Source organism: Ruegeria atlantica, assembly GCF_947495585.1.
Classification (GTDB): Bacteria; Pseudomonadota; Alphaproteobacteria; order Rhodobacterales; family Rhodobacteraceae; genus Ruegeria; species Ruegeria atlantica_G.
Map to the genome: position 1 here is coordinate 1 of NZ_CANLZK010000019.1, position 57671 is coordinate 57671.

Below are 57671 nucleotides of genomic sequence, written 5' to 3' on the forward strand. Positions count from 1 at the left end.
CCTGAACATTCGCCGTCTCAAGCTCATCAACGGCCAGATCAGACACCGCCGTGATCACAGGGGCTTGGTTGGGCGGATTCTCTGGATCAACGGTCGCTGTAATCGTCGATGTTGTCGGGGAACCACCCTGGCTCCACCACAGAGTATAGCTTCCGGCTTCAAGCGGTGTTGCAAAACCGATCGTGGTAAGCCCACCGGCATTTTCGATAACGCCATCAGCCATATTGGCCAGAAGATCATTTCCGATGCCGAATTCGTCGTAAATCACCCCGCCCAGCAGGTTTGAGGAATCCGGGTTCGTCGGGCCTTCGGTAAACTGCGTGCCTGCCTGCATACCAAGGAAGCTGGCGTTGGTGGTGTTCGTATCATAGTCCGCATAGCCGCTCAGGGTCAGAGAGCTAAGCACGTGACCCGTTGGGACAACGATCGTGACATAGTCGTAATCCCGCGTCGGGTCGCCGTCCTGCGTCGCGACCAGAACCGTGTCGCCCTGCGTCAGGTTGACGACGGTCGGGTTCAGACCGTCATCCGAGAAATCTCCGATGTCTGTTCCGTTTACGCTGTCTTCAAGGTCACCGATTGTGACGGTCGCAACGGCGGTTCCTATTGTAGCGTTTGCCCCGCTTACATTTGTCACGTGAAGCTCGAACGCCTCCGATCCCTCGATCTCGGCATCGGGCAGAATATCAATGAGAATGTCGAGCGCAGTCTGGCCCGCCGCGATCTGACCGCTTCCGGAATAGAATCCGGTTACAGCGTCATATGTCAGGCCGATAGATGCATAGTCCACTTGCGGTGTCGCACCGCCTGCGACGGGGCGCAGCTCAAAGTTCACATCGATTGTCTGCCCGGACGGTACGGCCGTGGCAGAAGTGATGCTGAGAGAGACCGTTCCATCTGTTTCGGAGAAATTCCCGGCATTTGCCGAAACGACCGGATTAACAGGCGTTGTATCCAGCTTGACGATTTCCACGCCATTGATCTGCGGGTTTTCGATCACACGCTGGAAATCGATGTCGATGGTTCCGTCGGTGACCTGGCCAACCCACTCGAACACGCCGCCCGTACCCGTGCCAAGCGTCGCAACAAGGTCCAGATCATTCAGGAACAGCTGGTTTTCAATCGACACGTCAAATGCTCGTGAGCCGGCCTGGGTAAAGTAAGACTCGCCCATAAGCAACCTGACCGCATAAGCGCCGGACTCAAGGGTGCCATTGCCGAACTCGAGGTTCATCTCGCCACCGCTTGAAGGATCCCAGCGTTCCTGTGTGAAAATGTCGGTTGGAATTGTGTACTGCGATGCGCTGGAATCCAGCGTCGAGATGTTTCCGGTGTAGATATTCGTGGGTCCGCCAACCAGAACCGACGCGTCCGCGATCCAGTCGAGCCCACCATCCACTGCGGTCACATTGGAACTGCCGGCATTCCAGCGGTAAAGCACCGTGCCGGTGGTTTCGACTGCGTCCTGACCGGTGACTTCGATCCAATCCCAGGATGCGGCAAAACTGTCATCCCCGGCGGGCGCTGACGAGACAAGGCCAACAACGGCACCGGTGATGTTGCCATTGTTGTCATACTGCCCAAGGATCGCATCCTTGACGTCGTCCGGCAGCGGCAGCGCAGTTGTACTCACCCAATCCGTGAACGATCCATCGTTGACATAGCGTGCACGCGCCGTGATTGTCTCAGCGCCCAGCGTCAGATCGACATCAATCGCGATTTGCAGATTGGGGTCTGCGATGCCCCGTACAGGATCGTCGATGCCGGGAATTTCAACGAATACCGTGGTCGGAACGTCGTTTTCCTCAACAACAAGCTGCAGGCCAAATACGGGCGTGCCACCGCTGGCATCCACCGCAATGGTCGCTTCCGCAAAGGTGCTCTGATCTCCTGGCCCGACCATCAGGCCGAACTTTTCGCCGCCATCCCAGGTTTTGGAGGCATCCGTATTCGGCGTATAGCTGAACACGTTCAGCATTTCACTCATGATCGTGATGCCACTCAGATTATCCTGTATTTCGAACCCGATCCCCAGAACATCGGCCTGATCGTTTGCGGTGCCAACCGCATTACCGGTATCTGCGACGTCGATACTGACAAAGGTGGACGCCCCACCCAGATTCCAGATACCCGGATTGTAAAGGGCTGGACTGCCATCAGAGGTTACCTGAGGGTCAACCCCATTGCGCCAAACCGCATTGATTCCGATATCGCCAGCAATACTGTCGCCGTTGGGGATAGCGCCAGGGGGCGTGGTTGGTGTGCTCAGCTCGAATTGCCATGTCAAGGTCTCATTCGCCCCCACGACAACACCGCGACCGTCCTGCGGATCACCAACATGGCTGTCAACGGTATTGTTCTGACCATCAAGGTCAAGATCCGTACTTGGATCAGCCGCCTGTCCACCGGGGATAAAGAACGTCACATTGTCGGCACCATAAGTGCCAGCGACAATCAGACCCGCAAAATCATCAACCCCGTCACCGTCATTATCAATGAATGTGCCTAATCCATCGTCGCCCAAAGTGGCAACCGTCAGCGGTGTCGAACCAAATCCGTTGATCGTGCCAAGGCTTTGCACCGCATCCGTCCGGCCATCACCATCGGTATCAATGGGCTTTTCAAAATAGAGATTGCCATCAAAAGAGGCGGCAACAATTGCACCGTTCAAAGCACCGTCGAAATGTGTGCCGGTGTATTCGGCCAGACCATTTGTAGAGGCCGGAACCGTTTTAAGAGAGCCGTCGGCATTGTTATCAAGCAGTTGGGACTCGGGAGAATAGAGCGTGCCGTCCTGAACGCTGGACCCGTCATAATATGCAGTCGGATCGCTGATCGAGCTTCCCGGATGTACCCAGTTATAGCCCGAGACTATGTCGTGCAGGTCCGCCGGAAGCCCGGTCGTGCCGGTAACATCAACCCAGTTCCCATCGCCCTGCTCGGCATAGATGATCATGATCGCGTCGAGATAGGCCTGCGCCTCTGTCTCATCGGCAAAGATTACATCGCCATTCGTATTGAGAAGCGGGTTCCCTGCGCCCGGCTTATAGCTCCCATCCGGATTGTATGCAGCCGCCAGAATAGCTGCCGCGGCCCTGATCGGGGATGTAAACCCACCATAGGGACCATATTCATCCGAGGTGCTCCCGGCATAGTGCAGCTGGTCTCCGAAACCCTGCGAGCCTGATTCATTGAACAGGTTCGTCGCAAGCTCTTTGGTCCAGTCCTGGACATAGTTGATGGCGTCGCCCGGCGTATCGTCGACGAATGGAATCGGCTGGCCGCCCCAGCCCGTGTTGGGTCCGTTGTCCCAGGTAAAGACCTCACCGTCTTCGGTGACTTCCACATCATACGGGTTGCGGTATCCCGGCGAATGTATCTGCAGGGGGTTGTCCACGAACTGAAGTTGCCCACCGCTGCTGACCAGAACCTTGTCAACGACCTTTGCCGCGTTCAGACCATTGTTGCCGCCTGCCCAATCCGGGTTGAGCTCACCATTTGTGCCTGTCCCGTTATCATCCAGCGTGAAATTAGGAGCGTCCTCGGGGTTCAGGATGTTCAGGGTTGAAAGGTCGATATTTGGTCGTGTGGGATCGTCCAGCGTCGCCAGATCCAGAATGAACTCTTCGCCATTTCCGTCCACCCGGACGTCATAGCCCTCGAGAACGGTCAAATCGATCTTAAGGATCACGCCGGAATAAGGGTAGTCGACCGTTCCGGCAAAGTTATTTCCCGGCGCCCCGTTATTGGTGTTGGCTCCAACGGCGACCCAGAGCATCTCGTGCCCGGTTACCGGATCGATCGCGATATCAAATCCGTTGACCGAGTGGTTTTCCTCGGATCTGGGCAGGCCACGCACAATCGCGACATTCGAGAGAACCTCACCCGTATCGGGATCCATGGTGATTTTATGAATCTGGCTGGAGTTTGTGTCCAGATTGGCGTCATTGCCAACGGCAATGCGCGAGTCGGATGAATTGACGTAAAGAACATCGTTTCCGTTTGCGTCCGTGGTCGTAATAAGCCCGGTCATCTGACGGGTGGTCATCGCGTTGGCCGACCCGTCATCATCGTAGTTCTGGGTGTCTGTCTTTATTTCATCGATAAGGGTTGAATTCGTGACGACAAAGTCCGGCAGAGTATCGGCATCGGGTCCATCGGCCTGCCGCTCGACTTCCAGCCGCCATATACTACCGTCCTGCTGAGCCACAAATAGAACGGGATTACCGGTTTTGCTGAAATCCAGTGCTGTCGGATTATTGACCGCCTCACCCTGCAGACCAGTAACGCCAAAAGAAATATCCGGGTTAGAAAAAGCCATCTAACACTCCACACACAAACATAAACACATCACACCGGAGGGTCGCTGGCCGAAGAATTGACCTGAATTAGAGGTGGATGCTCGTCACCCTCCGAGCCAAACACCCCCAAAGTATGTTGCAAAAACTGTCGAAAGTTAAGGTCTTTCAGCCATTCTTTTCCCCACCATATACAAATGTGAACAAATCCAAGGATTGTACCCGCCTGACGAGAGATGTCCGCCGGTGGCACACTTTCACACCACTGCGCGATAGTTCCTCCCCTGACGTTCGAACAGATCGGCATAATGGCCTTGGGCCGCGATCAGGTCATCATGGGTGCCGTGTTCGATAATCCTTCCATTATCAAGCACATAGGTATAGTCCGCCATCCGCACGGTAGAAAGCCTGTGGCTGATGATCAGAGCAGCGCGCTGACCGATCTTCTCGCGGAAATTTTCGAACAGCTCAAATTCCGCATTGGGATCCATGGCACTTGTGGGCTCATCCATGATGATAAAGTCCGACGCAGGGAAAAACGCGCGGGCCAGTGCCACGCGCTGCCATTGTCCCAGACTGAGTTCGCGCCCATCATCAAACACCCGGGTCAGCGGCGTGTCATAACCCTGATCCAGTGTTCTAATAAAGCCGTCCGCATCCGCGCTCCGGGCGGCCTCGATGATCCCGGGACTGTCGGCCGGCATACGGAGGTCTCCAAAACGAATGTTCTCGGCCACGGTTGTGGCGTAATGTGAATAGTCCTGAAAAATCACACTGAAGAGTCTGCGATATGCCACCGGATCGAACGCGCGGATATCCTGCCCGTCCAGCGTAATGCGACCCTGATTGGGATCATACAGCCTTGCCATCAGTTTAATGAGAGACGTTTTACCTGACCCGTTCTGCCCCACCAGCGCGACCACCTGACCGGGTTTGACGGTCAGGTTAATGCCCTCAAGCGCCGGGGCGGGGTTGCTGGGATACTGGAACGTCACGTTCTCAAAGCGCAGACCGGATGTGATCGGAGCAGGCAAGGATTTCGGCTCGGCCGGGGTGGTGATTTCAGGCTCGACCGCCAAGAAACCGAACAATTGCCCCAGATACAGCTGGTCGTCATAAAGCTTAGAAACATGACGGACAAATTCCTGCCCACTGCCTTCTGCCCGACGAAAGAGAAGTACGAACAGCACCAGATCGCCGACGCTCAATTCCCCCGCCAGCGTTCGCATCACCAGAAACGCGACAGCACCTGCGAAGATGAGTGCGCCCAGCCCCGAGACCACAAGCTCGGCAATCGCCTTGCGCTTTTCAATCGCGTAATGCTCGGTCCGAATACGTTTTCTCAGACTGGAATACAGTTCCTTGAGATGGGCGCCCAAATCACCAAGCCGTAATTCCTTGGCGTGGGCATGCGAGATGATCAGCCAGTCCAGATAGCTCGCCCGTCTTTCAAGTTGAATACGATCTTTCTGCCATTGAAAGAGGGTCTTTGTGAATCTCAGACGGATGAACAACACCATCAGCATGGCCACCAGAATGGCTGGCAATAGCCGCCATTCGATGCTCGCGAGCATCACAAGAATTGCAACCAGATAGAGCGCACTCTTGAAAAGGAGCAGAACGGTCGAGATCACCTGCGCCGGTCGTTGCGATCCTGCTGCCCGGGCACGCTCGAGCAAGTCAAAATAGGCCGGGCTTTCGTAGAAACCAAGATCGACGCTGATGGCACGGTTGTGAATTTCGCGATCGACATAGTCGGCGACCAACATGCCCTGTGCCGTCCGTGCAAGGTTGGCAAATGCCTGGATCGACACCGCCCCGACAAGACCAACACCTGTAAGCACAAGGTAGAGGAAAACCGGCCCTGTATCGACACCACCTTCCGCGGCGAACTGGGTTGAGATCACATCTATGAGCAATTTTATGAAGTAAAGGACACTGATACCCACAACCACCTCGATGACGGTCAGGACAGCGACGATCACACTCATTTTCAAACTGCTGTACCGCAGCAGACGGAACACTTTGGGCCAGACAGTCAGGCTTGCTTTGATTTTTGCTTTCACAGACCAGCATCCTGTTTGTGGGAGACGAACAGATGCCGCTTCAGAATGCCGAGCGGTTTGGAAACATAGTAGACCCACTGAAGCCCGCGCGGCAGAGGCCAGGCTTCGTATTCTTCATAGCCAGGCAGGACCCGGGACAGACGCGTCTGGGTGCGCGCCCGCTTGCGCACATCCGGCGACACCATCCATTTGAATGGCAGCCCCAAAAGTTCCTCGCCCTCTCGCAGATCATATTCAAGCTTTAGATCACCCGGTAGGTTTTTTAGGCAAATGGCAGCCAGCTCGGCCCCACGGTTTTCGCCCTTAGCCAGCGTACTGGCCTCACCGGACACCGCGATCTCATGAAGTTCCAGACAGGCCTCAACATTCGAGCGCAGCCCTAGTTTCGCAGCCCGTGCCAGAACCGCATTCCGCTCAAAGGACGAGTGGGTGATAATCGCATCGAGGTCAGCAATCCAGTGCAGACGCGACCAGATATGGCGGGTATTGTGATAGCAGACATAGCAAAAGAAATCGGCGGTCGGCATGACGCCATAGTGCAATGTGTCGTCAGGGATCGTTTCGCGGCGCTGCAATGTCTCATGGACTGCAAAAAGCCCGAGTTTTTTGTCGATATTCCAATGCACCTCGATGGCAATATTGTCAGGCGTCACAAGCGTGGCCACGGTCTTGTAGGTCAGAATTGCGTCGAGATCGCGGTGGCTGACCTGATAGCTCTTCAGCTCGTTCCTGTCGACGATCTGATAGCCTTGGGACAGGGCCTGATGCACAAGTTTCTTCTGATCCTCGCGCGACACAAGAACATCTATGTCGCGTGCAAAACGCAGACCCGGATCATCATAATAACGCGCAGCAAGGCTGGGGCCTTTGAGATAGACATGGGCGAGGCCAAGCGGAGCCACGCAATCCCTGTGAAATTTTCGCTGTGCCGCCAGAACACGCAGGGCGCCGAACGTAGTGGGCATGACCTGGGCACGCATGGCATTAAGCGCGGGGGCATAGGTCTCATCCAGATTCAGGCGCTGCAAATTGCGATAGACAAACGGCAGGCTGAACTTGCGCCGCGCAATATCCGTAAGCAGCGGCCAATCTTTGACCCGCGCACAAAGCGCGCGGGAACGGTCGGCATCCTGCGGCGGGATAGCGGCCCGGGACAGGAACAGAAGCGTATCGCAGATCGCTGGTGGAGTGGGTGGCATCTGCTCCATTCAGACCCCGCATTCCGGCGCTACCAACGCGCCATGCACCTGACGGCGATGCTTTGCCGCGAGCGAGTGGAAACACATGCTATCACCGAATACTTGCGGAAGTTCATATCGTATCGTCAAATGACCAGCCTCATTTCCATAAGCCATTTCGTGGTTGAGTTTCGGAAACAGCCCGGCGTGTGTAAAGCGCCCGAGGCGACCGACGCCGGGGGAATTTCTTGCAAAACCATTCCCGCAGTGACCTTCATTACCTGCCCCTAGCGCCCCACATCCCAAAATACGTCCCGTAATTCTCTTGAATAATTGTCCCATGAAAACAGGCGCGCCCGCGCCAGCCCCTCTGCAATTTTTGCTTCTCTGAGGGCCGTATCCGTGCAGATGGAACATATGGCCTGCGCAATTTCGGCATCGTTGCCGGGATCGACCAGCAGACCCGCATCTCCGGCCACTTCCGGCAGGGATGACGTGTTTGACGTGATCACCGGCACGCCTGAGGCCATTGCTTCCAGTACCGTCAGGCCAAAGCCTTCATAAAGCGACGGATGGATATAGGCCGACGCCCGCCGGTACAGCGCCCGGAGTTGTGCATCCGTCACATAATCCAGCAGGTGAACGCGGTTCATCAGGGTGCCGTCATCCAGCTCCTTCAACACCGCCTCGGTTTCCCACCCCGCGCCGCCGACCAGCACCAGATGGTGATCAATCTTGTCCTGCACCTGCCTGAGCGCGCGCAGAACGCCCTGCACATTCTTGCGTGGGCTGATCTTTCCCGCCGTCAGAATGACGGGAACATCGTCCGGCGGAAGGTCCAGCCGCGCCAGACAGGCCATATCGCCCGACGCAAAAAATTCCGGGGAAACCCCTTCCCTGATCACCCGGATCCGGTCGGCCACATGGCCACCCAGATAGCCCTCGACCTCGTCGGCGGTGGACTGCGAGACGCAGACAATCGCGTCGGCACGGGCCTCGGCCTGCCGCAGGCTTTTCTCCATGATCCAAGGTTTGGTGTTGGTGAAATACTCGGGATGTGTCAGCGGCCCCAGATCATGGACCGTCACCACGTAAGGCTTGCGTGTGGCAATCGCATATCCCAGCGAGACCGCATGAACCACATCCACAGGCCCGCCGATCAGCCGCTCCAATGTGGGCGTATCAAGATAATGCCAGGCCAGCGGCGTCAGCCTGCGCCCCAGCCTGACCAATTCCAGCCCAGTCTCCGCCTGTAGGGCAGACAACCTTTCAGGAGAGAGCGAGGACCATGCCGCCACAGGCCGGATGGCAAGATCGTCGCACTTGCGCAACCCCCGGTACATCTCATGTGCGTAACGGGTGATGCCATGTCCCTGGGCCGTCGCAAACTGGTTGGAAAAATAGGCAACATTTAACACTGTGCGCCGTACCTCTTGTGCTGATCCGAAGTGTCCGGGAAAAACTTGTCGATGATCGTATCTACCTTTGCCTGCCAGCTGTGCCGGACGGCAAAAGCCGATGCTTTGGCTTTCTGGCTGTCCATGTCGGCCAGGATCGCCTCGACCGCCGGCGGAATATTCGTCTCTTTCCCGATCTGCATCACAGGCGGGTGCAGCGTGTCGAACTCATCATGCGCGGTTGAGAGTACGGGCAACCCGGCAGCCGTATATTCATAAAGCTTGAGCGGGTTCTGCCCACGATAGACCTCCTGCCGCCCGCGATCATAGAGCATCACGCCGATATCCGCGGCCTTGAGGTATCCGGGCAGATCCGGTGGAGCCTTCGAGCCCGGCAGCGAGACCGTATCCGGCATTTGCCGGGCCAAATCCTGCGCCCATTGCGCCTGTGGGCCGATCAGTATCAGCGATCCGCCCCGTGCCTCGATCTCTTTGGCAAGGGCCGCAAAAAGGCCCGGGTCGCCCTTTGCCAGCACGCCGCACCAGATGGCGCGGGGATGGGGTAAATCTGCGATCTCGTCAGGGGTGGCGGTTTCCGCCTGATAGATTTCCAACTCTGCCCCTTGCCCCAGCACCGTCACCTTGTTGGCGGGCACACCCAGGTTATCCACCAGATAGGTCCTGAGACTTGTGCCGATGACATAGACAGCGTCGGCCAGCGCATAATCCTGACGCTCCAGCGGTACCACCGCCGCGCCCCGGAAGGCCGGGTAATAATCGACGACATGAAACACGACCCCCGCCCGGGGAAAGCTTTTCTTCAGCGCCGCAACACTACCCGGAACGGTGGTCCAGATGAGTTCGGGCGCTGACCGCCCCTGCGAGGTTACGCAAGACCTGAGCGACGGCATCATGAACCGGTATTTCAGATAGGACGCCGCAGGCGTGCTCAGCGGCCAGACATCCCGGACCGGCACAGGGGTGGCCAAATTCAGGATCCGCACATCATTGTCCATGTACGGGGCTTTCTTCCATTCCTGCGCATAGCCCTTGCCACGCAGAAGGTGCACGGGATCAAGCGGGTTTTCCAGATAGGTCACATCAAATCCGCGCTGCGCAAACAGCCGGGCCAGAACCTTGGTCGAGCACTGGATGTCTGAACTCCATAAGGTCGGCCGGTGGAACAGGATATGTGGGGTCAAAGTCATTCGGCGGCAGGTTTCTGCGGGTCCGACGCCACTGTCGAAACAGAGGTATCCGCCCACATCTCATTCAGGTCTTTGTCGAGTTGTTCCCGCGCAATCGCGTTTTGCCGATCCCAGACAACCGCATTCGCCCTGAAAATTGCCGTGGCAGAATGGATCGCCGAGATAAAGCCCGGCGTGCCATCCAGAAACCCGCGTTTAACAACATATTTACGAATAAACTCCGCGAACGGGCGACCCGCTACGTCAATCCATCTGACCGGGCGGCCGCGGCCTTCAACGCCTTTGGTGACCTCCTCCAGATAGGTCGCGCTTTTGCGGATGCGCTTCTCGAAGTTGTCCTCGTTGAAATGGATCATCAGCCCCTTGAGCTGTCCGATCCGTTCGGCGGGCGCATCGATCAGGCAACTTTCGTGGAACATACCGCCAAAGCGGAATTTGTCCCGCCGCGCCAGGTGGACCAGGTTCCAGTCCCGCCAGCCACCGCCCTTCATGGGGCGGTGCATGAAATAGTTCAGCCGCCGATAGCGGTAGCCGTCCTTTCCCGCATCGGTAATGCCCTCAAGGACTTCACGGGCCAGCTCAGGGCTGACACGTTCGTCAATATCCATGTGCAGCAGCCAGTCGCTGGTGGCCACATCTATCCCTTTGTTGCGCTGGTGGCTGAAATACTCGCCTTCGACGCGGGGGCTTCTGAGAAATTTGACCTTGTCACCATAGGCCTGAACAATCTTTTCCGTTCGGTCCGTCGAGCCGTCGTCCACAATGACGATCTCATCGACCCAAGAGGCGAGATTTTCCAGAAAGCCGCCGATATCTCGTTCTTCGTTGTATGAGATCGAGACAACCCCAAGACTTGGACATTCCATATCTTTCATTTCCTTGCGGCCCGCGAGGCTTTGAGTTTCAGATAAACTGGTCGAACCACCCGGTCGCGCACGCGGATCATGCGCTTTTTGATGCGGGTTTTCAGGTCGGGCTGCATGGCGGCAATAGTGGCTGCCGTCGGTTTGTGTGGATTGGACAGCTCAGCATCCTGATAGCCGAAGGCCTTGGCGATCTGCCTGACCGAAGGGTCCAGCTGCAGTGTATAATTCTCGTTGGCTCTCCATTTCTCCTTCGACGAGGTATGAACCGAAGCGCCGATCTCATCCTCGTACCCGACACCGATGAAATCGCAGAGATCCGGCAGACCCTGTTTCGGGTTGGCAATGATGTCTTCGTAGCGCACCAACCTGAACATTTCCGGCGGCAGCATGGACTGGATGCTCAGAAGGTTGCGCTGGATATTGAGCCAACCGAATTGGCGCATCTCGGCATTGGTCGAAAACAACTCGTGGGCAGAATACTGCACCGCCAGCGGATTGCGCACGAGGCCGATGATCTTAACATCCATATCCGTATGGCGGATCCATTCCAGAAGCAGGCTGAGCGCGCACCATTCGGCAAGGATCTGCGGTGATTTTTCAAAAAACACCGGTTGGGCGAAGGTCTTACACAAAGCGTCCCAACCTCCGAAAATCAGCTCCTTATCGCTCGCCGGGGGCTCATAATCGGGCATGTTGCCCTTCAGCGTGTCGATGAGATACGTGCGCGCGTTCTCGTGCGAACCATAACCGGCATATTGCTTGAACCCGGAATAGAGCGCATCGGGCCGGTTCAGAACCACCGACGCCTTAAGCCAGTGATGCGTCTCAAAATAGGTGTGGGGCGAATAATCGACATGGCTTATGCCGGAGTGCTTGCACAGCTCATCCTGCAGCATGGTTGAGCCAGAGCGCTTGTCAGACAGCAATATGACGGCCGTAGGCATGTCCTGTCTCCTTGTCTGTTAAGATATTCGAATGAACCGGGAAATGCCTGAGCGAGGTCAACAGGCCTAAAATGAAATAGAACATCATGGCTCCACGTGGCTGAGACACCATTGCGTGACCGAATATGGCCCATGGGGCTATTCCGACGACAGAGGCCAACAAAGCCTGGCTGAAATACTGGCCGATACCTGAGCGTCTACCCTTCACATGCCTGAGAACGTAAAAGAACGCGCTTCCAAGCAAACACATATGTAGCACAGCGGCGGCCATACCGTTTGCATAATATGATACGGCAAACAGTGCGTGATTGGCCTTACCTGCAACCTCTGGAACAACCGCGTTGGATTTCAGAATGGCAATGCCCTGCCCCGCAAGAAAAAAGGATGGATGTTCGAGGACGTGCTCGAACGGCTCTACATAGGAAAGCAGACGTTCGGATTCTCGCTCGTCTTCCAGAGGGTTGTCAAAGATCGCGGCGGACCGGTTAGTCAGACGATCGAAAAAGAACACCTGAGAGTTTACGCCAACCAACATGACCAGAAGAATGCCAAACCCAACCGGCCGGAGGACACCTTTTCTGACCCTCTTGAGGCCCAAAAGAACTGTAAAGAGAACGATTAATATCGCCCCCAGGATTGGCCCCCGGGAATAGCTCATCAACACGCCCATGGGGGCCAGGAAGCACGCAACCATTGCCACGGTTCGCCAGCGCCCGATCGGATTGGGCCAGCTGTAGAGAATGGCGGCCAGCGGCCACGACAGGTTGATGAAACTAGCTCCCAAAATGGAAACCCCCACCAGAGTCCGCCCACGTACCCCGGTGTCGCCAGAATTCAGATAGGATGCGGCAACCTGCCGCCCCGCTGGATCAAGGAAGGTATTGTCGAGGACAAACACCGCTACGAAACCCCGGGTTTGCGGGAGAGAGGTCAAAATCATCATCGAGGCCGTGACAATCACCCCAAGTGCGGCCGCCTTGATCACAAGCTCAAGATCTTCAGATGTTCTGACAAGCTGCCCGGTCGCATAAAAGACCAAAAATGCAAGTGTCATACGTACTGCCTGATAAACATGTTCAAAAATCGATCCAGTATAAATAAAGCCTACAAATTCTCCGATCATCGTGAAGGAAAACAGGGCTAAAATAATCCACTGAAATGGCCTGCCACCGACCCCGAAACCGGGTCTTCGACCAGCATAATAAATGACAAAAACAATAATAATATCAATAATATAAAGCGGGACAGGTCCCACACGGATGTTCAGCTTTGGAACAGCCGTCAGCATGAAGACGAAAACCGCCATTGCTATCATGCCGTTGGGATGCCCCTTAAGCATAGCTGACCACCCGTGCCGCAGCGTGATACGCCGCGATATACTTTTCGGACATCAATCGCTTGTCGAAAGATTCGGCGCGCCGGAAACCGGCCTCTCCCATGATCTGTCGTTTCTGCGCGTCTTCAATCAGCGTCTCAAGGGCCTTTGCAATCACGCGCGGTTCCGTCGGCGGCACAAGCAGGGCGCATGTTCCGTCGGTCCCCACGACATCGCGCAATCCCGCAATGTCCGAGGCAACCACAGGCAATCCGGCATTCATCCCCTCGACCGCAGCCAGACCGAACCCTTCCCAAAGTGACGTCATCAGAAAAATATCCGCCTCCTGCAGAAATGAGCTTACATCGGTGACATGCCCTTCAAAGCGCACCAGCGTTTTCATTGCCGCCGCCCTGGCTTCCAGATCGGCCCGCAAGTCACCATCGCCGACAATACGGTACTCGCACTTGTTTTCCGGTAGCAATTCAAGGGCCTCAAGGGCTGCCGAATAATTCTTGGCTTTGCGCAAACTGCCCACAGAAACGATTTTGACCCGATCCGCTGTGTTCCGCTTGGTGAAATTGTCGAACCTTAAACTGGCGCCATTCAGAAGAATCTCAGCCTTGCCCGACAGGGTTGGATACGCGGCCACCAGACTTTCCAGCGTGCCATCACTGATGCAAAAAATCTTTTCGAACTGGTCGTAAATCAGCGGATCGACGATCTTTCCGACAGCGGACCCGCGGCGGTTATTGGAGGTGCTGTGTTCCGTAAAAATCACCGGGCAGCGGATTCCGCCGATCTTTCTTAGACCGGCAACCCAGGCACTGGTCGGAAAGAGATGCGCATGCATGACATCCGGCTTCGGGGTCATTGCGCTCAGGTATTTGCGCAAAGCCGGAATGACGCCCGGCTTGTAGGGACTTGAAAACCCCAAAGACACGGCATTGCACAGCCCGGCCGTCTCGCATTGTTCCAGCGCAACCAGATGCGCATCGACACCTGCGGCCAGCAGATCCAGATGAAGATCCTGCACAAGCCGCTCCGCCCCACCGCTCTGGTAGCCGAAGCTGTTTATGATCTGCACAATCCGCATCACCTGAACTTCCGCAGAATGGCTTTCAGCCCGGCCGGAATGCGATGCCGCCAGTAGCCGGGAAAATTGGGATCGGGTTTGAAGGCGCGCCACGGGCGGGGTGTCCAGTCCGGTGCAGGTTCCGACATCAGATCGCGGATCACGCCGGCGTAAGCATCAGCCGCCACCTCATCCGTGTATCGCGCCCGCGCCTCGGCCGCCGTGGCCTGGCTGAGTTCCGCAAGCTTCGCGCGATCCTTGTGCAGGGCCGCGATCGTTCCGGCGAAACCCTCGGCATCCCCCAGTTTCTCGATAAATCCCGTGCGTCCGGTCTCGATCAGAAAATCGGTAATGCCGTCGATCAGACCGCAAACCGGCACGCATCCGGCCATCATCGCCTCTAAAAGAGCGTTCGGGCAGCCCTCGAAATGAGAGGTGAAGAGATAGACATCCGTCTCGCCCAGAAATTGCGGGATCTCGTCGGGGGTGAGCGCCCCCATGAATTCAACACGGCCCTCGGCCTGATGTGAGGCCATCGCCTCTTCCAGCCGGGCCCGGTCCACGCCCTTGCCCACAATCCGCAACCGGAACGGTATCCCCCGCGCGCTGAGCGCATCGGCAATGGCGGGCAGATACATCACGCCCTTCTGGTTATGTTCGAGACGGCCCAGAAACCCCAGCTCCAGCTGCGTGCCGGTGCCGCGCCGGGTTTGGGCTGCCGCCTCGAACCTGGCCGCGTCGAGACCGTTGGGGATAAGCGCGACTTTCGCAGGATCGGCCCCGTAATCGGCGACCAGATCATCGCGCAGCCGCGGGGTCAGGGCCACGATCCGCGCCAGCCGTTCCCGGCAGGACATGGTGATGCGATAGCCGTGATCGAACGCATTAGCACAACGCGACAAAACCCGCATATGAGTGGGTAAATGCGGGATGGCGGACAATATACCTTCGGAGTTTATCGCCATGACACAGTCTATATCGTTGTCTGTGCACCATTTCGTGAAAACCTGCGCCTGCCGCTTCATATTCAGCGAAGTCGCGGCCAATTGCACACAGCCGTCATCCACATAGGCGTCTTCCCACAGCTCCGCCTGCGGTTTTCCGACGGTCACGCAGTAAAGCGAAATCCCCCGCGCCGCGAGGGCGGGACGGATATTGCGGTAAAACGTGAAAGTCCCACTGTCCTTGGGAACGGATCCAAATGCAACCCTGACTGGTTTCTGCGGGTGTTCTGACATTGCAACCATCACAACAATCCTGAAATCCGGACGGCCAGAGCTTTTGTGCTGTAGCGCTCTTCTACCTTGGCGCGCCCATTCGCACCAAAGTTGTGTCTTTCGCCGTCATCCGCGATCAGGTGAGACAGGCTGGTGACCCACTCCTCGGACGAGGAAACCAAACACCCATCCGACCCATGGGTGATCACATCGCCATTGGCCCCCACGTCGCTGGCCACCACGGGAATGGATGTGGCCATATATTCCAGCGCCTTGAACGCGCATTTATAGATGTTGAACTTGTTTTCGATGAGCGGATAAAGCCCGATGTCAAAATCGGCCACTGCCGCCGATACGGCCTCCGGATCGGACCAGTTCACTTCGTCCACCAAATCAAGCGCAAGGCCATCGATGCCGCCGAAAGTTTCGGCCAGTTTCGGTTCGCCGCAGGCCCCGACAATTTTTAGGCGGATGTCATGTTTTGCGGCAAGGCTGCGCAGCGGCACCTCAAGGATCGAGGTCAGGTCCTCTACATAATGGGCGCCGTTACCGATCCAGCCCAGACAAACCTGCCCCACATCACTTTCGCCCCGTATTCTGTACTGATCCAGACGGATGCCCGAGGGTACGAAATGCGCCCTGCCCCCCGCCTCCTGAACCAGATCTTCCAGATTGCGGCTGCCGGCGAAAACCCCGTGCGCATCACGCATCATGGTCGCTGCATTGCGCTGGGAAACCTCACGCCCCGTCCGCGAGGGCGCATCGTCGATATCAAAAAACACCCGCTTGCCCATGAGCTTGGAAATGCGCAGCAGGGCAATGTCATAGCGGGAGTACTGTTTCTGAAAAATCAGGACGTCATGGCGCATCATGACCGCCAGCATCCGCAGGTAATCCCACCGGTGCAGCGCATGATGGTAGGAAACACGATACCCCAGCGCTTCAAGCTCTTCACCGACCCAGTAGCCACGCACGCGCGAACTGGCCTTGTTGCGGTCCCCCAGCAGGATAAACGCGATTCTGAGGTTTTGGGGATTTGAAGCGGAAGGTGTCGTCATGGGAAGGCCGGGCCTTTTCCGGTGCCGCCAGGGGTCGGCCTGAAGGCTGAACCTGACATGGCGGAAACCCCCACAGCGTCGTCCCTGTCTTCCATGAATATAATCTCACCTTTTACAAAACTGCCAACGAACTGCAGTCTGAACAAAAACGCGCACGAAACACACCGGAAAATTATGGAACTCCAAACTTATCCGCCCAGACGGTGAAAACCACACCGGGTATCTGGCGGAATATACGGATGCGTTTCCAGCTGCCGCCCTGCACAGGAACCCTCCCGCAACGTTCTGCCGACAACAGGTTGAACCTCAAAACAAACAGCGCCCGCGGCCGGGACTACAGGATATTTGCGTTTTACATATGGATTTGAAACGGAAGCCAATTTTACAAACTATTATACAATACTGATAACCGGATCATACAATACCGGCATTTGCAAAGGAAGGCTGGTCTCAGACTTTGCGACACATCGGAAACGATATCTTCAGAAGAGGTTTTTTGTTCAGAAATCACGCGACTTCGCCGTCACAATTTGTCCGCCAAAACCCGGGTCAAAAGAGCCTTGAACAAGGTTTCCCGCAGGGATGGAGAATTGCAGCGTGACCAGACAGGAAACTATGTTAAGGCTAAAAAACAACCACTTTCAGGACGACCACGTATGAGTGACACAAGTATTATCAATCCAACTTCCAAACGCATTATGGTCACCGGGGGCGCCGGATTTCTGGGCAGCCATCTGTGCGATCGCCTGGTTGAGGCCGGTCATGAGGTCCTGTGCGTCGACAACTATTTCACGGGACGGCGCGGCAATGTCAGTCACCTTTTAGACAAACCTAATTTCGAGTTGATGCGCCATGACGTGACCTTCCCGCTTTATGTGGAAGTGGACGAAATCTACAACCTTGCCTGCCCTGCCTCACCGATCCATTACCAGCACGATCCGGTTCAGACGACCAAGACATCCGTACACGGCGCGATCAACATGCTTGGCTTGGCCAAGCGTGTTGGGGCGAAGATAATGCAGGCCTCGACATCCGAGGTTTACGGTGACCCCGACATCCACCCCCAGCCTGAAACCTATTGGGGCAATGTGAACCCGATCGGCGTCCGTTCGTGTTATGACGAAGGCAAGCGCTGCGCCGAAACCCTGTTTTTCGATTATCACCGCCAGCATCAGTTGCGTATCAAGGTGGCCCGGATTTTCAATACCTACGGGCCGCGCATGCATCCCCATGACGGGCGCGTGGTCTCGAACTTCATCATGCAGGCGCTCAAGAACGAGGACATCACCATTTTCGGAGACGGCCTGCAAACGCGCTCGTTCTGCTATTGCGACGATCTGATAGAGGCCTTCATCCGCCTGATGGACACACCCGACGATGTGACGGGCCCGATCAATACCGGCAACCCGGGCGAGTTCTCGATGCTGGAGCTGGCCGAGGCGGTCATCGAACTGACGGGCACCAAATCAAAGATCGTGCACAAGCCCCTGCCGCAGGACGATCCCAAACAGCGCCAGCCCGATATCACGCTGGCCAGAAAACACCTCGACTGGGAACCCAAAGTGCCCCTGCGCGAAGGTCTCGTCCCCACGATCGCCTATTTCGAACGTCTCGTGAAAGCGGGCATTGCATAAGGGTCAGCGCCGCCCGGCAGATAAATGAAATCCCCGAACGTCAGATCCTGAGGGCTAGTTCATTTTTCTGGCGACCCACCCCAGAAACGCCTTGTCGGCGTTTCGCGGAGGGGTGCGGGCGGCGAAGGCCTGCCATTCGGCCTCCAGCGCGTAGATATCCGCGCCGGGCGCCAGCCTGCGGGCTTCGTCCAGTGTCTCGGGGGCCAGCAGCAGCCTGCCGCCGTCTTCAACCACCACGTCGCGGCGCGTGACCGAGATGATGTCGCCGGGTTCTTCCTTTAACTTGTAGTCCGGAAGATTTTCGTTGGCGATGATATCGCGCAGCATTGCGCGAAAGACGCGCCGGGGACTGGCAGAGCCCGACTTCTTCAACAGCACCTCAACCGAGACGCGCCAGCCCGATTGCTGCCCGCAATGTTTGCGCGCCAGCGCATAAAGCCGTCGCTCCAACGGGCGGCGCAGCGTGAAGTACGCCCGGCTCAGCGTCAGCACCGAACGCGCCAGCACCGCCTCATAGATCCATTCGCTTAACGTGACCGAAACCGAGACCATGCGCCCTGCCCGGGTCTTGCGCACGATCTCCCAGCGCTCAATCAGGCCGAAGCCTGTCGTGATCTCACGCTCGCCGTTGACGATATTGGTGGTGATGCGGGTTCCCGCCAGCCGCTCGAACGCCTCTTTCAGGCGGCGGTAGGCGTCACCGCTGGTCTCACGGCCGGTGGCAATCAGCAGATCGTGCGCCGTCAGCGTAAGCTGCCGCGACACCGCGCGGCCGGCGTTCAGCGCCGCCATCAGCTGGCTGATGCAGAAGATCAGGATATCGGCGTCAAAGATCGTGGCCCGCCCCTTGACCGAGGGCGTCACGGTCACCGCCACGTCATTGTGGGTGTAGTTCAGAATGCGCCGGTCGGGGCGCGTCGCCAATGAAAAGAGCGGATGCTCCAGCGATGCCAGATCGTGTTTCGGACTGGCCGCGAAAAAATCGCATACAAAGAAATCGTCTGGACCTGCCGCAGGTGTGCCTGTAGTCATCTGCCTCTCCGTGCCCCGTTTGCGGAACTATGTATTTTTTTCATTTTTGGTCAGGGAAGGACTGCTCTGTTTCCCCGGAAATGGATTCGTCGTTTCATTGACACCCAAGTTATCCACAGGCTGCGTTCAGGTATAGTCTTTTGCCCCCACAGATCGGGGGATCAGAGTCGGTCCTTCGGGGGATCAGAGTCGTTTTATCGGGGGTTCAGAGTCATCATGAACACAAGAACCATAAAAAAATCAAATTTTTTCAATAGCTTATTAGAACGCCTTTCCGCTTTAACTATAAATAACAAAAATTTAACACCATAAGCAGGTGCACAAAGCCTCCAAAGCCGCAATCTGGCGGCTAATGCCCTTATTTTCTTAGAAAAGAGATAAGGGTGAGACGATAAATCTTCCATGTAACACCTTTTGTGGTACTGTATTAAAAAAACAGGATATGGAGGCTTTGATGGGCAGTGACGGCCAGGTTCCCTATCTGGGCATTTCACCGGACGATGCGCTGGCAAATATGGGCGCGCCAATTGGTACGGAAGATCTCGCAGGGATCGCGGCAACATGCCGGAACGGTCGGGATACCCTTGCAGACCGCGGGCTGGACGCAACCGGTCAGAAAACTCTGCGCCGCTTTTCGACATGGGAGATTACCAAATATCTCATCCCCGTGGCCCCGGCCCATTTTCGCCGGGTGCTGCGCCAGAACCCCGGGTTGCCGCAGGGCCTGACAGAAACCGACGGCGGCGCAAAATGGTTCACCCTTGACGAGGTGCTGCGCTTGCGGGCGCATTTCGCGGCAGAGGGCAGCAAGCATCGCGACTACCTGCCCTATCGTCCCCCCGGCCTGCCCGCCAAGATCGTGGCCGTGGCCAATTTCAAGGGCGGTGTGGGCAAAACCTCGACAGCGGCGCATCTGGCGATGTCAGCCGCTCTGGACGGTTACAGGGTGCTGGTCATTGATCTCGACAGTCAGGGATCGATGACCTCGATCTTCGGGGGGCAGACCGGGGACAAATGGAAGACCGTCTTTCCCCTGCTCGCCCGCCATTACGGCGATCATCTGCGGAGGGACAACCAGTCGCGTCTGGATCGGGGGGAACCTCCCCTGCCCCTGGATGGCACCGTCGCGCAAGCCATGGAGATGACCACGCAGGATGTGGTTCAGCACACCCACTGGCCCAACATCGATCTTTTGGGCGCGCAGCTGGATTTGTATTGGACCGAGTTTCAGGTGCCGGTCTGGCACATGCAGGCGCGGGCATGGAAACTGTGGGATGCGCTTTCGGACCGGCTGGCCGCCGATGGGGTGCTGCGGGATTATGATCTTGTGGTGCTCGACACGCCCTCGTCTCTGGGAAACCTGACGATCAGTGCGCTGGCCGCTGCGGACATCCTGCTGGTGCCCACGGGCGCATCGTTCCTTGAGTTCGAAGCCACCAGCCGGTTTTTCGACATGCTGCAGACGACCTTTGCCTCGATTGAAGAGACCGAGAATATCGCCGCCCAGGCGCTGGGGCATGCGGGCCTGAGTTTCGAATGGGACGCCGTGCGCGCCGTGGTCACCCGTTTTGACAGTACCCAACAGGCGGAAACCGCTGCCCTCATGCAGGCCAGTCTCGGGACGGTGCTTTCCCCCCATCGTCAGGATTTCACGCCCCTTATCGGGCAGACCGGCGACCAGATCACAAGCGTCTATGAGACCGATTACCGGGATTTCAACCGCGAGGCCTATGCGCGGGGGCGTTCGGCCTTTGATGCGACCTATGCCGGTTTCAAACGCCTGCTCCTTGGTGCATGGCGCCGTGATGAACTGGCCGCCCAGGAGACAGCCGGCAATCAGGCATAAGCGTCCCGGACCGGATCAGCCGCAAAGTTGACAGCTGTCAACTCGAACCGACTGCCGCTGACAGACTCGGAAAAACCCGGCTGTCCGACGCGGTATTCTTCAGGCGGCGGCACGGTTCGTCCCGTTCAGCAAGGCCATCACCATCGGCCCGGGAGAGAATCCTCCAACCGCGGCCTTGCCTGCCAGCGCCCGCAGATACCCGCCGGGGCTGTTGATGGCGCCAAACCTCTGCAGAATGCAGGCCACCGTCACAGCGGCGACTTCCGGCCCCATTACTTCCTGCGCGTCCTGCCAGGCCGAGGAGCTGATCCCCATCATCCCACGCACATAGCTGGCGGCCACCACCAGATCACGCCAGTCGCGCGGTTCGCGTTCGCAATAAGGCAGGATATCAGGGCACGCCTTCAGGATAAGCGGCAGCGGCACCCGTGGCAGATCGCGATCCGGTTCGGCAGGATCGGTCCGGCCGCCTTCGCCCTTGTCCCTTTCAGGGCAGAGTTCAGATTCAGGGTTATCTGGTTTTGAATTCTGATAGTGCCGCCCGGAATCGTCGTCGTTGCCGCTCATTTTTTCTGTATTTAGGGCAAGCAGGGCGCGGATGTTTCCCAGAATGTCCGAGGTCCGGCGTTCCAGCCCGGACAGCTCTGCAAGGTCCAGCTTGCGGCGCATCAGCTTGTGAACCTCCAGCAGGTCGGCCAGAAGCGCATCCCAGTCGCCGGGCAGGGCGCTTTCCTGACCATAAAGCGCCAGTTTCAGAGCGTCCCGCTTGAGCAGGGACAGCTTCTCTCGGGCGGCGGCTAATTGTGCCTGATCCGCGCGCGCCTGATGCGCCGCGTCGGTGATCCGCGCGGCCTGTTGCAAAAGCGGGCGCAGGTCAAAGCCGAATGCACGGGCAATCTCACCATCCGCGCCGCGGCGGGCATACCGTTTGCCGTTGGGGCTGTCGTGACGGGCGATCAGCCCCGCATGAACCAGGGCGGCCAGATGCCGGCGCAGGGTGCTTTCGGCCATCCCATGAGCGCGATCCGACAGGGCCGCGTTCGACGGGAACACGATCAGGCTGTTATTATCCGACAGCGATGTGTTCGGGTGAAACGAGACCAGCGCGTTCAGCACCGCCAGATCCCGATCGGTCACGCCAAAGGCACGGCGGGCGGTGCACAGATCGCGCAGCAGCTCCCATTTGTCGATATGCGGGATCTCAGGCGCGGCCTGCATGGCCACCACCTGTTCGATCAGACCAGCCGTTACCGGCCGCCGCCCGAAAGGCGTCGTTGTAATGTGTTCCATATGCTGTCACGAGACAAAACTTTTTCACCCGCCGGACTCGACGCCAGTTGACAGCCGTCAACTCAAAGCCTTAAAATCGGAGGTGCTAAATCACCAATTCAGGCCTCTTGGAACTTCGGTTCTGAGGGGTCTTTTCTTTGCGTCCTGTCTGTTTCGTGCCTCCTTGTCGCTGCTCCACGGTTATCCCGCTTGTGCGGGTTATTCATCCCGGCCGGTTTTCCAGCGGTGATGAAGATCTGAGATGTTTTCGGCCAGCCAACCCTCGAATCCTTCGGCCGCTTTGATGTCGAGCGTCAGCACGGCCTTGGTGCCGCTGCGGCGCATCTGACCCAAAGCGGTGCCATCCGCGCCCTTCAGCGGCACATCGGTACGCGGGGCAGGAGGCTTGTGCGGGGTGAGGGCGGTCAGAACCGCTTCGAACCGGTCATCGGATGTGTCGCCCTGTGCAGCATTGATCGCGCTTTGCATCTGATCCTGCGGCAGCAGATCAGCCAGTTTCAGCCAGCGGTCCCGGCCCACCGACGGGGCAGCGCCGATGGCCTGGATCACCGGTTCAGGGATGCGGTCAGACACGGAAAGCATACGCGATATCAAAGTCTTATCTACATGAAGCGCATCGCAGATCACCTTGCGCTCATACCCCATGTCCTGCATTTGGCGGGCGAAGTTGACCTTTTCGATGAAGCTCAGATCGCGCCGAGCGCTGTTTTCCTGGCCCTGCGCCAGAATGACGGCGCGGTCGTCCAGCACCCTGATCAGCGCCTTGACCGGCTGACCCAACTCGCGCAGCGCCGCCACCCGGCGGCGGCCGTAGACAACCTGAAACCGTTCACTATCGTTGGGATTGGGGCGCAACAGCACCGGCACCTGCTGACCGTATTCCCGGATCGACTGTGCCAGCTCGGCTAGGCCGGTGGTCTCCTCCAGACGGTCGCGCAGACCGCCGTCATCGATTGTCCGCGGATCAATCTCCTGAACCGCACGTGATTTAAGATCCGAGATCGACTGGCTGACGGCCCCGATCGCGCCCGAGCCATAACGTGGCCGGGCCACATCAACTCGCGACGGTGCATCATCGGATGCCGGAGCAGGGGGGGCTTCCATCAGCCCCTTGAGCAAATTCTTACGCGCCATCGCTACGCCCCCATGCAGATTGGACCAGGGATGCGATCTCACCGTTCACCGCATTCAGGCTTTCCATCGCGCGCTCATAGGTGGCGCGGGTGAACTGTCCTTTTTCGACCTCATAAAGAGTCTGCTTGGTGATCCCGGCGTCAGAGATTGCGGTGGATTTCAGCACCGGATGGTTCAGCACGTGATCGCCAAACATTGATCGCATGAAGCTGACCATCTGGTTCTGGGGCCCGTCGCCGGGCTCATAGCGCGTCACCACATAGCGCATCCAATCATAGGACATGTTGCCGCCGGCTTCGCTGACCACGCCCAGCAGGTTCGAGGTCATCAGCAGGAACTGGCACATCGACATCACGTCCAGCATCTGCGGGTGAACGGTGACCAGTACCGCCGTGGCGGCGGACAGGGCCGACATGGTGAGAAAACCCAGCTGAGGCGGGCAATCGACGACAACAACATCATAGTCCTGTTCCACAGATGACAGCGTGTCGCCGATCCTTGTGAAAAACAGGTTACCGTCCCGTTGCGTCAGCGCACGGGGGGTGTCGTGTTCGAACTCCATCAGGTCCAGATTACCCGGAATGATGTCGAGATTGGTGAAATAGGTCTTTTGGATCACGTCGCGCAGCGGCACCGGATCGTCATAGCGGATCGCATCATACAATGTGCCGCCATCCAGCAAGTCGAACTCGGGCTGGAACCCGTGTAGTGCCGAGAGGCTGGCCTGGGGGTCCAGGTCAATCGCCAGCACCTTGTAGCCATCCAGCGCCATTTTCTGTGCCAGATGCGCGGCGGTGGTGGTTTTACCAGAGCCACCCTTGAAATTGATCACGGTGATGACCTGCAGGTGATCGCTTGCGCGGCGCCCGGGCAGATAGGTCCCCGGCGATTTGGCCCCGGCCTCCAGCAGTTCGCGCAGGGCCTGAATATCCTCGGGCGAGTAGTAGCGACGCCCGCCAGCCCGGGTTTCGGGCGAGGGACCCCGGCCATCCAGATGCAGCTTGCGCAGATAGGCGTCCTTGACGCCCAACAGCTCTGCCGCTTCGCCGGACGTGAACTTGCGCAGGGATCGCCTGGCATCCGGCGGGAACAGTTGCGCCCGATGCGCCTGCAGCCGTTCTGATAAACGCTGGGCGTGATCTCCGACCAACAGGTCGATCCGTTCTCTGTTATGGCTCGATTGCCGGGCCTCCGGTACGGGGACCCCTGCGGTTGCTTGCTCCATCTTTGCCCTCATTCGGCCTTTCGTTGTTACGCTTGCGGCCGTTTTATTCACTGCTTTCCGTAATTAATGCGGTGTAAGCTGCGATTCATGCAAGCGTTTTTTCTATATTCCGTGGTCAAGAGGGTAGCGGGCACAAGGCTGTGCTGCTTAAGTTGCCTGAAGGAATGACCAAATATTCCCGCGAAGGGGGGCTTCAATAATCATCAAAACCACGCTCAGCATTAACGATTGTTAACACCAGTAAGAATTGATTTTTAGATGACCTTGGGCCGAACGTCCTCATGATGCACCAGGCAAACACCTCCGACGTTCCGGCTAGGCTTGACGTAGACCTGTGCATTGTCGGTGCAGGTGCCGCTGGTCTGACTGTGGCACATGAACTGGCCGACACGGGTTTGACCATCGCGGTTCTCGACACCGGTGACCTTGATCGAAACCACGCTGCACAAGAGTTTTCCGACGTCGAAAGCCCTGAAAACGAAGTCCCGCGTCATGCGCGAATTCGCCAGTTCGGAGGGTCCACTACGGCCTGGTCTGGGAAGTGGTTGCCATTGACGCCGGAAGATCTGCAAGGATCAAGTTGGGCGGAAGACAGTGGTTGGCCCATCAGAGCCGAAGACCTGCACCCATATTATGCGCGAGCCTCTAAAATCCATAAAGGACCGGCACCCGAAGATTATGCACAATGGAAAACCGCACCCAATACTAACGCGTCGAATACGCGGTTGAAGCCCGTTTCGGTTTATTGGCTAGACAGCGGGCAATTGGATTTTAGCCAAACGATAGGCAAGGTCATCGCGAAAAGCGAGACGATAACTGTGTTTCTGCAATGCACGGCTACCAATGTCGTGTTGACAGATGATCTGTCCCGGGTGGCGTATCTCGAAGCTCAATCCAAACAGGGCCAAAAGACGACGCGAGTAGTTGCGCGAGAATATGTTCTAGCCTCTGGTGGCATCGAAAATGCGCGTCTTATGCTGGCGTCAAATGGCCAGATGAAAAACGGGATCGGAAATACTTACGACATCGTTGGCCGCTACTATATAGACCACCCCGGGGGAAGTGTTGCGATGGTGACGCTCAATCGCGGAAAAACCTTCCCGGACGATTTTGGTATGGCTCTTCCGCAGAATGGCCGGCACAGGATGGATATCGGGTCATACATGACCCCTCAAACGCGCAAAGATGGGCGCTTCGTTAATTCGTATTTTGTTTGGCGGGCCGCGCTGGACGTGGTGCCCACCGCTGAGATACGCAAGCTCTTTTCGACACTTGTGTTGATCAAACACCGCCCGAGCCATGTGAAATTATACGCCGAGCTATTGTGCGATCTGTTTAAGGTCCAGAAGATCCTTGCTGTACGGTACTTGTGGTTTCTTGTTTCCAAGAAAGCGGGGCTCCGAGGGCCTGACCGCAAGTTCCGGATCAATTACCATATCGAAATGGCGCCGGATTCCGAAAACAGGGTGACCCTGTCGGATAAGTCGGACCCTCTCGGAAGACCTTTGTCAAAGGTACGCTGGAAGGTGTCAGAGGCCGAATTACAGTCCATCCTAAAACTGCATGACGAAATCCAGACCCTTCTGGATGGCACCGGTGCGGGAACGCTTTCCTGGGATGCCGGTCGGCCGCCGAAGACCGACGAGTTGCCATATTCCAGTGCTTCGCACCATATGGGCACGACCCGAATGGGCAAAGATCCGGAGAACTCGGTTGTTGATGAGGAATGTCAGGTACATGGCATCGGCAATTTGCACATTGCCGGCTCTTCGGTGTTTCCCACCGGCGGCTTCTCCAACCCAACTTTCACTATTGTTGCTCTGGCTATTCGCCTGGCGGATCGACTTAAGGTAAAGCTTCTATGATACCAAAATTGCTATCGTGGGTGCGGGCAAACGCGTCAGATTCGCAGTTCTACCGGCCATTCTGGCCTTAGGCGATCAGGTTTTGCTTTCTGGCATCCACAGCCGCAAACCTCACGCCGTGCCGCTGCCGGATGGCACCCAGCTTTCCACGAGCACGTCCTTGAATGCGAAGCACTTTGAAGACATCGATATTGTTATCGTTGCTGTGCGTACGAATGCGATCTGGGGCGTTCTCAATGCGCTCAACGATATCCCGCGTAAGAAAGACATTTCCATTGTTATGGATACGCCTCCTCTGCGACTTTCTGATTTTGTAAAAATGCGTACATTCTCAGGATTCAAGTCTGTCATCGTCGGGGAGGATTGGTTTAAGCTCTCTCCGATACTGCTCATCAAGGATCTCATTACCCGCGGTGCGATCGGTGGTGCGCTGCACCAGATTAAACTGGACCGCATGAGCTATCGCTACCACGGGCTGGTAACCTTGCGGTCCATCGCCGGCACGCGCTGGTTCCGCTCGATAAAGGCAACGATGGCGGAGGATGGCAAAACGTCATACTCGGTTGTCACCGGGAACGGTATTTCGTGCCGGGCGATTCTGCCAAGAGATTACACGCGTGGCACCCTGTATGTAGCCGGAAACCGTGGGTGGATATCAAACCATGTGCCTGATGGTGACGCAGGCGATGGCCACCTTATTGGATTTCCGCTGGAGGAGTCCGGCTGGTATCAGCCGATATCGCTTGATGGGAATATGCTGCCCTCTGATGCAGTTGATCAAAACGTGACAAGTCTCCCACTCGAATATCTCGAAGACAATACCGCAATCAACCGGTTGAAAATCCGAGGATATGCAAGATTGGTCGAAGATCTGATGACCGACAACGTGGAGTATGACATTATTGACGGCCTCTACGACTACTTTGCCACCGCCGCCGTGGAGCGCTTAAAGCGCTTCTGCGATCTGCCGGTGCGTAACTCACAGCAAAGTGTCCTGCGCATTGTGTTGTCCCTTCATCAGTATGAGCGACAAACCCCAGAGTGTTACCTGTGAAAGTCCGTATTGAACTGAGCGAATCCCCAATATTGGGGTAGGTTCCCGAGCAAATTTGGCTACTCTTTGCCCCTGCTGGCTGGGTTTGGTTGCTTCGTTCTTTTGGAACAGCCTATCCTAAAAGATCTGCCGCGGGGTTCTCAACAATATCGACGTCGTCGTAGTATTTCTGCGCCTGTGCCACGGAGCGATGCAGGGACAGGCGCATAGCGGCTTGGATCGGGGCACCGTCCAGCGCCGCCTGGGTCAGAAAACCTGAGCGCAGCCCGTGGGCGGAGGCAAATCCCTCCGGCAATCCCGCCAGTTTCAACCGATGTTTGACGATCTGAGTGATGGCATCGGGAGAGAGGCGGCGCGCCAACACTCGATCGGCTTTTGAGATCGGCTGGAACAGCGGTCCATCTTTTATCTGCCCAACCTCGATCCAGTGCACCAATGCCTGTGCTGCACGGCCCTTCAGCACCAGGCGCGGGGTCTCACCCTTGCCCGTGGTCTTGGTTCCCAGTAGCGACAGCCAGACCAGACCGGTTTTGTCAAACTCCTTGCATGACGCGTCCTCGCGCATCAGCCCGGTGATCTCGGATCGCCGGCGGCCGCCAGAGGCCCAGCCCAGCATCAGCATGGCTCGGTCGCGGCAATCGCGGCGGGAGCCCCGGCAGGTGGCCAGCAGCTGCTCCAGAATGTCTCGGGTGATCGGGTGCTGCGATTTCGGGGCAGGAGGCCGGGCGGCGGCGCGGCGCGCCTTGGCGCGGGCCTGTTTCACCTGAGGGGAGTCAAAGGGGGACGCGAGGTTCTTCATCCGGTGAAAAGCCAGCCAGGAGGCGATGCGCCGGTCCAGGGTCGACGGGGCAGGGCAGGCGAGGGACTTGCGCAGCCCTTGCGAAATCAGCGCTTCGGCGGTTTCACGGGCAACATCCGTTTTCGACGCGTCATTCAGGTCGCGGGCGTGGTCAAGAATAAAGGCCAGCGCCGTGGCTGCACTTTCGGGCCAGTCCAACGCCGTCCCAAAGCGTGCTGTTTTCCACGCAGTGATGTAAAGCAGGTCGCGCTCATAAGCCCGCAAGGTGTTGGCGGGCGTGCCGCGGATATAGAGATCGGTCAGCGCCTCCTGATCGTCCGCGGACAGGGCAGGGGAGGGGGCGGGCAAGTGGGGGGGCAAAGTGGAGGTTGTGGGCTTCATGGGTGCCAGTTTGACGTGTTTATCCGGCGAAATCATTTATATCCGATAAGGGATACTTATCGGGTGTAATAGGAAAATTCAAATGCAACGAGAGTAACAAGCAAAATTGTCACGTTTCGCGCACAAAGAAGATAGAGCCATTGCTCAATAACCGAAATCGCGCAGGCAGGGAGAGCACTTCAAAGTAGAATTTGCGATAGGGCTGGCTTTGTTGCAAAGTTTTGAGCTGACCGAACTGTCAAGGCGTTCGCAACGAAGTTAGGCCGCCGGTTCAGCGAATTGACGAGACGGACAGAAGACAGGCATAAATTTGGCGTCAACGGGTATATGGAGGAAAAAGGTCTCGGTGTCGGCAGTTTAACTCACGGCTCAAAAACGGCTCAGAGCAATTTGTAACGCAACTACCTTATCCTGCCATAATCTCCAAGAATAAGCGGGTGCAGTTTGAAAAACTCGTATTTTCCCAAATCGTGATGGGAGCAAATTTGTTCCTCGAGAATGTCTTCACGCCGGGAAAGGGATTCCGCCTCTTTCCAAGTAACAGGCGCGGGTGCCGGTGGACTGGCACAGGCGTACATTCTGGTTGAGGACTTTCTAGCGGGTGCGCCACTGTTCGCCGAGTTCATATATGGTGAGTATTTGAAGCAGCTGCCGGAGTGGTTTTAGGGGACGGCTTCGAGGATACGCTGAGCGTCCGGGACGCACGCTACCCGAAACGCTCAACCAGATAGTGAATTGAGGCTGACATACGGTCGACGGACCAGGGTCGCCAAAATCTGAATGTCTCAATCTCGTTCGCAATATTTGCTACATTTTGCATGGTTGCCGACATGTCTCCGAACAGACGCGCAAGATCGGGGCGATAGATTGTGTTCATGACCTGGGTAAACGCCTCAGATGATCCCAGCATATCCAGTTTAGGTTCGTCTGCCACATCCAGAATAACGAGCTTTCGCAGGTGCCGCGGTTCCGAAACAAAGTACTCAGGCGAAAAGACGTGGAATTTTTCAGCGCGGGTCGTGTCACGCGTCAGGGTCTCGGGCTGCAATCCAGAACGCTCGACAGTATCTTTCCACAGCTTCTGCCGGAAAATTCCACAGTGAAGCAATGTATTACTTTCAGTCGGATCAATGACGGCAACATCGTCAGACAACAATCGCCAGCCGGTTTTCTTAAAGATCTCATAGGCCGTCGTGGACTTCCCCGCACCACTCTGGCCGGTGAAGGCCAAAATGCCATTCGGGGTCTCAACCGCACTTATATGGAGCGGCAGAAGCTGCCGTTGATGCAGGAGGGCACCGAATATTGTCCCAAACAAGTAATACCGGACATCAATCATCGAAGCACCGACCGCGGGCTGAATGACAATCCGTCTGCCCGCGGAAATCAGATACCTTGCGACGTCTTTCACAGAATACGTGCATTCGGTTTGGTTGAACTCCAGGAAGTCCTCTACCTTCCGACCGTTTTCCAGGTCAGTCGGAACAGAACCCCTTGTGATGTGAACAGCGTGGTCCGGCAGCTGCGCGTCAGCGCCTGCTATATTGGGCGAGCCTAGCTCCGGAAGCTCAAAGTCAGATACAAGAGGAAATCCGAATACGTGGTAAAAGTAGCTTGCTGTTTTGGTCATGAGTTGTATCTAAACCAGTTCTTTTTGAGCATTGAATACAATGCAAAACACAGAGATGGCCTGAGGAATCTGAATAGTTAGGCGAAGTGGTGTCGGGTCTGGCTCTGTCGAAAGCGCTGCTTTATCAACAGAGCCTTTGCCGGATTGAAGGGGCAGGTGAGTGTCCATTTCGTCACGAGATGTAATAATCCCGGTACCTGCCTTTATAATAATTGTATCCGTCATATGCGTATTTCGTAGCCCGTGCTTCGTTCACCATCGTCATCACGACACCTGCAATAGGGGCGCCCACAGATCGCATTTCCTTAAGGCCTTCCAGCACAGCCCCGCGCGGAGTTTTGTCCCAGCGCACGGCATAGACGACCGTATCCACCAGCTTAGACAGGATACGTGCATCGGTTACGACTAGGGCTGGCGGCGCGTCGAGGACAACTAGGTCATATCTTTGGCTCAGCGCTTCGATAAGCTTCTCGAAGCGCTTCGAAGACAGTACGTCGGCGGCATTGATGGATCCAAGGCGCTCGCCCCCACAAACTGTGAGTACGTGGACACCCGAGGTGGGTTCCTCGTAAATCGCATCATTGATCGGGGTTGTTCCGTCGATCACAGTCAGTAATCCGGGTCGGACATCCGCATCCTGGATCATGTGCGACACGGCAGGCATACGTAGATCACAATCGACGATAATCGCTGTTTTTCCCATCTGGCGGCTGGTCATTGCCGTCAGCATTGCGGTAGCGGTTTTGCCTTCTTGTGGAACGCTGGAGGTGAACATTAGCACCTTGGGCGGTTTGTCCACATTAGACAAAAGGATACTGGTCCTGAGGTTCCGAATCGATTCCGCGAGCGAGGAGTTCGGCTTGTCTTGCAGTTCCTTCAGAACGGCGTGGCGTTTCACTCGTGAACCGATCGAGGGCAGAATACCCAGAACAGCCTCACCGGATATTTTTTCCAATTGTTCCGGTGAGCGGAAGGTATTGTTCAACAAATCCAGAAATACGACGATCCCGACACCAATCGCCCCACCCAGGAACATGGTCAGCAGCATAGTGCGGCGTTGCTGTTGTGATTGCGCCCGGAGGGGGACTTCTGCAGGCGACAAGACGCGGGCATCTGCAGTTTCAAGGTCCTCTTGCGCGTTGGCTTCCCGCAACCGGTTAAGGAAATTCTCGTAAAGGGCCCGGCTGGCCTGCGCCTCCCTCTCTAGCTGGCGCAGCGTTCCTTCATCTGCTGACTGTTCGAACGCTTTCTGTTCCAGTTCGCGAACTTCCGTAATCAGGGCCGCTTCCCGCTCTTGGGCGGCCAAAAAGTCTTTTTGAGTAGCGACAACGATCTTCTTGGCCTCTTCAAGAACCTGTTCGCGGATTTGACTACGCACTTCCTCAAGCTGGCGCTTGGCAAGCACCAAAGATGGGTTGTCCTGAGAAACCGACGCGTTCAGAGTGATGACCTGGGCTGCAAGATCGGTTTCCTGCCGTCTGATTTCCGCGACCACGGGTGACGCCCGGAATTCCGAAACCGTGTCCAGCGTGTCGACGTCCTCCAGCGCGTTTCTCAGTCGGATGTAATTTGCCTGAATGCGCGCGGTGTCACTTCGTGCCTGTACCAGTGTCGCGTTGAGGGCCGCCAGTTGCTGTTGGGTTATATTGAGGCTCTGACCTTGTTCCACAGCGAGGGCTGATCGCGCGTCCGCAACCTTGTTTTCCGCAACTTCCACGCGGTCCTGTAATTCATCGACCCGAACGCTCAGCCAGTTTGTGGCGGCCTGTGTCGCTTCGAGTTTGGCCTCAAGTTGGTCAACGATGTACTGATTGGCGATCGCATTGGCAACTTCGGCGGCCGTGTTCCGGTTGGTCGACACAAAGGATATGTTCAGTACGTGGGAATCTCCCACCGGTGCCAGCCGCAGGCCGGATAGGACATTGCGTACGATTGCCACTCTCAGGCGGTTTTCCCGCGCGATCTGCCGGGCTTCGGCATCCGCAGCCGGCAGCGGCGGCCGCGGCGGGGTGACCAGCCCCAGATCCTTCATGATGTCGACGACTTCGGGCGGCAGCGTAATGTAGCTTCTGGCCAGATCTATGAGGCTGAGCTTCTCTTCGCGTAACGCCGGGTTGAATTCAGGGTTCTGGTCCAGATTAAGCTGGTCGACTACCCTCTCGATCAGGCTGGTCGACGACAGGATGAGCATCTGATCTTCCAGCTTGCTCCTGTCGAACCGCTCTTCATCCAGGATACTCTGAAGATCCACAATATTGCTTTTCTGGATGTCGAACATCACCGTTGCGTTTGCCCGATACGTGGGCACGATCTGAGAGACTGAGAGATAACCCAACACATAGGCGATCAGCAGGCAGATCGCGATGATCCACTTGCCATGCCAAATCTTCGAGACAAGCCCGCGAATATCAATCGTGTCGTCGATATTGTCCAAGGGGTCTTTCCGTGGTTTGGCCGTGTTAACCGGGTTCGACAGGACCAATGGCTTAACTAACTTATTCACTCTACACTCACCTGAACTAAAACCAACTTTCAACTCTAAAAAGATTTTGTGCCCGCGCCTTTATCGATGCGTGCAACAATGCACCGGAAAACGGATGTTTGTAATATATGGTTCCCTCATACTCATATATCTACTGCTTGCACTCACATCACGACACCAGCTTTTTTGCTTGCCGAGACAAGCAAGCATCTGAATATTGTATTCATATCACGTTGTAAAAGTGTGCAGACGTTGTCCAAAAAATGACGATGTCCGAAAAGAGCTAACCAGGCTTTACTGTTCGACCCTGGGCTTTAGAGAGTGCGGATTGTGAAGATTGAAGTTATTGAGCGTGTTGTCCGCGTTGCGGCCATTGTCGTTTTCCTGGCATTGGTGTGGGTGTGTCTGGGTGGAGAGACACTGATTGTGGCCCCCACTCCGATTGCAAGCTTCCTTGTACATCTGGTGATTTTCTTCTTTCTCGGTGTTGTCAGCCATTTGGGTTGGGTCGAAGCGGCCCCCCGCGTGGCTGTTCTGACGATCACACTGGCGGTGGTGCTTGAGGTTGGGCAACTGGGCCTGCCCGGGCGGACATTTTCCATGCTGGACCTTGCCGGAAATCTGATCGGCGTGGCATTGGCCTGGGTCTTTTTCAGGGTTTTGCTGAACTTCAAGCGAACTATTCGGTTATAGCCTCTGCCTCAGGCTCTGTGGATGCCGGTTCCGGGCTGACGGGGTTATGCACGGTCCTGCCCGCACGCGGCTTCCGTGTCGGGAAGCTCTGAGCCCAGCCCATTGCAAGAATGACTGCGAACAATGCTGCGATGGCGGGAATCTGCAGACTGAAATCAAACAGGGAATGGGTGGCCGCCGTTGCAATGGCGGCCAACGCAAAGCAGGGAAACGCGCGGTTGCGGCGGCGGATCACGGTTCCGCGGTGAATGTGCAAGGTGATGATTAGAAGCGCCAGGTAGAAGGCCGCCGCCGCCGGAACGCCCAACTCGAACGCATTCTCCAGATAAGAGTTGTGCGCCCTGACCCATTCGCCAATGGCCGCCTCTGCGGGAACATGCTGGCGGAAGACATCATGAAACGCCCCCAGCCCGTGCCCCAGAACCGGGCGGTCCATGATCGCCTTCACGACCTCCGGATAGATCAGAAAGCGACCGCTTCCTGCCTCGGCCGTCAGGATCCTGTTAGTCATGCCTGTGGCGCTCGTCAGAATGACGAACCCGACTACGGCTGCCACAACCAGCAAAAGCCACGGGTTCCATCGCCGCCCTTCCCCTTTCCATGACACCAAAAACACGCACAGCCCCACAAGCCCCGCAATCCCGCCGGCGCGGGACTGGGTCAGGGACAGCGCCCCCAGGCACAAGAGCGCACCAAGGGCATAAATCCAAATGCCACCAAAGAATCTCTCCAGCATGTCCCGCAGAAAACTCTGCCAGTTTTCACTATTGACCCGTGTACCGCTGACGACATGCAAATAGGCCGCGATATTCGCCAGAAGCCCAAAGACCGCATAGGTGGCATAGCTGTTGCGGTTGACAAATGTTGAGGTCACGACAGATGCTTGTCCGTCATCACCCAGAACCGGATTATGCCCGGCGGCCATGGCATAAATGCCGTAGATTGCGAATGCGGTTGAGGCAAGGGCCAGGGCCCTGAGCATCATCTCCGCACGGGCGGTTGCCACGGCAGCGCGGAATGCGACCCAGAAGACCATCGCGTAGCAAAGATAGCGCATGATGATCTGATGGCCCTGCCCGGGGTCCGCCGAGATACGACCGGACACATCGCCCAGGGTCGTCCAGACCGGATGGGTATAGGACGCCGGCAGGCCGGGAAGAAGCTGAATCCCGCCCCAGACGGTAGCGCCCAGAAACAGAGCGGCAGGCAGCCACAGCCCCCCGGCCTGTTTGGGCAGGCGCTGGGTACTGTCAACGAATACCTGCGCCACAAAAACAATCAGGATGGCAACGGACAACAACGTCCATGACACAGGCCGGTTTGCCCCCAAAGACAAAGCCGCAAGCAGGACGCATCCCATAAGCGCCCATAGGATAGCCCGTTGTAAACCAGAGAATCGTTCACGTGTTTTCATGGCACCACGTTTCAGGGAATTGTGAGATTATTCCAACGGGTTCGCGGCAAAAGCCCCGACGACACGTTGCGCGGACAAGCGTTGCAGCAAAGATACATCTGTATCGTCTGCGCAATGGACAGGTGAGAGCACTGGCGCCTACACTGAGAACCACGAGTTTATCTGTGCCGGGTGTGCTGATGGGAAAAATATTGTGTCGCATTTTTTGCGCCGTTGTATTGGTCGGCGCGATTTTGAACTTCGTGATGGTGTTTGAATCCAGTCCTGCCTTCAACAGCAACCAACGCGGCGAAAATGTGGACGGCGATTGGCGGGTGCCCAATGCCGCTGCCCATTACGACAAAGCAGAATACTTGCTCGAACTTGCTTACAGTTTTCTCAACGAGCTTGATCTGACTTATGATCCGTCCACCGGTGATGCGACGATCATAACTATGGAGGAACAGGAAGCGCGGACCCGGAAGGCGCTGGACCTGATCAATCACTCCCTCCGGCTCGACCCTGCAAATGCCTCTGGCTGGACATATCTGGCACAGGCCCAAGGGCGCTCCAGTGACATAAATGCCATGCGTGATAGTTTGGAACGGTCATGGGAGTTTGCTCCCTATAACTTGCAGCTTGCACCCTTGCGGCTGCAGCTTGTGATGCAGATCTATCACGCCAATCTTCACCGGCCTGAACAAGTGGCGGCCCTGTCCGATCAGGAGATAGCGTCGGCCCACCGGGATGGCCTGGTCCTGCGCGCGCAGCTGCCGAGGCATCTTGAGCGCCTAATGCCAGAAGGCGACCCTGTTCGCGATTTGCTGGGGGATCTCAGAAACGCGCACCCCGAAAGTTGAGCCTTTTCATGCATGGTAGCTGTTGTTTTTACCCATGAGACTGTCAGGAGGAGGGAGTTCGCGCCCTTTCGGCTGAGTATCTCACAGGGCAAAGACCCTTGTAGAAAAGAGTCATGGCGTGCGAGTGCGTCAAGAATGTCTGAATACGCTTTTAGCTAAACGTAATTGATGCCCGCTTGTTTCTGACGCGTTATGACACATTTAACGACAAATCGGCGGAACTCTACCGTTCGCGACTATTGTTGTGGCGTGAGTACTCAAAAGGTTGTTAACTATCGGTTAAGGCGAGTAGCGCAATATTGTTCGAAAAGGACAAGCGAAGAATGGCTGCATTTCTATTTGGCGTTGTGGTGGGATGGGTATCCACATTTGCCATGTGGTTCATCTGGTCGTTCGGCTGGATATCAGGCCTGTTCGGGGGTGCCATAATTGGCGCTGCTGCGGTGTTTGTGGTCCTGACTTTGCAATGGGCGCTTCTGGATATGAAAAAATCGCAGAACCGTGGTGAGATATTTGCCTGGTTCAAAGCTCATTGATTTTGGGCTCGTAACATAGGCGTCGATCAAATTATTGTGCCGTGAAGTGAGCGGATATTTCTGATTGACACATAGTGTGTTCTTGAATCAACCCCGGTAAGAGCCAGGATTTGGTCGGCGATGGGTGTTGCAAGGGTATGTTTTTACCACAAATTTCATGTCGAAAGGGCAAAGGGTGCAAGAAAGTAAGACTGCGCACGTATCGGTTGCGCGCTTCTATCAACTATGTTGCCTCGGCCAAAAATTGCTGTTAGAAAATACGGTGTAATGATTTAAGGAGTGGAATAGTGGCTAAACAACTGAAAACATGGGAAGCGCCGAAGCTGAAAATGCTCGACGTAGATCAGACACTTAGCGGTCATTGGGATTTCGTAATCGAAAATTTCTATTGCCTTCCCACGAATGATGACTGGCACCCTAAAGGCTCTTGAAGGGCGCGGTAGAACCCTGACATGTGTCTTTGGTAAAGAAAATTCTGTTATCAGCTTTTGTAGCTGATGACAGGCGCATATCGTTTACGCTGCTCATTTCCCAGCAATACTGAATCTCCTACGCAAAGCCACGCATGCGCATGCATGGCGTCTTTGGCTTCAGCACTACCTGTGTTCACGCCCAAGACCAGAGATGAGCAGACCCCCCGTCGCCGCAACATATCTTTTCCCGCCATTGCCACCATCAAACACGTAAATCCGCCGCCAAATACGCGATTCAGTTGATTTATTGCCTTACGGATCCGCCTGATCTCCAAAGTGATCTCGACCTCAGAGGGAAACACTTCGCCTGGCACGGATGGCCCCAGGCGCGATTTCCATTTTCCAAACGAGAAGAACCGAACCAAGACCCAGGCATGGCAAAGCCGAAAAAATGCTTCAGAAACGATAAGTATCTTGAGAGCAGGTAAAGGCATGAACTCGGATAATCGTGACATTTTCAGTACTTCGCACAGTTGGTGGGTTCAGTCATCCCAATTTTACCGTTAGCGTCCAGACTAGAATGATATGTAGCTATTGGGAACGATATGAGTGCAATTCTCGGTCGAATTGAATATGGCAGCCAAGCGCTTGACAAATCAAAATTTGACAGGGCTTTCAAAGCACTATCCGATTATGGTCCAGATGGCAAAGTAACCGTCCACGGACAAAACTATGCGTTTGGGCTTCAGTATTTCGGGGTCAGATCCGGGCAATCCGATAGCATAGAACTGCAACGTAATGGTTGCACCTTGGTCGCGGATGCGATCCTTGATGCCCGCCAGGACTTGTTGGACAAACTGGGTTTACCGCCCGCGACAGAGGGCGGACCGTCTGATCTTGAACTGATCAGAAGCGCCTTTCTGAAATGGGGACACAGCAGCCCGAATCAATTGTTCGGGGATTTGGCTTTTGCGGTGTTCGATCCTGAATCCCGGGAACTGTTTCTGGCGCGCGATCATATCGGCAAGCGCCCACTCTATTGGGCTCGCGGAAGTGACAGTTTTACATTCTCCACGGATATTTCCGCACTTATTGAGTTTGACGACATAAACCGCGAGATTGATCAAAAAACCCTGCTCCGGTTTATGGTGCGCGAAGGCACTTGGCCACAACCCAAGACGCTTTTGAAGGGTATCAATTTTGTTGATCCTGGCTGCTACATGACTGTCAGCCGATCGGAGCAAAAGCAAACGCGCTGGTGGAACCCGCATGATATTAAGACCGTCCATGGGCGTTCCACCCAAGACTGCGTTCATGAACTGGCTGAACTTCTTGATACGGTGATTGAAGATAACATCGCAACCGATCTTCCTTTGGGCGCGCACTTGAGCGGTGGAATAGACTCCGGCGCAGTTACCGCGCTGTCTGCAAAGGCGCTAAGGTCGAAGGGGCGATCCCTAGTTTCGGGGTATTGTTGGGCCCCGGAATTTTCTGAGGATTTTCCAGACCGGGGAACAGCTGACGAGAGGCACAACGTCAAACGCATCTGCAAGAGCGCGGGTGTTCCAATAAGTTTCGGCGACAAGAACTATCGAGCGCTGGAGGCTTTCCACAAGCGGGAGCTTGAAGTCGAGGGCTTTGCGGATTTGGCTGACGAGCCCAGTATTCTCTCTCAGGCATCAAAGGACGGTGTTCGTATCATTCTGTCTGGCTGGGGTGGAGATGAGGCCTTTTCAACGATCGGGAGAGACTATCTGCCATATTGTCTGAAACGGTTCCGGTTTGCCGAGGCGTTCCGTGTCCTCAGATTTATATCCGGTGGTCGAAGAAAACCGAAAATCCTTCTCCGAAATCTTTATAATCAAGGATTGCTTCTGTTGTTGCCGGATTGGGTGAGGCGGCGACTGATCCGGGACGTCGTCCATGATGATCCACTCTCCTTCATCAATCCCACATTTCTGGACAGTGACCCTGATTTGAAAGCGTGGCGTGATCAGAATCTTCCTCGATCGGGAGACCCCAAGGCTTTTTTGGCAAATCTCCATCTGCACGGTCATTTGGCGGGACGGACGGACACGTGGGCCTCCTGGTCATCCGGGTTTGGCATTCAATACCGATATCCTCTGATGGACCGCCGCATTATGGAGTTCATCCTGAGTGTTCCCAACGAGTTTCTTTTTGCAGATGGGAAGCCCCGGTTTCTGGCCCGACACGCGACAAAAGATGTGCTTCCCGAAAATTTACTGAAGTATGACACCGCCAACGAAGCGCTGCGGCTGAAATTGCGATTGGATTATTGGAGGGCTCTGATGGAGTATGAGCGTGACGGCATGTTCGCAGGTGACAGCAGATGGCTTGATATGCCTAAAGTCAGAGACACAATAAAAAAGTCTCCGGACAGATTTAGTCGAGATGACATGCTGCAGTTTAGGAGGCTCTCATTGTCCATCAGAATCTGGTACCTTGAACAAAGAAATCGTTCGGCTTCTGAAGAGCTATGACGGAGTCATGATGGGGCATTGATCCGTCAGGTCGGGCTGCTCAGGTCCGCCGGTTTGCGTCCGTTCCAGGGCCTGCAAGCAGATCAGAAACTCCTTGCAAACCCAAGAGCATCCGTACATCAGGTAAGACTTTTCCTAGCACTCAAGTCGCGTAATATTAATAACCTGAATGCTCAGCATGACACATGGTGGTGTGAGCCCGCCGGAGCATCACCCACCGGGGCCAGAACGTGCCGCCCTATAGACCATAAGCCGGTCATACAGTAACAATCAAATTGAACTACGCAGTTGGAGCTGGTCGCCGGATCAACTCAATTTAATTCTTTTAGAAAATAAGAAGTTATGTCCCAACAGCAAACAACGTTTCAAAAAGCCCTCAGGATGTTGACGCCAAGAGAGCGCAAGTCCGGATTGTTCGTATTGGGCCTGATTACCCTGAAAGGTATTGGCGACACGATTGGTGTCGCGACAATTATGCCTTTTCTTTCGCTTCTGGGCAGTCCGGAACTGGTCGAGACAAACCCGGTCGCAAATTACCTTTATACCCTCTTTGACTTTCAGAGCGTTGATTCATTTATCACGATGGTGGGTGTTTCATTTGTATGCTTGCTAATAACCGTGAGCATTCTGAGGAGCGTCACGACATATGCCCTGAACCGCTGGATCTTCATGCGGGAATACAGTCTTTCCCGCCGGCTGTTATCTGTATATCTGCGCCAGCCTTACGAGTTCTTTTTGAACCGCCATACAGGCCAGCTTAACACATACATTCTCAACGAAAGCATCCAGGTCGTTGCCTGCGCGTATAAACCCGCCGCTGAAATCATAAACAGTCTGATGACATTTGTTATGATTGTTACCTTTCTGCTTTGGGCCGAACCCGTCACGACAATTATTTCTGTAGTGGCCTTCGGCGGATGTTACTATCTGCTGTATTTCAGCCTGAAAATTATGATTGCGCGTATGGGGGACGAAGTTCTCCAGACAAACAAAGCGCGATTTCGGATCGCCGGTGAAGCGCTGAACGGAGTAAAACAAATCAAACTTTTGGGGCGGGAACAAAGCTACATATCGGCATTCGCAACAGCCGCCGCGCGCCAGGCGAAACTTCGGGCAATCAATACGACGCTTCGACAGGTGCCTAAATTTGGCCTCGAGGCCCTCGCCTTCGGTGGGATTATTATCCTGACGTTGGTTTTAGTGGCGCGTAACGGGGGCGTCGGCAGCGGAGCTATCGCAAATATACTTCCGGTACTGGGCCTGTATGCGTTCGCCGGGTATCGAATACTGCCAACCATGCAGGTCATGTATTCTTCTCTTTCGGCCCTCAGATTTGGCGAGGCTGCCGTAAACGCTGTCTACGAAGATCTGAACCTGAGCACCGAGACAGCCAATCTTCCCAAAACCCCAGTGACGCCTTTGGTTCTGGCCAGAGATGTCAGCTTCAAGGGGGTCAGCTATCAGTATCCCGGCTCGGACGAAGGCGGGCTTAAGGATCTGACGTTCGAGATCGGGCGCGGCCAGACGGTTGGCTTGGTGGGAACCACCGGCGCAGGCAAGACGACACTGGTAGATGTTTTCCTTGGACTGCTGCCGGCTACGAGCGGCCATATTGCCATAGATGGCCAGGACCTGACGCCTGATCGTGTACGCCAGTGGCAGGCGAGCGTCGGATATGTCCCCCAGGAAGTGTTTTTGGTGGATGCGTCGGTCAAAGAGAATATCGCACTGGGAATTCCCAAGGAGGAAATCGACGATGCGGCCGTACGCAGAGCGGCAACATCGGCCCAACTGCTCGAGTTTATCGAGACACAGATGTCCGAAGGCTTTGACACCCATGTGGGGGAACGCGGCGTCCGCATCTCCGGGGGGCAGCGGCAAAGGATAGGGATTGCCCGCGCCCTCTATCACAATCCCGAAGTCATCGTGTTCGATGAGGCAACCAGTGCATTGGACAACGCCACAGAGCGGGAATTGATGAAAGAGATCAATGCGCTTTCAGGTGAAAAAACAATCATCATGATTGCCCATCGGATCAGCACTTTGAAAGATTGCGATTATATTCTCGTTCTGGACAAGAGTCGATTGGCCCGAACGGTAACCTATGATGACCTCTTGGCTGACAACAGATTTTCTGAAGAACTGGCATCGTGACAGGCAGTATCCGGGTTCTGTCAGGCTGCCTTGATCGAGATAAGCTTCGCTTCAAGCATGTCATCCAAAAATGAGATAATGTTCTTCTGGCACGTATCCTGATCAACGTCATACGTAGACATCAGGGCGTCCACCAGCAGAGCGACGGATTTCGGCCCGTCGAGCTCTTCCAAAATTGCTGTTCCGACCTCATTCAGACCAATATAGATCCCGCTTTCGTCATCGAAAATTACTGTCTCGTCCCCAACTTTCGTGGTTACCAAAGTTCTGCCCATCGTAATGACGCTTTCCGCTGTGATGGTCATAATTTAATTCCTCGCAAAAATTCCATCCCGACATGCCAGTTTGGGAACTGGCTCACATGCAACGCGCCCCGACAAGTTTGCTGTATGAAAACAACCCCATCGAGACGCGTGGGCCAAAATGGCCGGCTTTTTCTTTTTTGTCGATAGTTGGGGCCAGAAAACAATCCGGCCCTAACGTATTAGGCGATGGCTTCGATCAAACTGATATTGTCAAACGCGCTCGTCCCGCCGAGATTGATATCATCGTCGTTGATCAAAACGAGCTGTTGCATGGAGCCCGTGAAATGCTGGCCTACGGGGATCGAATAGGACGTATAGCCAGAGCCCGTCTCATACGTGTCATTGTAGTCCTGAATACCGAGGGTCTGCGATCCGTCGAGCTGGAAGAACGTGGATTCCAGTTCGCCGTCTTCGTTGATGAAGCCGATACCCTGGATTTCACCTTCAACATCGCTCTTGAAGTCAAATTCAAGAACTGTCGACTCCGTGATATCCTCATTCAAGTCCACTGACTTCCAGGCACTGCCTTCAAGCTCGATCGCGCTTTGATCAGGGGAAACTGTCGCGGTTCCGGTATCCTGCACCTCCGAGTAGCTCGAAATAGTATGCGAGCTACCGTCAATGATGACGCTGTCATAGTCACCAACTTCGAAGTTCACAGTCACCTGCTCAAGGACCGAACCCTTGCCGTTTTTGTCCGAGTACACGGTAAGAGTTATGGAATGGGCCCCGTCCGCCAGTTTCTGACCGCCCAAGAAGTTTCCGTTGTAGTCACCAAACAGTGCATACGGCTCAACATTCTCAAGCCTGCTGTACTGCCCATCCAGTTCCAGCCGGACGCTGCCGATGTTAGCGTCATTGATTGCCTCGGCCGACAGGGTAACTGTGTGCCCCGAGAGATCGCTGCTGGATATCTTGGCGCCTTGGCCCAGGTCCAACAGGGCTTTGTCTGTTCTGGTATCGACCAACTGGAGACCCAAAAACTGGCTGGAAGGACCTTGATGGCCCGAACCCGGCGTCAGATCGCCCTCGGGCGCGCTCACTTCAACCGGTTCGTCAACAATCGGAACGTCGACCGGCTTTTCTGCAACAGGGGGCTCTTCGATGGGGTTTTCTGGCAATACGTCCGGCGCGGAACCAGTCTCGCCAATGGTGAACTCGAACGAAACAGTTTCAAGGACTTTGCCCGAGGCATTTTTGCCATCAAATACGATGAACTCCGCCGTATAAGTTCCTTCGGAGAGCTTTTTCCCACCAAAGAGATCGCCTTTGCCGTTATCCCCGAAGAGAGCATACGGTTCTACATTCTCTACGCGGGACCCCACGCCTTCCACCGAAAGCTTTACGCTGCCGATCTTTGGCGCACCATCTTGCGAGGTAGCCACAATCGTCATCGGGCGGCCATCCGTGACATTGCTGTCAATGCTGGAACCGATCCCAATTTCAGAAGCCGTTTCGTCGGTGTCAGTGTAAGCAAGGAAGATTTTGAGCAGATCGCTGCTCGCCTCGACAGGCGCTGGTGCCGGTTTATCCTCAACAGGGTCAGCCTTAATCGGCTCTTCGACGTCGGGCCCATCTACAATCGGATCGACCGCACCCGGTCCGTCTTCACCCGGATCGGGCTGGGGCGCTGGCGGTGTCGGGGTTCCATCAACCGGGTACGAGATATTCGACCAGTCCGGCCCGGCCAGGCTCTCATAATAGGCGTCGCTGGCCTGCCCGCGAGGCTGACCTTCTGTTACGCCCGTGCCCGATACTTCCTTCGGCAAGCCGATGTTAAGGTTCGAGATCTCTCTGGATTCCGTCACCTTTCCGAGAAGAGTTACGTTATTCCAGTGAATATCGTACCCGTCTTTCACCAGGAACATACGTGTGTCGTATACCTCGTGTGTATTCTCGATAATGGAGTTTTCGATGTTAACTTTTTGCGCAGCGTATGTCTGAGCATTACCCGAATTCAGGAACGAGCCTCTGTCCTCGGTTGTAACGACAATGGCATTGTTGTTGTTGACGAATTCGGAATCTGTGATGAGAATATTGCTATTGGTGCTTCCCCTGAGATCATCAGCTGAATCATAGATTGCCTTGATGTCCATCCCCGACACGCCGTTGTCTATGAAGGACGAGCCGGTAACAAGAGAGTCTTGGAACCCGCCGGTGGTGTCAATTCCGTCTCTGCCATTTTTGAGGAAGATAGAGTCAACAACGGTCGCATCGGAGACACCTGTTCCGTCATTGCCTGCGAGCGTCTTAATGCCGTCCCCCAGAGACTCCTTAAACAGAGAGTTCTGAATGGTGGGGCCACTCACATTCCCACCAAGCCGCAGCTGGGCGTAACCGCCATTGAATTCTGTATCTTCGACCAGAAGGTTACTGCCGCCACGAATGTCAAGCTGGACGCCGACGTTACCTTCAAAGTGGCTGTTCAGAACCTTTATATCGTCCTTGCCTTCAGCAACAATCGTAACTTTGTTGTGGTAGTCGACACCCGCCTTCGGGTTTTTCGTGTCCGTACCTGTATTCGGGCTGTTGCTGTGCGTAACGGTCAGATCAACAAGAGTGTTAGCGTTGCCCAGAAGGAGCAGCGGGTTCGGAGTTGAGGCGGAGTCGGTAACATTGATGCCCGCCCCCGGCGTTCCCCCAGCAAGTGTGAAGTTGTCCGGCAGCTGTATGTGCTTTCCGGAGATGTCATACATGTGGTCAAAGACAAAAGTGTCGCCTGGCTTGAACGTTTTTGCCAGTTCGGCAAATTCTTTGGAGATGTCCTGGCCTTCGGTCCAGCCTAGATCTGATGAGTGGATTATCGCCATTCTGGTAACCTGTCTGCATTTGGGGGCCGCGATCATGTGATGCGAAAAAAATTTCGAATGATCTTAGTCAGAGCCCTTTGGTGATCATGTGAGTGGTGTTTGTGGATTAGCGCCAACCGCGCTGTCTTGACGAACTTGTACCGCCAGGGATTTGGTCGACATCATACTCGAACGAAAAGCCCCGCCTCGATCGCGCGCTATTACGCACGCGCTTGGAAGCGTGAGCTCCAGCTCTGCAATATTTGTCACGTTTGGTCCCTGCTCTCTTACTCATATTCAAATGTATGTCGGTTGTTGTTGACCTTTGAAGGGCGTAACTCCGACATTTCGGTGGCTAAAAGCAGTCATAAGTATGAGGTTATCCTCGCACAACTTGACCTGAGGGAAAGTGGTTTGAAACCGGAAGAATTTCGCCGATTATGTGGGGGTATCAGCGCCTGCCTGCCCATTCTTCAGCTTAACGTATCAAAGAGATACAAAATTGCCGACTGAACCGTGGCCTCAATCTGGCGATTTTAGCCCTTTTTTGTGTTGAAAGCAGGGCCGCTCTGCCCGCTCTGGTTTCAGCAAGGATCGAGTCGATCATCCGGCGGCTGGTGGCCTGCGAATCGTCATCTCGCTCGGAAAACGCGGGGCTATTGCGGCAGGGTGAGGGCGCCGTCTTCGGAATGGTCTCCGCGCGACTTCCGGTACAGGCGATCGACCGCATGTCCTCCCTCGTGCCCTGACCCAGTAACGACCGGCACCATCACATCACCACAGGACGTTCGCAGATGGCTTGGCGCTCGGCGGACGAAAGCTCTGCGACCTAATCAATCAAGCAGGTTTCGCCGGATTGTTCTGCCCCTCGGGACAGCCCGGTGGAATTTTGGCAAAAATGTGTTGAACATGCCTCTAACGTTGCTTTACGTTGCGACAATGCAAGTAGGATGTGATATAAGATTCTCGAGTGAACGACGTATTCAGGTCATGGTTAACAATGGGTGCATTCATTATAGTGTTTAGATTATAAGATGCCTGGGGGGGTTCAGTCGTAGAAGTATGAGTTATGGCGCTGATTTTCAGCGTTTCTTGAGTTTATGTTAGTACGGGGTTTCTAGTATGACTGGTTTTACTGACGATACTGCGTCCAGTGAAAATTTCCATTTTAAGTCAATATCGAACGCTAAATCTGCGCGAAAGAGCAGAGCTGTTTACTTTGCATCTAAGCGCGCCGTTGACGTCATTGTGTGCGTCGCAGCAATGCCCGTCTTTGCGGTCCTGTGCGCTGTCGTTGCCCTATTGAACCTCTTCTGGAACCCGGGACCTCTGTTTTATTGCCAGACGCGCATGGGTAAGGACCAGCGTAAGTTCAGGATGGTCAAGTTCCGGACGATGCTGCCCGAAGAAAGTTCGGTCAAGCGAGGCCCGTTTGATGGGCTTGAGGAATGGCGGATCACACCGTTTGGTCGCTTTATGCGCATGACACGTCTGGACGAAATTCCACAGATTCTAAACGTCATCATAGGCGAAATGAGCCTGATCGGGCCGCGCCCGGAAATTTTCGAATTTGCTCAAACCTATTACAAAACGATGCCGGACTACCACGTGCGGGGAACCGTGCGACCGGGCATCACGGGTTACTCGCAGGTGACGCAGGGCTATACGGACTCCGAGGAAATGGTGCGCGAGAAGACAAGACTGGACGCGTTCTATGTGCGGAATATGAACTGGTGGCTCGACCTGAAAGTGGTTGTCGGAACAGCCCGTGTCATCCTGACCTCTCATGGGGCACGATAACGGGGTTGCTCACCGGAACCCGGTGTCTCACCGGTTTCTGAACAGCAACTTGCATTGATCGCCTTCAATCATTGCGGCGCTGCTGAAGCGCCGCATCGCTTTTTCAAGAGGTAGTGTTAGCGTGCCCCCGTCGGGTGGTCCGGTAGCCTTGTGGATGCGGCTTTTGCCCTGATCAGTCTGATGACAAACACGGTCTACAGTTAACTTCAAGCCCTCAACCTACCAGGCAGCACTCCCGAAACCGGGAGCTTAAAGCCGGACGCGGCTATCTGCGGGTGGTAAAATACTCTTCAGATCATAAAGCAGATGCGACTCTTTCCCCAAAGCGCGCAGCTCGGTCGTTGGCATCGCCTTGAATTCGTCATGAGCAACCGCCAGCAAAATCCCGTCATAGGGGGCCCCGGTCAGGTCGGTCACCAGATCAATTTCGTATTCGGCACGCGCCTCCTGCGGGTTGACCAGCGGGTCGTGGACGTCCACCTGAACGCCATAGTCCTCAAGCTCGGTGACGACATCCACCACGCGTGTATTGCGTAAATCAGGGCAGTTTTCCTTGAACGCAAGCCCCAGAACGAGAACCCGGGCGTCTTCGATTTGGATACGTTTCTTCAGCATCGCCTTGACCATCTGCCCGGCCACATAGGCCCCCATACCGTCATTGATACGGCGGCCGGCAAGGATGACCTGCGGGTGGTAACCCACGGATTCTGCTTTGTGGGTCAGGTAATAGGGGTCGACACCAATGCAATGCCCTCCCACTAGGCCTGGGCGGAAAGGCAGGAAGTTCCACTTGGTTCCTGCTGCTTCCAACACCGCCTGAGTATCAATCCCCATTCTGTTGAAGATCATCGCCAACTCGTTGACCAGCGCGATGTTGAGATCGCGCTGGGTGTTCTCGATCACCTTTGCAGCCTCGGCCACGCGGATGCTTTCGGCCTTATAGGTGCCAGCAGTGATGATGCCGCTGTAAAGCGCGTCTATGGCCTCGGCGGCCTCGGGCGTGGACCCTGCGGTAACCTTCCTGATGGACGGCAGACGGTGTTCCTTATCGCCGGGGTTGATACGCTCGGGCGAGTAGCCGCAGAAGAAATCCTTGTTGAAGACCAGCCCCGAGACGCGCTCCAGTACCGGCACGCAGTCTTCTTCGGTAGCGCCGGGATAAACGGTGCTCTCGTAGATGACTATATCGCCCTTTTTCAACACGCGGCCCACAGTTTCCGAAGCTTTGACCAGCGCCGTGAGATCGGGGCGTTTATGGGCGTCAATCGGGGTGGGAACAGTGATGATATAGACCTGCGCTGAGCGAATGGCTTCCAGATCCGTCGTGCAGGTGAGCTGCGTGGCAGCGGCCAGTTCTTCGGGCTCTACCTCGCGGGTGCGGTCCCGTCCCGCCTGCAATTCGGCGATGCGTTCTGCGTCTATGTCAAATCCAAAGGTTCTGCGGTGCTTGCCAAACTCGACCGCCAAGGGAAAACCGACATAGCCAAGGCCGATAACCGCAAGCGTGCTCTCAGAAGAAATCATCATTATTTCCCGTAATACTCACGGAACCACGCAACAAATCGTGCGATACCGTCTTTGAAATCCGTTTGCGGGCGATATCCGGTCAATTCCTGCAGCAATGTTGCATTGGCCCAGGTGGCGGGAACGTCGCCCATTTGCATTTCCATGTAGTTGCGGATGGCTTTCTTGCCCAACGCCTCTTCGATGGCGTCAACGAAATCCAATAGACGCACCTTATCGGAGTTCCCGATGTTTACCACCCTGTAGGGGGCCACCGGTGAAAGGCTGTCCCATTCCGGAATTTTGTCGCGGCTGGCGGGCCGTTCCGGCACCGCATCGATCAGAAGGCGGATACCCCGAACCAGATCGTCGACATAGGTGAAGTCCCGATACATGTCCCCGTGGTTGTAGATATCGATCGGACGGCCATCCAGGATCGCATCCACGAACTTGTACAGCGCCAGATCGGGCCGCCCCCAGGTGCCATATACGGTGAAAAAGCGGAACATCGTCGTCGGCAGGTTCCACAAATGCGCATAGGAATGGCCCATGCTTTCATTGGCCTTTTTCGTTGCAGCATAGATGGTGAGCTGCGTGTCGGCCTTTTCGGTTTCGACAAAGGGCATGTCTTCATTGGCGCCATAAACCGAACTGGTCGAGGCCATCAGCAGGTGTTGCACCTCAAGCCGGCGGGCGGCTTCCATGATGTTGAATGTGCCCACGACATTGCTGTCGATATACGCGCGCGGGTTCTCCAGGCTATAGCGCACACCGGCTTGGCCAGCGAGGTGCACGATCACATCCGGCTGAAACTCGTTCGCCACGCGGTCAATCAATTCGGCATCTTCAAGCATCCCCTCGGTCGCGGCAAAGCCCGGGTTCTGCAACAATTGCGCATGACGGCGCTGTTTGAGGGAGACGTCGTAGTAATCCGTCATTCCGTCAAAGCCATGCACGCGGAATCCTTCCGCGAGCAACAGCTTGGCCAGATGGAAGCCGATGAAGCCGGCGGTGCCCGTGATCAGAACACGGCGCTGAGTATCTTGGGACATATTTATGGAACTTTTTACTTACTATTTCAGGAAAAATCGGCAGCGTGTGAAACTCTTTTTATAACCTCGCAATATGCAGAAATCACTAGGGATTGATCGTATTCGGCGGTCATTTTTGCGCGGCCCGCCTGCCCCATCGCAGCTTGCTCTGCATGAGGCATGTCCAAAAACAACTTGCACACCCGGGCCAGGCTTGATCCGCTGCGCACGTCGCAGAGCAGACCGGTCTGCCCGGCCTCGACGACCTCACGGCAGCCCGGCACATCGGTGGCAATCAGCGGGCGGGCCATGGCGGCCGCCTCGATCAGGGTGCGCGGCGCGCCCTCCCGGTAAGAGGGCAGCACAACGCAGTGTGCCGCTGCGATAAAGGGGCGGACGTCGGATGTGGTGCCAAGGTATTCGATTATCCCTTCGTTCACCCAACCGTCCACCGTGTCCTGACCGATTGCGGTGCGATTTTCCGCGCCCACGGGGCCCAGCATCTGAAATCGCGCACCGGGATGGCTTTGCCGCAGCAGCCTGGCGGCCTCAACATATTCCATCGCCCCTTTGTCACGCAGCAGACGGGCAATCATCAAAAATACCGGTGCGTCGGTGTCTGCGGGATAGGGCGCGGCAGTAAACCGCTGCAGATCAATGCCTGATCCCGGCAGCAATTCCGCCTGCGACTTCCGGATCAGCCCCCGCTGAACAAACAGCTCCCGGTCATCCCTGTTCTGGAAAAATACCGTTGGCAGAGCAGAAAATGCATGGCGGTAAAGCCGCTCTGCCACTTTTTCAAGCAGGCTTCCGGACAGAAAAGCCGTCCCCAGACCCGTTACATTGGGCACAAAAGGAACACCGCAATGGCGGGCGGCAATAGCGCCGAAAATGTTGTTTTTGATCGTGTAGCTCAGAACGATGTCCGGTTTTTCCCGGCGAAACAATTTCCGGAACACCATGATCATTTTCAACCCGCCCATAGGGTTCATGCCCTCGGCAGACATGCCCAGCGGCAGAAATCGGCAGCCCAACGCTCTGATCTGTTCGACACTGTCGTCTGGTGGCGCCAGCACGGTTACAGAATGTCCTGACTGTATCAGATGCTCGATCAGCGCTCTGCGGAAATTCACAATATTCCAGGCAGCGTTGACTGTTACGAGAATATGCAACCTATCCTCCTGATTGCAGCGACCCGCAGTTTCATTCCGCCGTCATCGCCGAATTCAGAATGCGCAGCCGTGTCATTTCAGTACCTTTTCCCGGACATGTATGACAGGAAAAAAGATGAACTGTCAGTTGTAGCTAGCTGTGCGTGATCAATTATGTTCTTGCAACTAAATTGTTGCAAACAAAGACATCCAAATGTCGTGGAATAAGAATAAAAACCCGCCCGGAGTACGGGGGATCAATGGCGGCAGATCTGATTTTCGATGACGAACAAGACACCCGGCCGACCGTTGTCGGGTTTAACTGGGACTTACATCATCCTTGCATCTGTTACGCTTCTTCTTGTGGTATCCGGATTTTTTTGACTGTTGCAGATTGTATTCGGCATCCACGAGCTTGTTCTGCATCGTGTAGTAATAAGGATGATGCTTGCCATGCGTAGACAGCCATGTTTTCAGGTCAGCGGCGACCTTCTTCCAGTCGGACGGTTTATAGGAATCGTACACTTCATCTTTGTAGTGGTAGCACCCGACTGTGTCCGCATGAGCGGTTGAAATAATCGACGCAGACAAAATAAAAATGCTTGCCAGAACACCGGCTTTAAAGGTTGGCATGAATAGTCCTCATCTGAATATTATAGTCCGAACAATAGCGGATATGCCCCTAAAAGTCTATTTGAACGGGCACGTTATCAGGTTTTGCGGTTAAATCTGTCCCGCCTACAGACGGGAACCTGAAGTTTCGAAACCCGGATAATGCTTCACCATTGCCACCTGCCCTCATAGATGCAGGCGAGGCCAATCAGGGCGAGAAGGTGAAAGATCTTTCCAGCCCCACAAAGAGAGTTGTACGGGAGCGGTCCGGATCATCTTCTTCGGTCAGCAAAGTATGTGTGATCCCACTTTCCAGCCCCCAATCCCGGGTCAAATCATGGCGGTAGGTGAATCCTACATCAAGCCGCTGGCTGTCGTTGCTGTCGTCACCCAATTCGTTGCGATTAAAAAAATCCACGCTGAATCCGAAGCTGGACAGGTTGTTGATCTCTTGATCATACGCGGCCCGCAAAGAGGTGTTGATGTTTTCGTTGTCGTCTTCGTCGACCACGACCCGCTGACTTAATCCAAAGCTCAATTGCGCAGCGGGCAAATCATATTGGTAGTCGACCTCAATCAACGGATCCGAACCAATCGCATCCGTGCCAGTCACACCAAGCGAGAAAGCCAAAGCGCCGCGGGGCAGATCCATATCTCTGCTGAAGCTCAGGAAAGACCGCCGGCCATCAGCGTTGGCAAAAACCTCCGACGCATACCGAAGCCCGATGGTGCCGTTGGGCATCGTTCGAGTCAATTCGACCTCACCACTGATGCCATCATCATCGCGATTTGTAGCACCGGTCCGCTTGATCCGGTCGTAGCTTAGCCCGACATCTACCGTCAGAACCGGATTCACCTCCAGTGCGGTAGCCAGACCAAGACTTTTGGTTTCACGGTTCGTGCCGTTTTCGGCCTCGGTGGTGAAGTCACTGTAGCCACCGGTCAAAGCCAGCGTTATGCGTGGGTTAATGCGGAAGTCGATCTGGCCTGATACGTCGTTCAACGTGTTGTCATTGAGGCCTGGGTCAGTGGTATCCCGAAATCTGATCTCGTTGTAATCCCAATCGAAGTTGGCCCCCAGAGGCCCTTCTTCGCCGACGGCCGCCCCTAACGTGAAACCATAGCTTACTCGCGTGCCGTCATCCTGATTGATGATATTGCCGTCCTGATCGAAATCTCGGTCAGACAGCGTGGTGTCGGTATCGACTTCGCGGTATCGCGCATCGGCATCAAAAAAGGCGTCTCGGGTTGTCCTGTTGTATGACAGCAACGCGAACGTGTTCGTAAAGTCGAACGTATTTGGATTATCTTCCCGAAATTCTTCGATATCGGTGCCAAGATCCAGCGTAAAGGTCTGGATATCTGTAACGCTTTCCAAGCCAAAACCCAGGACGGTACGTCCATAAAAATCTGAATTTCCATCGACATCCAGATCTGGGTTATCGCTGTATTCCAGGCGCTGGGAAACTTCGAATGTAGCAAGTAACCCTGGCGGTGCGTTCTCTGTGACAGGCGCGGTCTGCGCGCGAACCACGACGCCCGCGCAGCAAAAAAGGACGAGAGCCACCCCCCCTCGCTGCACAGTACAACGATTTCCCTTTTGCCTGGGTTCGCTATTCGAACAAACGTCGTTCCGGGACCAGAATAACATCACCATCCTTAAGCTCGATATCCGTTGTTACGGCTCCGTTTGCCAGAGCCTTATAGTTTAGAATTGTTACCCGCTGGACGCGTGTGCGGGGGTCGGTTCTGCGCAGCTGGATGCGCTTGATCGCCGCAAACCTCGAGACACCGCCACTGACGGCCACTGCCTGCAGTAGGGTTGTACCTTTCTCGACCTGAACCACTCCTGGGTTATTCACTTCGCCGACAAAATAGACGTCAATCGTTGGGCCGGTTGCTGTTTGTGTCGATGCAAAGGGGTCCTGATACGGCTGCACGCCGACAAAAACCGTTGGAGGAGACGTGAAATTGGAGCTGAGTCCCTGACGCAATGAGGCCTGCACCTGACTTACGGTCCGGCTACCAGCACTGATGTTGCCAGCAAATGGGAAAGTGATTTGACCGTTTGGTAGAACGGTGATCGCCCGGTTGAGACTGGGGTCTTCCAGTACTTCGATTTGCAATACATCACCTGGCCTGATGCGGTAGTCACTCTGTGCATTGGCCGATACGGCACTGATCAGAAAAACCACAACAAAGGAGATCAGATTAAAGAACTTCATAGTAGACGCCTCCATCGCCATTAATAATAACTGTCGCAAAATTGCCTTGGCAAAACAATCCACAAGGCAACGAAGAGCCACATTCGCAGTGTCAATGTATTGATTACATCACGGTTCCGGGGTTCGGATCGGCTTGCGGATGATTTCTGTAAACAATTGATCCTGAACCGCACGGATTTAATCCACGGCCGTGGATAGCTCGAATCTGACGGATCGACCGCCTTTTGCATGTACGCCAGTGCCCCTGTCCTGCGATCCGGCGCGTGAGTTTTTGCCGTCTGACGCAATTCAAAATCACCCAATCGTTTCAGGCCGCTCACCGGCAAGCACTTCAAGCCGGTTACGCGTAAATTCAACCGCTTCCTGCTGCAGCTCTTTGAGCCGCGGATCGCAAAGCCATTCCTGCATCAGCGCGTTTCTCTGTGTCGCATAGCGCAGCGCAGACCGGTCTTCTTCGTGGTTCAGGTTAAGGCGGTTGAAATATGCGTCCGTACCATAGGTCGCCTGATTGTTGTTTACGTCGCCTTTGTGGCGTTTCATCTGGCACAGCTCTCGCGTGCGCACAGAATAATGATTGATTTGCGCCGTCTTGCTCTGCGCACCGTGATGTCTGACCGGCTCAATCACGCCCCCATAGGGGCCGCCCTGAGGAAGCTCGATGATCTCTCCGTCACAGTAGTACTTCAGTTTTTGCAGGCGATACGGACCAAACCGGGCACGCGGTCTCCAGGTTGTCGTCAGTGCGACATTCATCTCGAAGTTATGGTGTTCCCGGACAAGAGCCTTGAAATAGGCGTTCTGCGGGTCGTCCCGCCGCGCAGCCTGAAACAGCTTTTCGGTTATCGGCGGGTCAACAAACCCGGAAATGCTGCTGTCGCCGAAAATGCGCCAGCGGACCGGAATACGGTGACACCCATCGCCCGCTTCAATCAGCGCCTTAACAGTGCCGTCCCCGATATTGATCACCAGAAACTCATCGGCGTCCATCGGCATAAGCCATTCGCATTGCCGCATGACGGGCAGATCCTGAAGCGCATAATAGGCATCCATCTGGATTGTGCGCTTGTACGGGCCGGGATTGTCTATATGGGTCAGCAGCCCCATTTCTTCCATACGGTCCAAAATCAGGTCCGTGCCGTCGGAACAATCGTTACTGGCAACGGCAATCTCGTCGAAACCCAGCACTTTGTTATGTGCAACCCATTCGATCAGCCAGGGACCCTCATCCTTGACCGTGCCGATCAACCCAACAGTCCCGGGTCGGGTGGGCGGGGGAAATGGATCGAAGAAATTCATTGTATCCAATCTTAAAACAAAACGTCGCCAACCATTGATTTGGTGACTTATTGGCACCTTAGCTTCGTATGAAGAGGATGACTGCGGCACCTCTGATCGACACCAGGCTTTGGCAAAACTAAGCTCTGTGAGTTGGAAAACACAGTCGCATGTGCCTTAACTCTTACAAACAACCCTTCGTCGCTATCGAATCTTACATACTGTGACCTCAGCTCAGCATTATATTAAGGCCAATTCTTGATCATAGGTTTTTTAGTGAAATCAATGGCGATCAGCTCACCGGCAGGACCCGGGACGCCACTTATTGAGGGCCAGCCGATTTTCGGGATGAGTGTCTTTGACCGGATCTTCAGTGCAGTGGTTTTTTGCCACCAAATGTGTATTGTTCGCCTCCCGATATCGATAGATGCGGAACGCTCACCCCCTCAGCGAATTATGTTGGACACAGGAATTTATGAGGCTCGGATCGACGCTTATGACAAATTTTAAGTCTCCCCTGGCGCTGATGCGCCAAAAAATGCCCACTCAGTATAAAAAGTTGAAACGGCTGAAGTTAACCGCCGGAGGGATCTTCACAGATGCGTGGTTGATGGATCAGCAAATTCCGATGCAGTCGCTCAACCGGACGCTGCTTGATTACGATGTAACGTTTTTTGGGAACCACCAGATTTACGCGCCGGTCCTGTCCGAAGACAACCCCTGTACCAGCTTCAGGCAACTGAGCCTGCATTACACGCCGCAAGCTATACCCCGTCCATATTTCTTTCATATTGAAAACGCCGGTGTGAATCTGCCTCATGTCGTGGATCCCGCCAAACCCAACCGGGTTATCATGGAGACGCTGGCCGACCCAACACCAACAGTTGAGGGCAAACATTGGAGGCTCAATCCGGCTGGCCGCCGACAAGCTCTCAAGCGCGCGCGCGAAAACGAGTGTGACTTCGAAGAGGCTTACATCTTTTCAATGCACTGGTGGAGAAATCACTACCATTTCCTAGTGGATTCTTGCGCAACATATCTGCAACTCAAGAACTGCGGAGCCATCACATCTGGTACTCGAATACTGTCTTTTGGCTTGCCCACAATCTGGCAACAAGAATATCTTAAGATACTGGGAATCGATCCGGGCACCTTCATCGATATCCGAGACCAATGTGTCAAAGTCCAACGGCTATTGATTGGATCGCCAACGCGGCATCGTTTTGTCCCCTCTCAAAGCGCGATTGATTGTTTGCGAAATCAAATCCTGGATTCAATTGTTCCTGTTCGCCCAAAACCACACCAAAAAATCTATGTCACAAGGCGTTCGGCTGGCAATCGCAGGATACTGAATGATGACGAAGTATCCGAATTTCTGGAAACCCGGGGCTTTAAAGTTATTGAAGCGGAAAAGCTGGAAGTGCGCGAGAAAATTAAACTATTTTCAGAAGCTAAGACTATTGTTGCGCCCCATGGTGCCGGTTTGGCTAATATGATCTTCTCAGACCGTCCGAACATTATAGAGTTTTTTGCCGATGACGCATTTGATCGAGGGTATTTCATAACACTGACAAACACTCTTGACGGAAAGCATACTCCCTTGGTGTTTGAACCACAGAACGCCCTTAATGATTATTATGTTGATCTCGATCTTTTAGAACTTCACGTCTAAGGGCAGTCGTCATCCGGTGCTTACTTTTCTTCTTTCAAAAAGATCCGCCAGACCTCAACGGACTTCCCAATTTCACAGAACTACTTCACAGATTCAACGATGGCGGCGGTCGAAGGCGGATACCAAGCTCCTCAAAGCTCATAGCTTGGCTAGGCAGAGGATATCACTTCCTTTTTAATGAAAGGTGGTGTTTGTAATATTAATAGCTAGTTGGAGTTACACATATGCGAGTAGCCATTTTGTGCGGCGGGCGCGGAACTCGTTTGCGGGAGGTATCAGAGACCCTGCCCAAGCCAATGGTGCCAATCGGAGGCAGGCCGATCTTGTGGCATATCATGAAGATATACGCGAGTTTTGGGATCAATGATTTTGTGTTACTACTTGGCTACAAAGGGGACATCATTCGGGACTATTTCCTTGGGTATTACGCCAAACAAGTGCCCGTTACTGTTGATCTATCCTCGCCCGGTCCTGAACGGCTGACATTTCACGGCGATCGATCTGAGGATTGGCGCGTAACGCTCGTTGATACTGGAGACGCCACTCTGACCGGGGGGCGCGTTTGGCGCGCACGTGAGTTCCTCGGCGATGAACCTTTCTGCCTGACTTACGGGGACGGCGTCGGTGACGTTGACGTGTCAAAACTCATTGAATTCCATAAAAGCCACGGTCGCACTACAACACTTACCGGCGTGTATCCACCGGGCCGTTTTGGTGAGCTGGCAATTGCCGACGGAGCAGTCCAGTCTTTTAACGAGAAGCCTCAGGTTAGCGGCGGTTATATCAACGGCGGCTTCTTCGTCATGAACCCAAATATTTTTGATGACTACCTCGATGATCGGGAAGATCTTGTGCTTGAGGTGGACCCCATGAATAAACTGACAGCCGACAGCGAACTAATGATGTTTCCGCACAACGGCTTTTGGCAGCCGATGGATACGCCTCGGGAACATACTTTGCTCAACGATTTGTGGACTTCTGGGCGGGCACCATGGAAAATTTGGTGAAGCAGCGCTTGTTCGCTGGCGGCTACGAGGGGACTTCAGTTTTCGTAACTGGGCATACCGGCTTCAAGGGATCATGGCTCTGCGAATGGCTTTTGGCCATGGGGGCCTCGGTCACCGGTTACTCTGACAAGGTGGATGATGGCCCAACGATGTTTAGAGCGCTTGGGTTGGAAAAACGCATCACGCATATCATTGGAGATGTGCGCGACCCGGATATGCTGGTCTCGGCGATTGATGCAGCACGTCCCGATTACGTGTTCCACCTGGCGGCTCAGCCGCTCGTGCGACTGTCTTATGACGAGCCAGTCACCACTTTTGAGACTAACGTCATGGGCACTGTGAACGTCATGGAAGCGCTTCGGCGGTTGAACCAGTCCGTCGCATGCGTTCTTGTAACATCCGACAAGTGCTATGAAAATCGAGAAGTCCTGTCCGGCTATCGTGAAGACGATCCGCTTGGAGGGTACGATCCCTATAGTGCCAGCAAGGGTGCCGCTGAAATCGCGATTCACGCTTATCGCCGGTCGTTTTTCATGTCCGGCGACTCTCGCGTACGTGTAGCGTCTGGGCGAGCCGGGAACGTGATCGGTGGGGGCGACTGGTCTGCCGACCGTATCGTGCCTGACAGCGCCAGGTCTCTGATGGCAAATCAACCGATCCATGTGCGCAACCCCTTTGCAACCCGGCCATGGCAGCATGTGCTGGAGTCATTGAGCGGCTATTTATGGCTTGGCGCACTTCTGGCCGGGCAATGCCA

The 57671-nt window shown here is 55.1% G+C and carries 42 protein-coding genes and 1 pseudogene (1 of these 43 running past the window's edge); 14 read left to right on the forward strand and 29 right to left on the reverse strand.

Annotated elements, in window-relative coordinates:
* The 11 genes from QMP16_RS21400 to QMP16_RS21450 form a co-directional block, all read right to left on the reverse strand.
* A partial coding sequence (locus QMP16_RS21400) for a malectin domain-containing carbohydrate-binding protein (RefSeq protein ID WP_282154038.1) occupies positions 1 to 4321 on the reverse strand: 4321 nt, incomplete at its 3' end.
* 234 nt (positions 4322 to 4555) lie between these two features.
* The gene (locus tag QMP16_RS21405; protein ID WP_282154039.1) at positions 4556 to 6364 is read right to left on the reverse strand and encodes an ABC transporter ATP-binding protein; all 1809 of its coding nucleotides are present in this window, start codon (positions 6362 to 6364) and stop codon (positions 4556 to 4558) included.
* Positions 6361 to 7563 carry a nucleotidyltransferase family protein gene (locus tag QMP16_RS21410; protein WP_282154040.1) on the reverse strand — a complete coding sequence of 401 codons (1203 nt, stop codon included), beginning with the start codon at positions 7561 to 7563 and terminating at the stop codon, positions 6361 to 6363. Before QMP16_RS21410 ends, QMP16_RS21405 begins: the two co-directional genes overlap by 4 nt.
* Positions 7564 to 7829: 266 nt before the next feature.
* The gene (locus tag QMP16_RS21415; RefSeq protein ID WP_282154041.1) at positions 7830 to 8960 is read right to left on the reverse strand and encodes a glycosyltransferase family 4 protein; all 1131 of its coding nucleotides are present in this window, start codon (positions 8958 to 8960) and stop codon (positions 7830 to 7832) included.
* Positions 8954 to 10147 (reverse strand): glycosyltransferase, encoded by a 1194-nt coding sequence (locus tag QMP16_RS21420; RefSeq protein ID WP_282154042.1) that lies wholly within the window; start codon positions 10145 to 10147, stop codon positions 8954 to 8956. Before QMP16_RS21420 ends, QMP16_RS21415 begins: the two co-directional genes overlap by 7 nt.
* On the reverse strand, positions 10144 to 11022 hold the full coding sequence (locus QMP16_RS21425) for a glycosyltransferase family 2 protein (protein WP_282154043.1): 879 nt from the start codon (positions 11020 to 11022) through the stop codon (positions 10144 to 10146). Before QMP16_RS21425 ends, QMP16_RS21420 begins: the two co-directional genes overlap by 4 nt.
* Entirely contained in the window at positions 11019 to 11957 is a 939-nt protein-coding gene (locus QMP16_RS21430; protein ID WP_282154044.1) for a sulfotransferase, read from the reverse strand. Before QMP16_RS21430 ends, QMP16_RS21425 begins: the two co-directional genes overlap by 4 nt.
* The gene (locus QMP16_RS21435) at positions 11929 to 13296 is read right to left on the reverse strand and encodes an O-antigen ligase family protein (RefSeq protein ID WP_282154045.1); all 1368 of its coding nucleotides are present in this window, start codon (positions 13294 to 13296) and stop codon (positions 11929 to 11931) included. The genes QMP16_RS21430 and QMP16_RS21435 overlap by 29 nt, the downstream gene beginning before the upstream one ends.
* Complete coding sequence (locus tag QMP16_RS21440; RefSeq protein WP_282154081.1) at positions 13289 to 14368, reverse strand: glycosyltransferase family 4 protein; 1080 nt, start codon at positions 14366 to 14368, stop codon at positions 13289 to 13291. Before QMP16_RS21440 ends, QMP16_RS21435 begins: the two co-directional genes overlap by 8 nt.
* Complete coding sequence (locus QMP16_RS21445) at positions 14368 to 15594, reverse strand: glycosyltransferase family 4 protein (RefSeq protein WP_282154046.1); 1227 nt, start codon at positions 15592 to 15594, stop codon at positions 14368 to 14370. Before QMP16_RS21445 ends, QMP16_RS21440 begins: the two co-directional genes overlap by 1 nt.
* A complete protein-coding gene (locus QMP16_RS21450) occupies positions 15594 to 16622 on the reverse strand; it encodes a glycosyltransferase family 4 protein (protein ID WP_282154047.1) in 1029 nt (342 codons plus the stop codon). Before QMP16_RS21450 ends, QMP16_RS21445 begins: the two co-directional genes overlap by 1 nt.
* 656 nt (positions 16623 to 17278) lie before the next feature.
* On the opposite strand from QMP16_RS21450, the gene QMP16_RS21455 reads away from it, so the two are divergent.
* Positions 17279 to 18256: a UDP-glucuronic acid decarboxylase family protein gene (locus tag QMP16_RS21455; protein WP_282154048.1), complete on the forward strand. Its 978-nt coding sequence runs from the start codon at positions 17279 to 17281 to the stop codon at positions 18254 to 18256.
* Positions 18257 to 18310: 54 nt separating this feature from the next.
* Here the strand turns inward: QMP16_RS21455 and QMP16_RS21460 are convergent, their stop codons facing one another.
* Positions 18311 to 19288, reverse strand: coding sequence for a replication initiator protein A (locus QMP16_RS21460; protein ID WP_282154049.1), 978 nt, complete (start codon positions 19286 to 19288; stop codon positions 18311 to 18313).
* Between the two features lie 454 nt (positions 19289 to 19742).
* Here QMP16_RS21460 and QMP16_RS21465 point away from each other — a divergent pair, with 454 nt between their 5' ends.
* Positions 19743 to 21134 (forward strand): AAA family ATPase, encoded by a 1392-nt coding sequence (locus QMP16_RS21465; RefSeq protein WP_282154050.1) that lies wholly within the window; start codon positions 19743 to 19745, stop codon positions 21132 to 21134.
* 99 nt (positions 21135 to 21233) lie between these two features.
* Here the strand turns inward: QMP16_RS21465 and repC are convergent, their stop codons facing one another.
* The 3 genes from repC to repA form a co-directional block, all read right to left on the reverse strand.
* On the reverse strand, positions 21234 to 22424 hold the full coding sequence (gene repC, locus QMP16_RS21470) for a plasmid replication protein RepC (RefSeq protein WP_282154051.1): 1191 nt from the start codon (positions 22422 to 22424) through the stop codon (positions 21234 to 21236).
* Positions 22425 to 22622: 198 nt separating this feature from the next.
* Positions 22623 to 23558: a plasmid partitioning protein RepB gene (gene repB / locus QMP16_RS21475; protein WP_282154052.1), complete on the reverse strand. Its 936-nt coding sequence runs from the start codon at positions 23556 to 23558 to the stop codon at positions 22623 to 22625.
* Positions 23548 to 24783 (reverse strand): plasmid partitioning protein RepA, encoded by a 1236-nt coding sequence (gene repA, locus QMP16_RS21480; protein ID WP_282154053.1) that lies wholly within the window; start codon positions 24781 to 24783, stop codon positions 23548 to 23550. Before repA ends, repB begins: the two co-directional genes overlap by 11 nt.
* Positions 24784 to 25067: 284 nt before the next feature.
* On the opposite strand from repA, the pseudogene QMP16_RS23690 reads away from it, so the two are divergent.
* The 3 genes and pseudogenes from QMP16_RS23690 to QMP16_RS21495 all read left to right on the forward strand — a co-directional run.
* Positions 25068 to 25169 (forward strand): annotated as a pseudogene (locus QMP16_RS23690) (hypothetical protein); the annotation flags it as partial.
* 165 nt (positions 25170 to 25334) lie between these two features.
* Complete coding sequence (locus QMP16_RS21490; protein ID WP_348774627.1) at positions 25335 to 26648, forward strand: GMC family oxidoreductase; 1314 nt, start codon at positions 25335 to 25337, stop codon at positions 26646 to 26648.
* 16 nt (positions 26649 to 26664) lie between these two features.
* On the forward strand, positions 26665 to 27702 hold the full coding sequence (locus tag QMP16_RS21495; RefSeq protein ID WP_282154054.1) for a hypothetical protein: 1038 nt from the start codon (positions 26665 to 26667) through the stop codon (positions 27700 to 27702).
* Positions 27703 to 27814: 112 nt separating this feature from the next.
* Here QMP16_RS21495 and QMP16_RS21500 read toward each other — a convergent pair whose 3' ends face one another.
* From QMP16_RS21500 to QMP16_RS21510, 3 genes are all read right to left on the reverse strand, one after another.
* Positions 27815 to 28882, reverse strand: coding sequence for a tyrosine-type recombinase/integrase (locus tag QMP16_RS21500; RefSeq protein ID WP_282154055.1), 1068 nt, complete (start codon positions 28880 to 28882; stop codon positions 27815 to 27817).
* A 706-nt stretch (positions 28883 to 29588) separates the two neighbouring features.
* Positions 29589 to 30512, reverse strand: coding sequence for a hypothetical protein (locus tag QMP16_RS21505; protein WP_282154056.1), 924 nt, complete (start codon positions 30510 to 30512; stop codon positions 29589 to 29591).
* Between the two features lie 172 nt (positions 30513 to 30684).
* Positions 30685 to 33015 carry a GumC family protein gene (locus QMP16_RS21510; RefSeq protein WP_282154057.1) on the reverse strand — a complete coding sequence of 777 codons (2331 nt, stop codon included), beginning with the start codon at positions 33013 to 33015 and terminating at the stop codon, positions 30685 to 30687.
* A gap of 309 nt (positions 33016 to 33324) precedes the next feature.
* Between QMP16_RS21510 and QMP16_RS21515 the strand changes: the two genes are divergently transcribed.
* The gene (locus tag QMP16_RS21515) at positions 33325 to 33687 is read left to right on the forward strand and encodes a VanZ family protein (RefSeq protein ID WP_282154058.1); all 363 of its coding nucleotides are present in this window, start codon (positions 33325 to 33327) and stop codon (positions 33685 to 33687) included.
* On the opposite strand, the gene QMP16_RS21520 is transcribed toward QMP16_RS21515, so the two are convergent.
* Positions 33674 to 35101 (reverse strand): O-antigen ligase family protein, encoded by a 1428-nt coding sequence (locus QMP16_RS21520; protein WP_282154059.1) that lies wholly within the window; start codon positions 35099 to 35101, stop codon positions 33674 to 33676. The genes QMP16_RS21515 and QMP16_RS21520 overlap by 14 nt on opposite strands.
* Before the next feature lie 248 nt (positions 35102 to 35349).
* On the opposite strand from QMP16_RS21520, the gene QMP16_RS21525 reads away from it, so the two are divergent.
* Both QMP16_RS21525 and QMP16_RS21530 read left to right on the forward strand, forming a co-directional pair.
* The gene (locus tag QMP16_RS21525; RefSeq protein ID WP_282154060.1) at positions 35350 to 35940 is read left to right on the forward strand and encodes a hypothetical protein; all 591 of its coding nucleotides are present in this window, start codon (positions 35350 to 35352) and stop codon (positions 35938 to 35940) included.
* A 323-nt stretch (positions 35941 to 36263) separates the two neighbouring features.
* A complete protein-coding gene (locus QMP16_RS21530) occupies positions 36264 to 36476 on the forward strand; it encodes a hypothetical protein (protein ID WP_282154061.1) in 213 nt (70 codons plus the stop codon).
* 481 nt (positions 36477 to 36957) lie between these two features.
* Here the strand turns inward: QMP16_RS21530 and QMP16_RS21535 are convergent, their stop codons facing one another.
* Positions 36958 to 37404, reverse strand: a complete 447-nt coding sequence (locus QMP16_RS21535; RefSeq protein WP_282154062.1) for a lasso peptide biosynthesis B2 protein — start codon at positions 37402 to 37404, stop codon at positions 36958 to 36960.
* Between the two features lie 90 nt (positions 37405 to 37494).
* Here QMP16_RS21535 and QMP16_RS21540 point away from each other — a divergent pair, with 90 nt between their 5' ends.
* Together QMP16_RS21540 and QMP16_RS21545 are read left to right on the forward strand one after the other, a co-directional pair.
* Positions 37495 to 39390, forward strand: coding sequence for an asparagine synthetase B family protein (locus QMP16_RS21540; RefSeq protein WP_282154063.1), 1896 nt, complete (start codon positions 37495 to 37497; stop codon positions 39388 to 39390).
* Between the two features lie 342 nt (positions 39391 to 39732).
* Positions 39733 to 41544 (forward strand): ABC transporter ATP-binding protein, encoded by a 1812-nt coding sequence (locus QMP16_RS21545; RefSeq protein ID WP_282154064.1) that lies wholly within the window; start codon positions 39733 to 39735, stop codon positions 41542 to 41544.
* A 20-nt stretch (positions 41545 to 41564) separates the two neighbouring features.
* On the opposite strand, the gene QMP16_RS21550 is transcribed toward QMP16_RS21545, so the two are convergent.
* Both QMP16_RS21550 and QMP16_RS21555 read right to left on the reverse strand, forming a co-directional pair.
* Positions 41565 to 41849, reverse strand: coding sequence for a PqqD family protein (locus QMP16_RS21550; protein ID WP_282154065.1), 285 nt, complete (start codon positions 41847 to 41849; stop codon positions 41565 to 41567).
* Positions 41850 to 42028: 179 nt separating this feature from the next.
* A complete protein-coding gene (locus tag QMP16_RS21555; protein ID WP_282154066.1) occupies positions 42029 to 44659 on the reverse strand; it encodes a right-handed parallel beta-helix repeat-containing protein in 2631 nt (876 codons plus the stop codon).
* A gap of 1101 nt (positions 44660 to 45760) precedes the next feature.
* On the opposite strand from QMP16_RS21555, the gene QMP16_RS21560 reads away from it, so the two are divergent.
* Positions 45761 to 46438, forward strand: a complete 678-nt coding sequence (locus QMP16_RS21560) for a sugar transferase (protein ID WP_282154067.1) — start codon at positions 45761 to 45763, stop codon at positions 46436 to 46438.
* A gap of 249 nt (positions 46439 to 46687) precedes the next feature.
* Here QMP16_RS21560 and tviB read toward each other — a convergent pair whose 3' ends face one another.
* From tviB to QMP16_RS21595, 7 genes are all read right to left on the reverse strand, one after another.
* A complete protein-coding gene (tviB, locus tag QMP16_RS21565; RefSeq protein WP_282154068.1) occupies positions 46688 to 47962 on the reverse strand; it encodes a Vi polysaccharide biosynthesis UDP-N-acetylglucosamine C-6 dehydrogenase TviB in 1275 nt (424 codons plus the stop codon).
* A gap of 2 nt (positions 47963 to 47964) precedes the next feature.
* Entirely contained in the window at positions 47965 to 48993 is a 1029-nt protein-coding gene (locus QMP16_RS21570; RefSeq protein ID WP_282154069.1) for an NAD-dependent epimerase/dehydratase family protein, read from the reverse strand.
* Positions 48994 to 49019: 26 nt separating this feature from the next.
* On the reverse strand, positions 49020 to 50144 hold the full coding sequence (locus QMP16_RS21575; RefSeq protein ID WP_282154070.1) for a glycosyltransferase family 4 protein: 1125 nt from the start codon (positions 50142 to 50144) through the stop codon (positions 49020 to 49022).
* A 297-nt stretch (positions 50145 to 50441) separates the two neighbouring features.
* The gene (locus QMP16_RS21580; protein ID WP_282154071.1) at positions 50442 to 50756 is read right to left on the reverse strand and encodes a hypothetical protein; all 315 of its coding nucleotides are present in this window, start codon (positions 50754 to 50756) and stop codon (positions 50442 to 50444) included.
* Between the two features lie 187 nt (positions 50757 to 50943).
* Positions 50944 to 52302, reverse strand: a complete 1359-nt coding sequence (locus tag QMP16_RS21585) for a hypothetical protein (RefSeq protein WP_282154072.1) — start codon at positions 52300 to 52302, stop codon at positions 50944 to 50946.
* A 46-nt stretch (positions 52303 to 52348) separates the two neighbouring features.
* Positions 52349 to 52960 (reverse strand): polysaccharide biosynthesis/export family protein, encoded by a 612-nt coding sequence (locus tag QMP16_RS21590; RefSeq protein ID WP_282154073.1) that lies wholly within the window; start codon positions 52958 to 52960, stop codon positions 52349 to 52351.
* Positions 52961 to 53254: 294 nt separating this feature from the next.
* Complete coding sequence (locus QMP16_RS21595; protein ID WP_282154074.1) at positions 53255 to 54256, reverse strand: glycosyltransferase family 2 protein; 1002 nt, start codon at positions 54254 to 54256, stop codon at positions 53255 to 53257.
* A 475-nt stretch (positions 54257 to 54731) separates the two neighbouring features.
* Here QMP16_RS21595 and QMP16_RS21600 point away from each other — a divergent pair, with 475 nt between their 5' ends.
* The 3 genes from QMP16_RS21600 to rfbG form a co-directional block, all read left to right on the forward strand.
* Positions 54732 to 55907 carry a glycosyltransferase family 61 protein gene (locus tag QMP16_RS21600; RefSeq protein WP_282154075.1) on the forward strand — a complete coding sequence of 392 codons (1176 nt, stop codon included), beginning with the start codon at positions 54732 to 54734 and terminating at the stop codon, positions 55905 to 55907.
* Positions 55908 to 56131: 224 nt separating this feature from the next.
* Positions 56132 to 56914, forward strand: a complete 783-nt coding sequence (gene rfbF, locus QMP16_RS21605) for a glucose-1-phosphate cytidylyltransferase (protein ID WP_282154076.1) — start codon at positions 56132 to 56134, stop codon at positions 56912 to 56914.
* Positions 56899 to 57671, forward strand: partial view of a CDP-glucose 4,6-dehydratase gene (gene rfbG / locus QMP16_RS21610; RefSeq protein WP_282154077.1) — the 5' portion only. Its footprint extends 364 nt past the window's final position; the window shows 773 of its 1137 coding nt (coding positions 1-773); the start codon lies at positions 56899 to 56901; the stop codon falls past the right edge of the window. Before rfbF ends, rfbG begins: the two co-directional genes overlap by 16 nt.

Excerpts from the sequence above, each read along its gene's own strand:
- QMP16_RS21445 (WP_282154046.1), bottom strand. The coding sequence starts at position 15,594 with ATGGTTGCAATGTCAGAACACCCGCAGAAACCAGTCAGGGTTGCATTT.
- tviB (WP_282154068.1), bottom strand. The coding sequence starts at position 47,962 with ATGATTTCTTCTGAGAGCACGCTTGCGGTTATCGGCCTTGGCTATGTC.
- QMP16_RS21550 (WP_282154065.1), bottom strand. The coding sequence starts at position 41,849 with ATGACCATCACAGCGGAAAGCGTCATTACGATGGGCAGAACTTTGGTA.
- QMP16_RS21595 (WP_282154074.1), bottom strand. The coding sequence starts at position 54,256 with ATGAATTTCTTCGATCCATTTCCCCCGCCCACCCGACCCGGGACTGTT.
- QMP16_RS21430 (WP_282154044.1), bottom strand. The coding sequence starts at position 11,957 with ATGCCTACGGCCGTCATATTGCTGTCTGACAAGCGCTCTGGCTCAACC.
- QMP16_RS21535 (WP_282154062.1), bottom strand. The coding sequence starts at position 37,404 with ATGTCACGATTATCCGAGTTCATGCCTTTACCTGCTCTCAAGATACTT.
- QMP16_RS21570 (WP_282154069.1), bottom strand. The coding sequence starts at position 48,993 with ATGTCCCAAGATACTCAGCGCCGTGTTCTGATCACGGGCACCGCCGGC.
- QMP16_RS21505 (WP_282154056.1), bottom strand. The coding sequence starts at position 30,512 with ATGACCAAAACAGCAAGCTACTTTTACCACGTATTCGGATTTCCTCTT.
- QMP16_RS21600 (WP_282154075.1), top strand. The coding sequence starts at position 54,732 with ATGACAAATTTTAAGTCTCCCCTGGCGCTGATGCGCCAAAAAATGCCC.
- QMP16_RS21530 (WP_282154061.1), top strand. The coding sequence starts at position 36,264 with ATGGCTGCATTTCTATTTGGCGTTGTGGTGGGATGGGTATCCACATTT.
- QMP16_RS21580 (WP_282154071.1), bottom strand. The coding sequence starts at position 50,756 with ATGCCAACCTTTAAAGCCGGTGTTCTGGCAAGCATTTTTATTTTGTCT.
- QMP16_RS21460 (WP_282154049.1), bottom strand. The coding sequence starts at position 19,288 with ATGACTACAGGCACACCTGCGGCAGGTCCAGACGATTTCTTTGTATGC.
- QMP16_RS21450 (WP_282154047.1), bottom strand. The coding sequence starts at position 16,622 with ATGACGACACCTTCCGCTTCAAATCCCCAAAACCTCAGAATCGCGTTT.
- QMP16_RS21500 (WP_282154055.1), bottom strand. The coding sequence starts at position 28,882 with ATGAAGCCCACAACCTCCACTTTGCCCCCCCACTTGCCCGCCCCCTCC.
- QMP16_RS21465 (WP_282154050.1), top strand. The coding sequence starts at position 19,743 with ATGGGCAGTGACGGCCAGGTTCCCTATCTGGGCATTTCACCGGACGAT.
- QMP16_RS21590 (WP_282154073.1), bottom strand. The coding sequence starts at position 52,960 with ATGAAGTTCTTTAATCTGATCTCCTTTGTTGTGGTTTTTCTGATCAGT.
- rfbF (WP_282154076.1), top strand. The coding sequence starts at position 56,132 with ATGCGAGTAGCCATTTTGTGCGGCGGGCGCGGAACTCGTTTGCGGGAG.
- QMP16_RS21540 (WP_282154063.1), top strand. The coding sequence starts at position 37,495 with ATGAGTGCAATTCTCGGTCGAATTGAATATGGCAGCCAAGCGCTTGAC.
- QMP16_RS21560 (WP_282154067.1), top strand. The coding sequence starts at position 45,761 with ATGACTGGTTTTACTGACGATACTGCGTCCAGTGAAAATTTCCATTTT.
- QMP16_RS21545 (WP_282154064.1), top strand. The coding sequence starts at position 39,733 with ATGTCCCAACAGCAAACAACGTTTCAAAAAGCCCTCAGGATGTTGACG.
- QMP16_RS21440 (WP_282154081.1), bottom strand. The coding sequence starts at position 14,368 with ATGCGGATTGTGCAGATCATAAACAGCTTCGGCTACCAGAGCGGTGGG.
- QMP16_RS21410 (WP_282154040.1), bottom strand. The coding sequence starts at position 7,563 with ATGCCACCCACTCCACCAGCGATCTGCGATACGCTTCTGTTCCTGTCC.
- QMP16_RS21425 (WP_282154043.1), bottom strand. The coding sequence starts at position 11,022 with ATGAAAGATATGGAATGTCCAAGTCTTGGGGTTGTCTCGATCTCATAC.
- QMP16_RS21435 (WP_282154045.1), bottom strand. The coding sequence starts at position 13,296 with ATGCTTAAGGGGCATCCCAACGGCATGATAGCAATGGCGGTTTTCGTC.
- repC (WP_282154051.1), bottom strand. The coding sequence starts at position 22,424 with ATGGAACACATTACAACGACGCCTTTCGGGCGGCGGCCGGTAACGGCT.
- QMP16_RS21520 (WP_282154059.1), bottom strand. The coding sequence starts at position 35,101 with ATGAAAACACGTGAACGATTCTCTGGTTTACAACGGGCTATCCTATGG.
- repB (WP_282154052.1), bottom strand. The coding sequence starts at position 23,558 with ATGGCGCGTAAGAATTTGCTCAAGGGGCTGATGGAAGCCCCCCCTGCT.
- QMP16_RS21555 (WP_282154066.1), bottom strand. The coding sequence starts at position 44,659 with ATGGCGATAATCCACTCATCAGATCTAGGCTGGACCGAAGGCCAGGAC.
- repA (WP_282154053.1), bottom strand. The coding sequence starts at position 24,783 with ATGGAGCAAGCAACCGCAGGGGTCCCCGTACCGGAGGCCCGGCAATCG.
- QMP16_RS21455 (WP_282154048.1), top strand. The coding sequence starts at position 17,279 with ATGAGTGACACAAGTATTATCAATCCAACTTCCAAACGCATTATGGTC.
- QMP16_RS21420 (WP_282154042.1), bottom strand. The coding sequence starts at position 10,147 with ATGACTTTGACCCCACATATCCTGTTCCACCGGCCGACCTTATGGAGT.